Source organism: Aphanothece stagnina RSMan2012 (assembly GCF_046764815.1).
In the GTDB taxonomy this organism is placed as follows: domain Bacteria; phylum Cyanobacteriota; class Cyanobacteriia; order PCC-6307; family Cyanobiaceae; genus NIES-981.
This window is the reverse complement of the sequence record NZ_JBKOUC010000001.1, coordinates 273,205-325,202: the sequence shown is the minus strand read 5'-3', so window position 1 is coordinate 325,202 and position 51,998 is coordinate 273,205. Positions and strand designations below refer to the sequence as shown.

General features: G+C 70.3%; 52 protein-coding genes (1 of these 52 running past the window's edge). 21 read left to right on the top strand and 31 right to left on the bottom strand.

All coding sequences use genetic code 11. The features are described 5' to 3' along the window. A partial coding sequence (locus tag ACLNEE_RS01685; RefSeq protein ID WP_412006704.1) for a zinc metalloprotease occupies positions 1–337 on the top strand: 337 nt, incomplete at its 5' end. A gap of 19 nt (positions 338–356) precedes the next feature. Here ACLNEE_RS01685 and ACLNEE_RS01680 read toward each other — a convergent pair. From ACLNEE_RS01680 to ACLNEE_RS01665, 4 genes are all read right to left on the bottom strand, one after another. Beyond that, positions 357–806, bottom strand: a complete 450-nt coding sequence (locus ACLNEE_RS01680) for an OsmC family protein (RefSeq protein ID WP_411422661.1) — start codon at positions 804–806, stop codon at positions 357–359. Positions 807–898: 92 nt separating this feature from the next. Further along, the gene (locus tag ACLNEE_RS01675) at positions 899–2,491 is read right to left on the bottom strand and encodes a phytoene desaturase family protein (RefSeq protein WP_411422660.1); all 1,593 of its coding nucleotides are present in this window, start codon (positions 2,489–2,491) and stop codon (positions 899–901) included. Next, positions 2,488–2,955, bottom strand: coding sequence for a thiol-disulfide oxidoreductase DCC family protein (locus ACLNEE_RS01670; RefSeq protein ID WP_411422659.1), 468 nt, complete (start codon positions 2,953–2,955; stop codon positions 2,488–2,490). The genes ACLNEE_RS01675 and ACLNEE_RS01670 overlap by 4 nt, the downstream gene beginning before the upstream one ends. After that, positions 2,952–3,191, bottom strand: a complete 240-nt coding sequence (locus tag ACLNEE_RS01665; protein ID WP_411422658.1) for a hypothetical protein — start codon at positions 3,189–3,191, stop codon at positions 2,952–2,954. The genes ACLNEE_RS01670 and ACLNEE_RS01665 overlap by 4 nt, the downstream gene beginning before the upstream one ends. 66 nt (positions 3,192–3,257) lie before the next feature. Here ACLNEE_RS01665 and ACLNEE_RS01660 point away from each other — a divergent pair, with 66 nt between their 5' ends. The 4 genes from ACLNEE_RS01660 to ACLNEE_RS01645 all read left to right on the top strand — a co-directional run bounded on the left by ACLNEE_RS01660 (position 3,258) and on the right by ACLNEE_RS01645 (position 5,423). Then, complete coding sequence (locus ACLNEE_RS01660; protein ID WP_411422657.1) at positions 3,258–3,710, top strand: secondary thiamine-phosphate synthase enzyme YjbQ; 453 nt, start codon at positions 3,258–3,260, stop codon at positions 3,708–3,710. Positions 3,711–3,821: 111 nt separating this feature from the next. Beyond that, positions 3,822–4,187, top strand: coding sequence for a hypothetical protein (locus ACLNEE_RS01655; RefSeq protein ID WP_411422656.1), 366 nt, complete (start codon positions 3,822–3,824; stop codon positions 4,185–4,187). A 75-nt stretch (positions 4,188–4,262) separates the two neighbouring features. After that, positions 4,263–4,565, top strand: a complete 303-nt coding sequence (locus tag ACLNEE_RS01650; RefSeq protein ID WP_411422655.1) for a 4a-hydroxytetrahydrobiopterin dehydratase — start codon at positions 4,263–4,265, stop codon at positions 4,563–4,565. An 84-nt stretch (positions 4,566–4,649) separates the two neighbouring features. Next, positions 4,650–5,423, top strand: a complete 774-nt coding sequence (locus tag ACLNEE_RS01645) for a Coq4 family protein (protein WP_412006703.1) — start codon at positions 4,650–4,652, stop codon at positions 5,421–5,423. A 40-nt stretch (positions 5,424–5,463) separates the two neighbouring features. Here ACLNEE_RS01645 and clpB read toward each other — a convergent pair whose 3' ends face one another. Next, entirely contained in the window at positions 5,464–8,115 is a 2,652-nt protein-coding gene (gene clpB, locus ACLNEE_RS01640; RefSeq protein ID WP_411422653.1) for an ATP-dependent chaperone ClpB, read from the bottom strand. 208 nt (positions 8,116–8,323) lie between these two features. After that, positions 8,324–8,650 carry a hypothetical protein gene (locus ACLNEE_RS01635; protein ID WP_411422652.1) on the bottom strand — a complete coding sequence of 109 codons (327 nt, stop codon included), beginning with the start codon at positions 8,648–8,650 and terminating at the stop codon, positions 8,324–8,326. On the opposite strand from ACLNEE_RS01635, the gene ACLNEE_RS01630 reads away from it, so the two are divergent. Then, a complete protein-coding gene (locus ACLNEE_RS01630; protein WP_411422651.1) occupies positions 8,649–8,957 on the top strand; it encodes a hypothetical protein in 309 nt (102 codons plus the stop codon). The two genes, ACLNEE_RS01635 and ACLNEE_RS01630, sit on opposite strands and share 2 nt — an antisense overlap. Before the next feature lie 187 nt (positions 8,958–9,144). Here the strand turns inward: ACLNEE_RS01630 and ACLNEE_RS01625 are convergent, their stop codons facing one another. The 10 genes from ACLNEE_RS01625 to ACLNEE_RS01580 form a co-directional block, all read right to left on the bottom strand. Further along, positions 9,145–9,486 carry a c-type cytochrome gene (locus ACLNEE_RS01625; protein ID WP_411422650.1) on the bottom strand — a complete coding sequence of 114 codons (342 nt, stop codon included), beginning with the start codon at positions 9,484–9,486 and terminating at the stop codon, positions 9,145–9,147. Positions 9,487–9,666: 180 nt separating this feature from the next. Further along, positions 9,667–10,014, bottom strand: a complete 348-nt coding sequence (locus ACLNEE_RS01620; RefSeq protein ID WP_412006702.1) for a plastocyanin/azurin family copper-binding protein — start codon at positions 10,012–10,014, stop codon at positions 9,667–9,669. 20 nt (positions 10,015–10,034) lie between these two features. After that, entirely contained in the window at positions 10,035–11,102 is a 1,068-nt protein-coding gene (locus ACLNEE_RS01615) for an NAD-dependent epimerase/dehydratase family protein (RefSeq protein ID WP_411422648.1), read from the bottom strand. Beyond that, entirely contained in the window at positions 11,099–12,157 is a 1,059-nt protein-coding gene (gene hemE / locus ACLNEE_RS01610) for a uroporphyrinogen decarboxylase (protein WP_411422647.1), read from the bottom strand. The genes ACLNEE_RS01615 and hemE overlap by 4 nt, the downstream gene beginning before the upstream one ends. 142 nt (positions 12,158–12,299) lie before the next feature. Beyond that, positions 12,300–14,597 carry a 1,4-alpha-glucan branching protein GlgB gene (glgB, locus tag ACLNEE_RS01605; protein ID WP_412006701.1) on the bottom strand — a complete coding sequence of 766 codons (2,298 nt, stop codon included), beginning with the start codon at positions 14,595–14,597 and terminating at the stop codon, positions 12,300–12,302. Between the two features lie 69 nt (positions 14,598–14,666). Then, positions 14,667–15,482, bottom strand: a complete 816-nt coding sequence (locus ACLNEE_RS01600; RefSeq protein WP_411422645.1) for a hypothetical protein — start codon at positions 15,480–15,482, stop codon at positions 14,667–14,669. Further along, the gene (locus ACLNEE_RS01595) at positions 15,482–17,173 is read right to left on the bottom strand and encodes a CocE/NonD family hydrolase (RefSeq protein WP_411422644.1); all 1,692 of its coding nucleotides are present in this window, start codon (positions 17,171–17,173) and stop codon (positions 15,482–15,484) included. The genes ACLNEE_RS01600 and ACLNEE_RS01595 overlap by 1 nt, the downstream gene beginning before the upstream one ends. 6 nt (positions 17,174–17,179) lie before the next feature. Further along, entirely contained in the window at positions 17,180–17,509 is a 330-nt protein-coding gene (locus ACLNEE_RS01590) for a hypothetical protein (RefSeq protein WP_411422643.1), read from the bottom strand. A gap of 60 nt (positions 17,510–17,569) precedes the next feature. Beyond that, positions 17,570–17,971 carry a DUF4332 domain-containing protein gene (locus ACLNEE_RS01585; RefSeq protein WP_411422642.1) on the bottom strand — a complete coding sequence of 134 codons (402 nt, stop codon included), beginning with the start codon at positions 17,969–17,971 and terminating at the stop codon, positions 17,570–17,572. Between the two features lie 22 nt (positions 17,972–17,993). Next, positions 17,994–18,464: a Ycf51 family protein gene (locus tag ACLNEE_RS01580; protein ID WP_412006700.1), complete on the bottom strand. Its 471-nt coding sequence runs from the start codon at positions 18,462–18,464 to the stop codon at positions 17,994–17,996. A 250-nt stretch (positions 18,465–18,714) separates the two neighbouring features. Between ACLNEE_RS01580 and ACLNEE_RS01575 the strand changes: the two genes are divergently transcribed. The 5 genes from ACLNEE_RS01575 to ACLNEE_RS01555 are packed head-to-tail and all read left to right on the top strand — an operon-like array spanning position 18,715 to position 26,579. Further along, positions 18,715–22,899, top strand: a complete 4,185-nt coding sequence (locus ACLNEE_RS01575; RefSeq protein ID WP_412006699.1) for a translocation/assembly module TamB domain-containing protein — start codon at positions 18,715–18,717, stop codon at positions 22,897–22,899. A 57-nt stretch (positions 22,900–22,956) separates the two neighbouring features. Beyond that, complete coding sequence (locus tag ACLNEE_RS01570; protein ID WP_411422640.1) at positions 22,957–23,886, top strand: ROK family protein; 930 nt, start codon at positions 22,957–22,959, stop codon at positions 23,884–23,886. A 7-nt stretch (positions 23,887–23,893) separates the two neighbouring features. Then, positions 23,894–25,213: a glutamate-5-semialdehyde dehydrogenase gene (locus ACLNEE_RS01565; RefSeq protein ID WP_412006698.1), complete on the top strand. Its 1,320-nt coding sequence runs from the start codon at positions 23,894–23,896 to the stop codon at positions 25,211–25,213. Then, on the top strand, positions 25,210–25,602 hold the full coding sequence (locus tag ACLNEE_RS01560) for a dihydroneopterin aldolase (protein ID WP_411424127.1): 393 nt from the start codon (positions 25,210–25,212) through the stop codon (positions 25,600–25,602). The genes ACLNEE_RS01565 and ACLNEE_RS01560 overlap by 4 nt, the downstream gene beginning before the upstream one ends. Next, positions 25,599–26,579, top strand: coding sequence for a polysaccharide pyruvyl transferase family protein (locus tag ACLNEE_RS01555; RefSeq protein WP_411424126.1), 981 nt, complete (start codon positions 25,599–25,601; stop codon positions 26,577–26,579). Before ACLNEE_RS01560 ends, ACLNEE_RS01555 begins: the two co-directional genes overlap by 4 nt. Here the strand turns inward: ACLNEE_RS01555 and ACLNEE_RS01550 are convergent. The 8 genes from ACLNEE_RS01550 to thrS form a co-directional block, all read right to left on the bottom strand. Continuing rightward, positions 26,533–27,564 (bottom strand): hypothetical protein, encoded by a 1,032-nt coding sequence (locus tag ACLNEE_RS01550; protein ID WP_411424125.1) that lies wholly within the window; start codon positions 27,562–27,564, stop codon positions 26,533–26,535. The two genes, ACLNEE_RS01555 and ACLNEE_RS01550, sit on opposite strands and share 47 nt — an antisense overlap. Positions 27,565–27,585: 21 nt before the next feature. Next, a complete protein-coding gene (locus tag ACLNEE_RS01545) occupies positions 27,586–28,191 on the bottom strand; it encodes a DOMON-like domain-containing protein (protein WP_411424124.1) in 606 nt (201 codons plus the stop codon). Then, on the bottom strand, positions 28,191–29,300 hold the full coding sequence (locus tag ACLNEE_RS01540; RefSeq protein WP_411424123.1) for a phosphotransferase enzyme family protein: 1,110 nt from the start codon (positions 29,298–29,300) through the stop codon (positions 28,191–28,193). Before ACLNEE_RS01540 ends, ACLNEE_RS01545 begins: the two co-directional genes overlap by 1 nt. Positions 29,301–29,329: 29 nt before the next feature. After that, on the bottom strand, positions 29,330–31,450 hold the full coding sequence (locus tag ACLNEE_RS01535; protein WP_411424122.1) for a M3 family metallopeptidase: 2,121 nt from the start codon (positions 31,448–31,450) through the stop codon (positions 29,330–29,332). A 53-nt stretch (positions 31,451–31,503) separates the two neighbouring features. Then, positions 31,504–33,105, bottom strand: coding sequence for an NAD(P)H-quinone oxidoreductase subunit 4 (locus ACLNEE_RS01530; protein ID WP_411424121.1), 1,602 nt, complete (start codon positions 33,103–33,105; stop codon positions 31,504–31,506). 59 nt (positions 33,106–33,164) lie between these two features. Then, positions 33,165–34,124, bottom strand: a complete 960-nt coding sequence (thrB, locus tag ACLNEE_RS01525) for a homoserine kinase (RefSeq protein WP_411424120.1) — start codon at positions 34,122–34,124, stop codon at positions 33,165–33,167. A 136-nt stretch (positions 34,125–34,260) separates the two neighbouring features. Continuing rightward, positions 34,261–35,277: a glucokinase gene (gene glk, locus ACLNEE_RS01520; RefSeq protein ID WP_411424119.1), complete on the bottom strand. Its 1,017-nt coding sequence runs from the start codon at positions 35,275–35,277 to the stop codon at positions 34,261–34,263. A 1-nt stretch (position 35,278) separates the two neighbouring features. After that, positions 35,279–37,054, bottom strand: coding sequence for a threonine--tRNA ligase (gene thrS / locus ACLNEE_RS01515; RefSeq protein WP_411424128.1), 1,776 nt, complete (start codon positions 37,052–37,054; stop codon positions 35,279–35,281). A gap of 158 nt (positions 37,055–37,212) precedes the next feature. Here thrS and ACLNEE_RS01510 point away from each other — a divergent pair, with 158 nt between their 5' ends. After that, positions 37,213–37,650, top strand: coding sequence for a DUF2605 family protein (locus tag ACLNEE_RS01510; protein WP_411424118.1), 438 nt, complete (start codon positions 37,213–37,215; stop codon positions 37,648–37,650). A gap of 64 nt (positions 37,651–37,714) precedes the next feature. Continuing rightward, positions 37,715–38,158 carry a TM2 domain-containing protein gene (locus tag ACLNEE_RS01505; protein WP_411424117.1) on the top strand — a complete coding sequence of 148 codons (444 nt, stop codon included), beginning with the start codon at positions 37,715–37,717 and terminating at the stop codon, positions 38,156–38,158. Between the two features lie 35 nt (positions 38,159–38,193). Here the strand turns inward: ACLNEE_RS01505 and ACLNEE_RS01500 are convergent, their stop codons facing one another. The 5 genes from ACLNEE_RS01500 to ACLNEE_RS01480 form a co-directional block, all read right to left on the bottom strand. Further along, a complete protein-coding gene (locus ACLNEE_RS01500; protein ID WP_412006697.1) occupies positions 38,194–38,790 on the bottom strand; it encodes a glycoside hydrolase family 24 protein in 597 nt (198 codons plus the stop codon). A 295-nt stretch (positions 38,791–39,085) separates the two neighbouring features. Then, positions 39,086–40,138, bottom strand: coding sequence for a tryptophan--tRNA ligase (trpS, locus tag ACLNEE_RS01495; protein WP_411424115.1), 1,053 nt, complete (start codon positions 40,136–40,138; stop codon positions 39,086–39,088). A 5-nt stretch (positions 40,139–40,143) separates the two neighbouring features. Further along, positions 40,144–40,680, bottom strand: a complete 537-nt coding sequence (locus tag ACLNEE_RS01490) for a hypothetical protein (protein WP_411424114.1) — start codon at positions 40,678–40,680, stop codon at positions 40,144–40,146. 16 nt (positions 40,681–40,696) lie between these two features. Next, positions 40,697–41,209, bottom strand: a complete 513-nt coding sequence (locus ACLNEE_RS01485) for a hypothetical protein (protein WP_411424113.1) — start codon at positions 41,207–41,209, stop codon at positions 40,697–40,699. Continuing rightward, entirely contained in the window at positions 41,202–42,119 is a 918-nt protein-coding gene (locus tag ACLNEE_RS01480; protein ID WP_412006696.1) for a cation diffusion facilitator family transporter, read from the bottom strand. The genes ACLNEE_RS01485 and ACLNEE_RS01480 overlap by 8 nt, the downstream gene beginning before the upstream one ends. A gap of 93 nt (positions 42,120–42,212) precedes the next feature. Between ACLNEE_RS01480 and ACLNEE_RS01475 the strand changes: the two genes are divergently transcribed. From ACLNEE_RS01475 to ACLNEE_RS01450, 6 genes are all read left to right on the top strand, one after another. Continuing rightward, complete coding sequence (locus tag ACLNEE_RS01475) at positions 42,213–43,625, top strand: DUF697 domain-containing protein (RefSeq protein ID WP_411423050.1); 1,413 nt, start codon at positions 42,213–42,215, stop codon at positions 43,623–43,625. A gap of 251 nt (positions 43,626–43,876) precedes the next feature. After that, complete coding sequence (gene psbA, locus ACLNEE_RS01470; protein WP_411423051.1) at positions 43,877–44,965, top strand: photosystem II q(b) protein; 1,089 nt, start codon at positions 43,877–43,879, stop codon at positions 44,963–44,965. A 238-nt stretch (positions 44,966–45,203) separates the two neighbouring features. Further along, positions 45,204–46,124, top strand: coding sequence for a metal ABC transporter substrate-binding protein (locus tag ACLNEE_RS01465; protein ID WP_412006695.1), 921 nt, complete (start codon positions 45,204–45,206; stop codon positions 46,122–46,124). After that, complete coding sequence (locus ACLNEE_RS01460) at positions 46,121–46,894, top strand: metal ABC transporter ATP-binding protein (RefSeq protein WP_411423053.1); 774 nt, start codon at positions 46,121–46,123, stop codon at positions 46,892–46,894. The genes ACLNEE_RS01465 and ACLNEE_RS01460 overlap by 4 nt, the downstream gene beginning before the upstream one ends. Before the next feature lie 18 nt (positions 46,895–46,912). Beyond that, positions 46,913–47,734, top strand: coding sequence for a metal ABC transporter permease (locus tag ACLNEE_RS01455; protein WP_411423054.1), 822 nt, complete (start codon positions 46,913–46,915; stop codon positions 47,732–47,734). After that, entirely contained in the window at positions 47,734–48,915 is a 1,182-nt protein-coding gene (locus ACLNEE_RS01450; protein WP_411423055.1) for a DUF4336 domain-containing protein, read from the top strand. Before ACLNEE_RS01455 ends, ACLNEE_RS01450 begins: the two co-directional genes overlap by 1 nt. 22 nt (positions 48,916–48,937) lie before the next feature. Here ACLNEE_RS01450 and ACLNEE_RS01445 read toward each other — a convergent pair whose 3' ends face one another. After that, on the bottom strand, positions 48,938–49,327 hold the full coding sequence (locus ACLNEE_RS01445) for a DUF760 domain-containing protein (RefSeq protein WP_412006694.1): 390 nt from the start codon (positions 49,325–49,327) through the stop codon (positions 48,938–48,940). 6 nt (positions 49,328–49,333) lie between these two features. Next, positions 49,334–49,972 (bottom strand): signal peptidase I, encoded by a 639-nt coding sequence (gene lepB, locus ACLNEE_RS01440; protein ID WP_411423056.1) that lies wholly within the window; start codon positions 49,970–49,972, stop codon positions 49,334–49,336. Positions 49,973–50,014: 42 nt separating this feature from the next. Here lepB and menD point away from each other — a divergent pair, with 42 nt between their 5' ends. Both menD and menB read left to right on the top strand, forming a co-directional pair. Beyond that, on the top strand, positions 50,015–51,805 hold the full coding sequence (gene menD, locus ACLNEE_RS01435; protein WP_411423057.1) for a 2-succinyl-5-enolpyruvyl-6-hydroxy-3-cyclohexene-1-carboxylic-acid synthase: 1,791 nt from the start codon (positions 50,015–50,017) through the stop codon (positions 51,803–51,805). Next, a protein-coding gene (menB, locus tag ACLNEE_RS01430) for a 1,4-dihydroxy-2-naphthoyl-CoA synthase (protein ID WP_411423058.1) crosses the window boundary here: on the top strand, positions 51,802–51,998 show its beginning. 649 nt of this gene lie beyond the right edge of the window; the window shows 197 of its 846 coding nt (coding positions 1–197); the start codon lies at positions 51,802–51,804; the stop codon falls past the right edge of the window. Before menD ends, menB begins: the two co-directional genes overlap by 4 nt.

Here is a 51,998-nt window from a genome sequence, read left to right as displayed (position 1 = left end):
CTATGCACTGAAGCGTTATCTCGATCCAAATGTGATCGGATCCACCTTCTTCACGAAGGATGGTTACGATGTGACCTGGCAGAACATGAGGCGGGGCCTCGTGGGAATGGACGAAAGGGTGACGATCAAGCACGAGATTCTGCATGTGCTTGGGTTGGATCACCCTTACGGCGATGGCTTTAACTACCGCTACGACACCAGCGATACTCTGATGTCCTACTTCACCCGTCGTGGGTTTGATTCACTGACGGGTTCCGACCGCGCTGCTCTGGTGTCGCTCTGGGGTACGGAAAGCTCGGGCACCGGAAGCTGGGGGACCGAAAGCCCGGTCGCCTGATCCTGCGCTGCTTCTGGCCTCAGGTCCCGGACGTGTCGCCGGAACCTCCGCTGCTTCCCGATCCGTCCTTCTCCCAGTGCAGCGTCATCGGCACGGCCCCGTCAAGGCTGGTTTTCACCGGACAGGTCTCCGCCGCCCTGCGCAGGGTCGCCTGCTGCTGGGCGTCCAGCCCTTCCGGCAGGGTGAGCCAGACCTCCAGAGCCGCGATCCGCCGGGGCAGGCCGCTGCTCATGCGTTTCTCCACCCGGGCCGAGGCGCCCTCCAGGGGCCAGCCATGCCGCTCCGCCACGATTCCCATGATCGTCAGCAGGCAGGTGGCCAGGGACGTGGCGATCAGATCGGTGGGGGAGAAACAAGCGCCTTGCCCCTGGTTGTCCACCGGGGCATCGGTCTCCAGGGAGCTGCCCGATGGGCCGTGTTCCGCGCGGCACCGCAGCCCTCCGCTGTAGTGGCAGGTGATGGAGGTCATGGTCAGACGCTCGGCCCGGGTGCTCGCCCCACTCTGACGGCGGACCGGGGCCGGCTGGCTGCTCCCCCTGGCCGGAGACGACGATCGCGCTCTCACTGCGCCAGACGCAGTTCCTCCAGCAGCGCGCGCTGCTGCTTCGCCGTGACGAACCGATGGGCCGCCATGGCTCCGCTCACCGCGACGGGCGGAACGCCGATCCCGGGGAAGACGCCAGCGCCACAGAGCACCAGAGCCTCGATCGGCGTGCTCCCCCCTGGGAAGGGGCCCCGATCGGCGGGCCAGGCCGGCCCGTAGGTTCCCTGGTGCACCCGCAGGAAGCGCCGATGCGTCAGGGGCGTGCCCTGGAGTTCGAGCACCACGTGCTCCTGCCAATCGGGAACCAGCTGCTCCAGCACGCGATGGAACAGGCTGCAGCGTTCTGCCTTGAGCCTGGCGTAGGCGGGGCTTCCCGGTTCGAGATCGCGCCAGAGTTCCCAGGGCTCGTTGGCGGGGGTGTAGCCGTGCAGCACCTGATGGCCCGCCGGAGCCAGGGAGGGATCGAGCAGCGACGGCATGGACAGCACGGCCATGTTGCGCTCCGCGTCGATGCCCCGCTGCCAGTCACCGACCCAGACGTGGTGGATCGGCAGGTCGCCCATCGCGGGGCTGGAGCGCAGGCCCACATGCCAGTGCAGAAAGCTGCGGCAGGCGGGCGTGGCGTCCTGGCGTCCTCGCCAGCGGGCCGGGATCGCGTCGGCGGGCAGCAGCGGCAGCAGATCCCAGGGACTGGTGTTGGCGATCACTCCCCGCCGGGCGAGGATCCGCTCCCCGTCGGCCAGGCGAACTCCCCGGGCACGGCCGTCCTCCACGAGGATCTCGCCCACGGGAGCTCGGGTGCGCAGCGCACCGCCGTGGCGGCGCAGACCGCGCACCAGGGCTTCCACCACCGCCGGACTGCCGCCCAGGGGGTAGTCGAGGCTGGCCTCTGGCTCGAACCATTCCCCGAACAGGGTGGCCATGGCGGCGGCACTGGTGTGCTCCATCGGCATCCCTGAGATCAGGAAGCAGAGCAGATCCACCCAATGGAGCAGGAAGGGATCGCGCAGACGGCGCCGGGCCAGCGGGCCGAAGGCTCCGCCCAGGCTGGCCAGCCTCCCGGCCTGTCCCAGCAGGGCCAGTCCAGGCCCCCCGCTGAGGGTGGCGGCCAGCCCCAGGCCCGGCCGCAGGGCCAGCAGCGGCAGCTGGCGCGCTGCCTGGCAGAACGGGGCCAGCCAGGCCATGAAGGCGGACCACTCCTCGGCCGCCGCCGGACCGCGCAGCTGCCGGACCACCTCCAGGAATGGATCCAGGCCCACGCCGATCCGCAGCGATCCCTCCGGCAGCAGCAGACCCCAGCTGCGGTAGGTGGCCACCGGGACGGTCTCCCCCACGGCCCGCAGCACCTGGGCCAGCGGATTGGCGCTGGGCCATCGCCCGAGGCCGGACCAGAGCGAGGGGCCGGACTCGAACTGGAAGCCGCCGCGCGCAAAGCCGTGGGCGGCTCCCCCGGGCCGGTCGTGCGCTTCGAGCACCAGAACCTCCAGGCCATGACGGGCCGCCACGGCTCCGGCGCAGAGCCCCCCCAGTCCGCTGCCCACCACCACCAGATCCACGGCCGGCTGCGGGGTGGAGGGGGCGGTGCCGGGGGAAGGGACGTCGGGGCTCACGCCTCCACCGAGGGATGGACCGGCAGGCGTGGTCCGCAGCGCTCCTGGCAGAGGACCTCCAGGCTGGGGCGACCGGTGAACCGAAGCCGGGCCGCTGCCCACAGGCGGTAGGCGCCATCGATCAGGGGCTGGACCAGGGGCCAGCTGGTGGGGGCATAGAGCCAACCCAGACCGATCAGGGCGTAGGCCTGGCGGAAGACCTCCACATCGGTGAGCACGGTGCCGTCATCGGTGATGGCATGGATCCGACCCATCGCGGCGGCGTAGTCGATCCCGGCGTGGGCAGCGGGTTCATAGTCCGCGGCATCGATGTCGATGAACGCCAGCCGAGCGTCAGCACCATGGCGCTGTCGGTCCCGGCGGCGAAGGAAGGTCACCTCACGGCGGCAGAGGGGACAGGCTCCGTCAAAGAGGATGCGCAGCTTCGGAGGCCGGGCGGAGCTGGGCTGGGTCGGTTGGCTCACTTTTTACGGCAGTACTTTCCGCCCACATTCATCCAGCCTGGGGGGCAGGGTTGGCCATGGGTGGGTCTCACGGTGTAGTGCATCAACCCCAGGGTGCTGCAGCTGCCGTTGAGCATGTCGACGTAGCCCAGGGGACACATCCAATCGAGCTTCCTGACCACCCGCTGGGCTTCGGCCGGCAGGCTGAGCAGGAAAGTCGCCGGCAGGGCGAGCAGGGCCGTCGCAACGCCACGCATGGTCTGCTCGATGGGACGGATCGATCACTCGGGTGATGCTAGGCAGGACAGTCCTGCCTAGCGCCCATGCTGCGCCAGTTCCTGAGGATGCTGGCGGTGCAGACCTCCGGGGAGGGGTTCACTGATCTCACCGGGGCTCTCAACACCGAAATCCAGGCGAGCGGCCTGACGCTCGGCACCGCCACCCTGGTCTGTCTGCACACCTCCTGCTCGCTCACCATCAACGAGAACGCCGATCCACGGGTGCTGCAGGACCTCACCAGCTTTGCCAGGGCCCTGGTGCCCCAGGAGGGGATCGTGCCGGCGGGCGCTGCCGGGCCCCGGCAGCCCTACCGCCATGCGGACGAGGGCCCGGATGACATGCCCTCCCACATCCGCACCGCCCTGACCGCCACCAGCCTCAGCCTCTCCTTCCAGGAGGGGAGCCTCGTGCTCGGCACCTGGCAGGCCGTCTACCTCTGGGAGCACCGGCGGCTGGGACAGCGCCGCCGTCTGAGCCTCCACCTGATCGGCAGCTGAGCCATGGCTACCTGACGGATTGCTGCCTGCGGGGGGCAGTCCTGGGCAGGGTTTCGATTCGGCCCTAACTTGCCCTCAGCACCTCCGGGCCCACCGCCGTTCCTGCAGCCCATGTCCCGCCCCCTCCTGACCGGCTCCCTCGCCGCCCTGCTCTGCCTTGGCCTGTCAGGTCTGCCGGGCCGGGCTGAGGAAGCCTCCTCCCCCCAGGTTGAAGACGCCTCCACCCGCCAGCCGGATGATTCCTCCTCCCGCGTGAAGGTTCTCGGCGGCTCGGAGAGCTACACCTCCTACGTGTCGGAGGTGGATGCCTGCAACCGCGCCCAGATGCTGCGTCCCGCCGGCACCACCGTGACCGGCATGCGCTACTGGCGGCTGGGGCGCCGCAACGCCAGGGCGACCACCTGCTCGATCCGATGGAGCGACTCCGAGAACGCCACGCCCACCTACCGCCCCATCCTGTTCGGCCGCAGTTCCTGAGCTCCTCTCCGAACTCGGAGGCTGAAGCCATCGACCCGGCTGCGCCAGCCTGAGCGCCCCCACCGACCCTCCTCCATGGCTGCCATCCCCCTCACTCCCGAGCAGATCAACGCCCTGTCGCGTGAGCTCCCCGCCTGGAGTCTCCTCAACGGAAAGCTCCATCGTGAGCTGCGCTTCAGCGACTTCGTGGCGGCCTTCGGCTTCATGACCCAGGTGGCCCTGGTGGCTGAAGCCATGGGCCACCACCCGGAGTGGAGCAATGTGTGGAACCGGGTGGTGGTGGACCTCACCACCCACGACACCGGCGGCCTGTCCGATCTGGATCTGGAGCTGGCGCGACGGATCGATGCCCTCGCGGCCGAGGGGGCCGGCCGGTAGCGATCGCGGCACCAGGCCCCCCTGGTTGCAGGGGAGCGGCGTGGCTGCCGGGCCGTGCCAAGCTTGACGGTTTGCCCTCCTGGCATGGGGTTCCGCTACCTCGATCGGGTCGCCAGCGCCGAATCGATCCAGCAGTTTCTCGATCTGGCCGATCTGGCTCTGGGGGCCGGCCAGTCGGCCCACAACGTGTTCGCCCTGTCCCACCGGCTTCGGGAGTCGCGGCCGATGCAGCTCTGCCGCACCCGTCTGCAGCGCGACCCGGCCAGCTGGGAGTGGGTGGAGCAGCGCCGGCCCTGCGGGCCCTACGACATCGAGGCCTTGAAGGCGATGCCGAAGGGGAGCCTGGGTCACACCTACGGCACGGTGATGGCCACCCTCGGTTACGACATCAATTTCTTCCCGAAACCGGAGTTCTTCAACAACCTCGAAACCGACGCCGACTACATCAACTACCGGGTGTTCGCCACCCACGACATCCACCACATCCTCACCGGTTTCAGCCTCGATAACTTCGGCGAACTCGGGGTGATCAGCCTCAGCGTGGCCCAGTACTCCCACCCGGGGCTGGCCTTCACCGATCTGATCGGGCTGCTGATGTCCTGGTTGCGCACCGACACCCCGATCACGGATCTCGAGAGCGAGCAGGAACAGGCCCGCACCACAGCCTATGTGTTTCGCATGATCAGCCGCGGCCTGGAGATGGGGCTGGCGGCCCAGCCCCTGTTCCCGGTGCGGTGGGAGGAGCGCATGGAGCAGAACCTCGTGGAGCTGCGGGCCGAGCTGGGGATCGAGCCGGTGCTGGAGGGGATCTCCAGCTGGCACAGCGATGAGGCCCTGGCCGCTGGGCTGGCCGCCTGAGCCTCCCGGGGCCCCGGCAGCCAGCCCATCGTCCGCGGCTTCAGACCAGCACGGGAAGCTGGGCGGGGTCGCTCTGCTGGAACCGCAGCCTCCGCTGCTCGCCGGTTGGGCCGTTGACCCCGCTTTCCACATCCACCGTGATGGTGTGGCCGCCGGTGAACGTGCCAGCCAGGATGCCCTTGGCGATCGGGGTTTCCAGCTCCCGCTGGATCGCCCGCTTCAGGGGCCTGGCGCCGTACACCGGGTCGTAGCCCACCCCGGCCAGCCAGTCGAGGGCATCGGCATTGAGCTGGAGCCCCAGCTTCTTCTGCTCGAGCCGGGCCGCCAGGCGCTGCACCTGCAGTTCCACGATCTCGCGGAGTTCATCCTGCTTGAGGCTGTGGAAGATGATCGATTCATCGAGCCGGTTGAGGAACTCGGGGCGGAAGTGGGCCCGCAGGGCCTCGTTCACCCGCTTCTCCATCTCGCCATGGCGGGCGGGATCACCGGCCAGATCGAGAATCGAACTGCTGCCGATGTTGCTGGTGAGGATCAGCACGGTATTGGTGAAATCCACCGTGCGGCCCTGCCCATCGGTGACGCGACCGTCATCGAGGATCTGCAGCATCACGTTGAACACATCGGGGTGGGCCTTCTCCACCTCGTCGAAGAGGATCACGGCGTAGGGCCGGCGGCGTACCGCCTCGGTGAGCTGGCCGCCCTCCTCGTAGCCCACGTAGCCCGGAGGCGCTCCGATCAGGCGGCTGACGGCGTGCTTCTCCATGTATTCGCTCATGTCGATGCGCACCATGGCTTCCTCGGCATCGAAGAGCTGGGCGGCCAGGGCTTTGGAGAGTTCCGTCTTGCCCACGCCTGTGGGGCCCAGGAACAGGAAGCTGGCAATGGGCCGGTTGGGATCGCTGAGGCCAGCGCGGGAGCGCTGGATCGCGTCAGCGACCGCTGTGACGGCCTGCTGCTGCCCGATCACGCGGGTGTGCAGTTCATCCTCGAGGTGGAGCAGCTTCTCCATCTCGCTCTGCACCAGCTTGCTCACCGGGATGCCGGTCCACTTGGCGATCACCTCGGCGATGTCGTCCTCGGTGACCTCCTCGCGCAGCAGGGTCTTCTCGCCCTGGCTGTCCCCATCGGTGAGTTCGGCTTCCTTGGCGGCCAGCTTGCGGTGCAGATCCGCGAGGGTGCCGTATTCCAGTTCGGCGGCCTTGTTCAGGTCGTAGCTGCGCTTGGCCTGCTCCACCTGGAGTTGCACCTGTTCGATCTCCTCCTTGATCGCGCTGAGTTCATCGATCGAGCCCTTTTCCTTCTGCCATTGGGCATTCAGGTTGCTCTGCTGCTCGCGCAGCTCAGCCAGTTCCCGTTCCAGGCGCTCCAGGCGATCCTTGCTCGCGGCATCCGACTCGCGCCCCAGCGAGAGCTTCTCCATCTCCAGCTGCAGGATGCGACGGTCGAGCTCATCGATCTCCTCCGGCTTGGAGGTGATCTCCATCTTCAGGCGCGCGGCCGATTCATCCATCAGGTCGATCGCCTTGTCCGGCAGGAAGCGATCGGCGATGTAGCGGCTGGAGAGCACGGCGGCGGCCACCAGGGCGTTGTCGGCGATGCGCACGCCGTGGTGCACCTCGTAGCGCTCCTTCAGGCCCCGCAGGATCGAGATGGTGTCTTCGACGGTGGGCTGATCCACGAACACCTGCTGGAAGCGGCGCTCCAGGGCCGGATCCTTCTCGATGTGCTGACGGTGCTCATCGAGGGTGGTGGCGCCGATGCAGCGCAGTTCGCCGCGGGCCAGCATCGGCTTGAGCAGGTTGCTGGCATCCATGGCCCCGCCGGTGGCACCGGCCCCCACCACGGTGTGGATCTCGTCGATGAACAGCACGATCTGGCCCTCGGAGGCGGTCACCTCCTTGAGTACGGCCTTGAGCCGCTCCTCGAATTCACCGCGGTACTTGGCGCCGGCGATCAGGGCGCCCATGTCCAGGGCGATCAGCTGACGGTTCTGCAGGGCCTGGGGCACGTCGCCGTTGACGATCCGCTGGGCCAGACCCTCCACGATCGCCGTCTTGCCCACGCCCGGTTCGCCGATCAGCACCGGGTTGTTCTTGGTGCGGCGGCTGAGGATCTGGATGGTGCGGCGGATCTCCTCATCCCGGCCGATCACCGGATCGAGCTTGCCCTCGCGGGCGGCGGCGGTGAGGTCGCGGCCGTACTTCTCCAGGGATTCGTAGGTGCCCTCGGGATTCTGATCGGTCACGGTCTGGCTGCCGCGCACGGCCTGCACGGCGTCCTTGAGTCTGTCGGCGCTGGTGCCGGCCTGGGAGAGCAGCTGCTTGCCGCAGCGGTCATCGATGGCCAGGGCCAGCAGCAGGTGTTCGATGGCGATGTAGCTGTCGCCGTAGGTCTGCTTGAGCTGGTCGGCCTGATCGAGCACGGCATTGAGCCCCTTGCCCAGATAGACGTTCTCGGGGGGGGCATTCAGGCTGGGCTGGCCGGCGATGAAGCTCTCGACGCTCTGGCTGAGGCTGCCCACCGCCACGCCGGCCTTCTCGAGGATGCGCCCCGCGAGGCCCTGCTGGGCCAGCAGGGCGGCGAGCAGGTGCTCGCTCTCCATCTGCTGCTGACGTTTCTGCTGGGCCAGTTGCTGGGCAGCCACGACGGCGCCCCAGGCCTTCTCGGTGAACAGTTCGGCGGTGGGATGCATCGGAAAACCTCCCGGACATGCGGCGTTGGAATCAACCTATGGAGGGTCTGCGGGGGTGAAACCCGTGGGGGCCGTACCTCGGAGTACGGCGCCCCGAACTCAGGTTGGGCAGGCCGGCGTCAAAGGGACGGGAAACCGTTGCCGAGCTTCAGGATCCCCAGGCCACCAGCCCTGCGCTCGCCAGGCCACCAGCCCTGCGCTCGCCAGGTCACGGCCCGCTGGTCTCGGGCGGTGGCAGCGGCAGGACCCCCGCCTCGGGACCACACAAGCGGAGAGGACATCCATCCGGACCGTAAACGGCATCGTGGGGGGAGAGGCATCCCCGGGCGTTCTTGCCGGGCACCTCGGCAGGGTGAAGCCGTTTGGGCTGCAGTTCCCGCTGACGCACCGGCACCAACCAGGGACAGCCGCCGGTGATGAGCGTCTGGCTCTGGGCCGGGAGCTCCAGCGTCAGGCCGCTGGCCAGCAGCAGCCATCCGGCTGTCCTTCCCAGGCCCCGCCCCCATCGGGGCTTGGCCATGGAGGCTTTGGCCATGACCGCTCTCTGCAGACGCTTCTACTGTGGCCGGGTTTCGCCGGGCCAGCCGCGGCGCACCCTGTCCCTTCAGATCGACGCTATCGCCATGGAAGGACCTCCCTATCCCCAGGAGCTGATCGACCAGCTGGTCGAAGCCTCCAGGGACTTTGACGCCACGGCCCGCGACCCGGAACGCAACTGCTGGTTGGTGGTGCATCGCCATGTGCACGGGGTGCTGCCGAGTGAATACGACATCCGGGAGGTTCCGGAAGAGCTCTACCTCGCAGTCCTGGCCCAGCGCAGGCAGGAGCCGGCTGCGTCGTGAGGCGCTGGGGCTCACGAGTTGGTCATGGGGAGCTGCCGGTGAGGATCCGGCTCTGGGCTGGCGGCAGACGCGAAAAGAGCCCCGGCGGTGACCGGGGCTCCTGAAGGTGGATCAAAGCTTCGATCGCTCCTGGAGGGGAGGGACGATTCAGGTTCTGCGCAACAGCCTGGAGCGATCGGCGATGGGCTCAGGCCCAGCCTTTGGAGGCCATGTCTTCGACGTAGGCGGCCACATCGGCGATGTCACCTTCGCTGAGCTTGCCGCCGAAGGCCGGCATGGCGTTCTTGCCGTTGGTCACCTGGTAGGCGATGGCAGCTTCATGGCCGCTGCTGTAGTTGGCCAGATAGGCCTCGAGGGCGTCCTGCTTGAGGGTGCGCTCCGCATTCACCACGTTGCCGCCACCCATGTGGCAGGCGGCGCAGTTGGCGGAGAAGAGCTGGCCGCCATGGGCCACATCGGCGGCGTAGCTGGGAGCGGCACCCAGCACCAACGCCAGGCAGAGAGCGATCAGGGAGAAGAGTCGGCGCATGGAAGGGCGCTTCAAAGCACGTGCAACCCCGAAAACCTAAGGGGTGGCCGGGGGGCTGTGCCCTCCGGGGCGTCGGTTCGAAACATTTGCGACACCTGGGGGTACTCCTTAGGCGACATCCCGAGACCTCGCCTGGGGTTGCCCTGGTGCACCGCCCGTTCCCTGGGTGAAGTGTCCCGTTCAGCTCCCGGCGGCCGGGGTCACCGTGAGGCTGCCCTCCATCCCGGCAAAGCGGTGGGGTTCACACCAGAGGCGGAAGCGCCCAGGGGTGTCGAACCGCTGCTCCCAGCTTTCCCCCGGGCTGAAGGCCAGCCTGGGGTGGCTCCACTCCGGGTGGTCCTCCACGATCAGGTTGTGGGGGCCCAGGCCCGCCACCTCCACATGCACCACGTCTCCCGCCGCGATCGTGAGCTGGCTGGGTTGCAGGGCCAGCAGGCCCTCGTCGCTGCCCAGCTGCAGGCGGTGGGTGGCGGCCTGGGCAGGCGCACTGAGCCCCACCAGCCACAGCAGCAGCAGCAGCGGGCACACCAGCCTTTGCCAGCACCGCCTCATCGCTCCGGCGACCTCGGCACCGGCCCGCGATGCGGCAGGCCGGCATCGGCGAACACCGCTTCGAGGGTGGGGGCATGGCTCACCCGCCCGAAGCGCTCCGGCGGGCTGATCGGTTCATGGACGAAATGGCGCTGGCGAATCGAGAAGCGGTCCCAGGCATTCACCTCGATGCGCAGCAGGCGGATCAGTCCTTCCACCAGCCAGCCCCGCAGATCGAGGCCCCAGGGCGGCAGCCAGCAACCTCGCCACTGGCCCAGCCGCCGCACCGTCTCGTTCACCCCCACCGCCGGCTGGCCGAGCACGATCCGCCGCAGCGCCCCCTGACCGACTTCCGGATTCGCTTCGTGGGGTGCGGTGGCCAGGGCGAGGCAGACCCGGGCGATGTCGGCGGCGTGGATGAAGTGAAACGAGGCGTCTGCCCGCAGCCAGCGGGCCAGCCAGAGCCAGCGGGCCGCCTCCCCCAGCCCGGCGGTGAGGTAGCTGGTGGGGAACGGGCCGCTGCCGTCGACCCGGCCGCCGAACACCAGGGTCGGAAAGACCGCCACGATCCGTGCAGCCAGGGGATGGTCCTCGAGCTGCTGCAGGCAGAGGGCCTTGGTCTGGATGTACTCCGTGCCGTACTGGCTCGCCTCCGGCAGCAGGCGCAGCCGGCGATCGAGCACCGAGGCCGTGGAGAAGTAGATCACCTGCTCCAGCTGTTCCGGATCCGCGAGGCTCAGCAGGGTCTTCACCGCCTCCACGTTCACCTGCCGGGCGCGTTCGGGATCACCCCAGGCGGTCGCGGTGTGGATGATCCGGGTCGCCGCGGCGATCGCCCGGGCGAGGGCGGGGTCGGCGCCGGGGCTGCCGAGGTCGCGCAGATCGCCCACCAGGAGGGTGATCCGCGGGTCCGTGGCCGCCACGGCCGTGAGCTTGCTGGGTTCCCGCAGCAGCAGCAGCAGTTCGGCGTCCGTCTCGCGCAGGAGGAGCTCGGCGATGTACTGGCCGACGCAGCCACTGGCCCCGGTGATCAGGATCCGCTGGGGCCGTCGGACGCCGGCGGGACCGCTGGGGGCTGGGCTCAAACGGCGGCTCCCAGCAGCTCGTTCACCGCCTTGCCGGTCTCGAAGAACACGCGGGCGTTCTCCTCAGGGGTTCCCGGCAGGATGCCGTGGCCGAGGTTGAGGATGTGGCGCCGGCCGCGGGCCTTGCGCACCGTGTCGAGGATGCGCTCGCGGATCGCCTCCGGGGTGCCGAACAGCAGGCCGGGATCCACGTTCCCCTGCACGCCCACGTGGCCCGGCAGGCGTGCGCAGCCGTCAGCCATGTCCACGGTCCAGTCGAGGGAGATGAAGTCGACTCCGGTGGTGGCCATCCGTTCCAGCACCCCGGCGCTGCCGGAGATGTAGAGGATCAGGGGGGTGTCCGGGTGGGTGGCCTTCACCTGGTCGATCACCCGCTTCTGGTAGGGGGCGGCGAACACGTCGTAGTCGATCGGGCTGAGCTGGCCCGCCCAGGAGTCGAACAGCTGCACCACCTGGGCGCCACTGTCGATCTGGTAGCGCACGTAGGCGGCGATCGAATCGGCCAGATGGCCCAGCAGCTGGTGGAGCAGGGCGGGCTCCCGGAAGGCCATGGCCTTGATCACCGAGTAGGTCTTCGAGCTCTTGCCTTCGACGGCATAAGCGGCCAGGGTCCAGGGAGCGCCCACGAAGCCCAGCACGGCGGCCTCGTTGCCCACGTCGGCACGCAGCCGGCCGAGCACCTCGCCCACGAAGGGGAGAGCCTCGGCCGGATCCAGGGGGCGGAGGGCATCCACCTGCTCCTGGGTGCGGATGGCGGGCTCGATGATCGGCCCCCTGCTCTCGATGATGTCGAAGTCGATCCCCATGCCCGGCAGGGGCGTGAGGATGTCGGAGAACAGGATCACGCCGTCGGGCCTGAAGGCGTGGAACGGCTGCATCGAGATCTCGTAGGAGAGATCGGGGTTCTCCGAACGTTCCCGGAATCCCGGATGGCGGTCGCGCAGATCCCGGTACACCTTCATGTAGCGGCCGGCCTGGCGCATCATCCATACCGGCGGACGCTCCACCTGCTCACCTCGGGCGGCGCGCAGCAGCAGGGGGGCGGTTTCGGCCATGGAGCGGGGTGTGGGAAGCGATCCGGCAACCTAGCCGAAGGGCCCGGTCAGCCCCGGGAGCCTGGGGCCGACGGCGTGACATTTCGACAACGCCCGGCCACCTGGAGCCGAGCACCGCTGGAGCCTCGGCGCGCGCTCGGTCTCAGGCGGCGGTCAGTTCCGGCGCCGGCACCTGGCTGCGCTTTTCGTCGCGCTGCAGCACCACCACCGACAGGGGAGGCAGGCAGAGGTCGAGGGAGTTCTCGTAGCCATGCACCGCCCAGCTGTCGGTGAACTTGCCGCCCAGGTTGCCGAGGTTGCTGCCGCCGTAACGCTCGGCATCGGTGTTGAACACTTCGGCGTAGAACCCCTCCACCGGCACCCCCACCCGGTAATGGGAGTGGCTCTGGGGCGTGAAGTTCGCCACCACCACCAGCCAGCGGCCGGTGGCACTCTCGCGCCGCATGAAGCTGATCACCGAGTGGCGGTTGTCGTTGCAGTCGATCCACTGGAAGCCGTACTCGTTGAAGTCATCCCCCCAGAGGGCCCGCTCCGACTTGTAGAAGGTGTTGAGGTCGTCGATCAGGCGCTGCAGCCCCTGGTGAGGCTCGAACTGGAGGAGATCCCACTGGAGGTCCCCCCAGACGTTCCATTCGGAACGATGGCCGAATTCCATCCCCATGAAGATGGTCTTCTTACCGGGGTGGGTCCACATGTAGGCCAGCAGGGCCCGCACATTCGCGAACTTCTGCCAGTCATCCCCGGGCATCTTGTGAAGGAGGTGGCTCTTGCCATGCACCACTTCGTCGTGGCTGAGGGCCAGCATGAAGTTCTCGGTGTAGGCATACCAGATCGAGAACGTCACATTGTTCTGATGGAACTGGCGGAACCATGGATCCAGCTCGAAGTAATCGAGCATGTCGTGCATCCAGCCCATGTTCCACTTCAGGTTGAAGCCCAGGCCGCCGATGTTCGTGGGCTGGGTCACCATCGGCCAGGTGGTGGATTCCTCCGCGATCGACAGGGCCCCCGGGAAGTGCTGGAACAGCACATGGTTGGCCTGCTGAAGGAACAGCACGGCCTCGGTGTTCTCACGCCCACCGTGCTCATTCGCCAGCCACTCCCCGTCTGGCCGCAGATAGTCCCTGTAGAGCATCGAGGCCACCGCGTCCACGCGGATCCCATCGATGTGGAATTCCTCGAACCAGTACACCAGATTGGCCACGAGGAAGTTGCGGACCTCGTTGCGGCTGTAGTTGAAGATCAGCGTGCCCCATTCCTTGTGCTCGCCGATGCGGGGGTCGGCGTGCTCATAGAGATGGGCGCCGTCGAAGAAGGCCAGGCCATGGGCATCCTTGGGGAAATGGCCCGGCACCCAGTCCAGGATCACGCCGATGCCTTCGGCATGGCAGCGGTCCACGAAGGCGCGGAACTCCTCCGGTGTGCCGTAACGGCTGGTGGGGGCGTACCAGCCCGTCACCTGATACCCCCACGATCCATCGAAGGGGTGCTCGGACACCGGCATCAGCTCGATGTGGGTGAAGCCCCGTGCCTTCACGTAGGGGATTACCCGGTCCGCCAGTTCCGGGTAGGTGAGCAGCCGGGCGCCCGGCTTCATGTCCGCCGCCGGGACGGGGGGGCGGGGTGTCCCGTCCGGCTCGATGTAGGGCTGGTCGGCGCTGCCGTGCATCCAGCTCCCCAGGTGCATCTCGTACACCGCCACGGGCTGGTCGAGGGGGTTGCGGCTGTCCCGCTCCGCCATCCAGGCGCCATCCGACCAGGGGAAGCCCCCCAGGGGCTGCACGATCGAGGCGTTGGCGGGTCGCACTTCGTGGCGGAAGCCGTAGGGGTCGGCCTTGGCGTAGCAGTGGCCCGCCTGGGTGCGGATCTCGTATTTGTAGACCTCGCCGGCGCTCAGCCCGGGGATGAACAGCTCCCAGAGGCCGCCGAGGCGGGACTGCATCGGATGGTGGCGCCCATCCCAGCCGTTGAAGTTGCCGATCACCGAGACGCTGCGGGCATTCGGTGCCCACAGGCAGAACATGACCCCGGCCACACCATCGCGCTCCACGAGGTGGGCGCCCATGCGCCGCCAGATGTGGTGATGGTTCCCCTCGGCGAAGAGATGGCGATCCAGTTCGCCCATCCACTCGTCGCGGAAGGCCCAGGGATCGTGGGTGATGTGCTCGATGCCCCCGCGCAGCACCTGGATCCGGTACTGCCGCCCGGGATCGTGGTCGACCGTGGCCTCGAAGATCCAGGGGTGATGCGGCGTGCTCAGGGTGAGGGCGGTCTCCCCGAGGAGCAGATCGACCCGCTCGGCCTCCGGCATCCACACCCTGACCACCCAATGGCCGTTCTCCAGGGGCTGGGGACCGAGAACGGCCAGGGGGTGGTCATGCCGACATTCCGCCAGGCGCTGGGCGTCGTCCACCATCCAATCGAGACAGGGGACCGACATCGAGGCACTGCATGGAGTCCGCGAGCTTAGGTGCTCCGCCCGGGGGGGCCGGAGCCGGAGCCTCGACGGTCAGCTGGCCGGGGCCTCGGCCCGGGCGGGCGGCTTGGGCTCGCTCGGGAAGTCAACCCCCGTGATCTCGTTGTTGGTGTTGAGAATCACGTAGAGATTGTCGGTGACCCGGTTGAACTCGGTGTTCACCAGCACCAGCTGGGTCTCGCTGGTCCTGTCCGCCTCGATCACCCGCAGCACCCGCTGGAAGTTGCCGGTGATCCGCTGCAGCTGCTGCCACTTGGTCTGGAGGATGGCCGGCGTGAGTTCCTCCTGCAGCGGCAGGCTGAGGAAGCTGCGGGCCGTGATGAAGTGGCCGCTGCTCAGGGCCCGGACGAAGTCCGCCGCCACCAGGCTGGCCTTGGCGTCGGTGAGATCCAGGTGATAGCCGGCCAGCTGCCCCTGGCTGTTCAGCACCATGAACAGGTCGCGCGGGCCGTCACTGGTCTCGAGGGTCGCTTCCACCGTGGTGGTGCTCAGGCCACCGCGCACGCTGAGCAGGGTCCAGTTGAGCAGCCGCGGCTGGGTTCGCATTGTCTGCGCCACCATCGCCGGGCTGCTGATCGCCTGGAGCTCCGGGGAGAACTGGGCATAGCGCAGATTGGGATCCCGGGTCTGCACGGCTTTGAGGATCCGGTTGGCGGCGTCGCGGGCCTGCTCCACGCTCAGCCCTGTCGTCGCGCCGGCCGGGGCCCCCGGCTTGGCCTGGGCCGGCATCGGGCCCGCCGGGAGCACGGCCGGGCTGGCGCCGAGCATCAGCCCGAGGGCCAGGCAGGCGAGCACGGGGTGCCGCAGGGCGGCGGCGTGAGGGTGGCCCGGGCGCAGGGTGAGGCGCATCAGGGGGGCGGGACGAGGTCGCCACAGTTTGCCCCAGCTTTCTCTCCGAAGCAGGGCTCCAGTTCCAGGGTCGCCGTGGCCGTCGCCAAGGTCAGGGTGATCACCCGATGGCCTGGGCCCACCGGTCCGAGGGGGGGCTCGCCACTGCCTGGATTCACGGCGATCTGCGGCCAGGCCGCCGCCGCCACGGAGAGGCGAAGCCGTTCCCCCGCCTTCAGGGTCGCCAGGAGGGGCTGGAACCTGACCTCCCGGGCGCGCGCTTCACGGCAGCCGCTGCCCAGATGGCGGGCCACCCCTGTGCACAGCTGCCGCACGGTGCGGCCGTTCGCCTCCACCACGGCGAGGGCCGCACAGAGGTCGAACCCCGGCTGATCCGCCGCCACGGGGATCTGCAGCAGGGGCCGGCCGATCAGCCGCAACGGCGCGACGAGCGGAGCGGAGCTGAAACAGGCCACATCGCCGCGCCCATCCAGATCGTCCCGTTCGCAGGGACCGGCATCAAGGCCGAGGTGACCGCCCCGGCCGGGCACGGGCCGCCAGGGGTCGTGCACGAGCGTGACCGTCGTCGCTGCGGTCGGCTGAGCCTCCCGGCTGGGACCGCTGCCGTCCAGGGGGACAAGCTGGCTGCCCTGGCTGTCCTGGCAGGCCAGCCCATCCGTGTGCAGCCCCCAGGTGCAGCGCTGCTGAGCAACGCTGCCCCCGGCTGTGTCGTGCCCTGCGTCCGCCTGGATGGCCTGCCACGTGCCGCTGCGGCTGTCCTGGAGGGCGACGGGGATCTGCAGTTCGGGGTCGGGCGGGGCGTCCTGCAGGTGGTGGCGGAAGAAGGCCAGCTGCAGGCGGTCAAGCCCGCCACCCCACTGGAGGTGGCTCCAGGCGCCGATCCGCAGCAGTGGCCGCCCACCGCCCTGGCGGGACCGGCTCCACAGGTCCAGCACCCCCTCCAGGTGGGGGTCATGCCAGCCGCCGATCAGCAGCATCGGCCGCTGCCAGATCCCCGGCTGGGGTTCGTGGCGCGGCCACGCCTCGGGGACAGCCGGATCCAGGGCCAGCCAGCGCTGCGCCATGCCCTCCGGGTCGTGCCGCTTCAGCAGCGCAGCTCCCTCGGTGGGAAACGTGCCTGACGCCAGGCTCTGGCGAATCGCGGCCCAGCCTGCCCCGTCGCCGTCGCGGCGGCAGCGCTGGGCCGCCAGCTGCAATCCCCAGCCCAGACCGAGGCTCCACCAGTGGGCGCCACCGCTGCTGGCCCAGTGCAGCCGCTCATCGCAGCCGGCCATGGCCGGGGCCAGACAGTCGGGCATGGCCTCCGGAGCGTCGCTCAGCAGCTGGGTGACCCCCTGGTACGAGAAGCCATAGCAGCCGAGACGGCCATTGCTGCCCTCCAGCTGGCGGGCCCAGCGGAGCGTGTCCGCTCCGTCGCGGGCCTCCTGGGCGAACCCCCCGAACGCTCCCTCCGAGTCCCCCTGACCGCGCACGTCCTGCACCACCACCAGGAAGCCGTGGGCGGCGTACCAGCTGGGGTGGGCATAGGTGACCGTGGAGGCGATGGCCCGGCCGTAGGGCTGACGCATCAACAGCACCGGCCAGGGTCCGTCGCCTGGCGGCGACCAGATCCGGCTCACCAGGCGAATGCCGTCACGGCAGGTGAGCCAGGCGTCAAGGCTCCCTGGCCCTGCTGGGGCTGCCCCCTTCACCCCGCGTCAGCGCACGTCGGGGCAGTGCAGGCCCACCACATAGGTGGTGAGCACTTCAGCGTCGGCTGGGCTGAGGTTCTCCTGGCTGGCGATCTGCCGGGTGGCCTGTTGGCTCGTGTAGGAGATCCCCTGGCTGTTCAGCTGTTTCAGCTGGGCGCAGATCGCCTTCGCCTTGCCCGGGTTGCGCTTCACGGAATCCAGCAGGGCCGACTGGCTCCAGACCGGCAGTGGGGCCATCAGCAGGGAGGAGAGGACCAGGAGCCCTGCACCCCAGCGAGGCTGCCGCTGGGGGCAGGCCGGTCTTCGGCGCCCGTCGGAATTGGGATGGGAGGTCATCGCAGGCCTCGGCTTGTTCCCATTTCAGGGGGCGCTGCAGGTTCGGGTTGCTCGGCTGGGTCAGTTTGTCTCCCGGCGTCCACCGGCGCGGGCCTGGAGAATCCAGCGCCGCAGGGTTGCCAGATCGAGCAGCGGCATGGCCATGCCGGTGAGCGTTCGCTGAAGCCTGCCCATCTGGGTGAGCAGCCGCTGGGGATCCGCCTGGGCCAGGCTCCGGCGGTCGGGGACGCCGGCATGCAGCAGCAGGGCGGCCTCGGCCGGCTCCAGGCCCACGTCCACCACCAGGCGAGCCTGGCCGCGGAGTCGGATCAGGCGGCTCTCGCTGGCCCCGCCACGGCGGCCAAGGCGCCGCAGGGCCGCGTCGTCGAGGGAAGCGAGGGCTGGCCAGTCGGTGATGCCGGCCTCCGTCAGCTGGCGCTGTTCCCGGGCGAAATGGGGCGGCAGGATCCAGCGGGGGGCCATGGCGTTCAGGCGCGGCGCGGCGTCAACCGGAGGTCACCACCACCTCGCCGCTGACCAGGTTCCGGGTGGCCTGGGCCAGCACGCGGGGCTCGCTGACCCCCTGGCCGGCCGGTTCAACCCGTCGCAGCCTCACCTGCACCAATCCGTCGGCGGTGTTGCGGCCGCTGCCGCGCAGGTTGCGGGCGACCTGCTCGACGGTGGGCCGCTCAGCCTCCCGGGGAAAGTCCGGCGGCGCCGCGGCGATCACCAGGTCGCCCCCGTTGTCGAACACCACGGGCACGCTGAGGGCACCGACCACGCTCACGCGGGGCCTGTAGCTGACGGCGAACGCCAGGCAGGAAATCGCCAGCAGGGCCGTGAAACTCGTCACGCCCACCAGCCGGAAGCGGAACCCCCAGCTGAGCAGGAACGCCGTGATGGTGAGCAGGGCCAGAACCCCGCTGGCAGCGCCCAGCCACTGGCCGGCCAGGAAGAGCGTCGGGTCGGTGGGCATGGGGGTCTGGCGGCCTTGGCAACGCCGTTATATTGCGCCCGACCGATGCAATGGCAGCCCCGGGGGGATGGCGGTGTTGCCGGACGGTGGTCCTGGCGGAGAACGATCCCCGGGTTCGGATACCTCGCTGCCCAAGTCCTCCGGCGGGTCCGCTGGCACGGGCCGACGGAGCTCCCGCCGGGGAGGGCGAGGCCGCGATGACGACCCGCTCCAGCGGCAGCGGCAGCTTCGGCAGCGGCGGCAGCTCGGTGTGGCCTGCGCCATCGCGCTGGGTTCCACGGTCGCCCTGGTCGCCTCGGCCGACCAGCTGCTGGGCTACGTCTATGGCCGCTTCCGCCCCGGCCTCGAGCAGCAGATCGGCCAGGTGCTGGGCCACCCGCTTCGCCTGGGCGACTTCCGCGGCTTCGGCTGGTCTGGCCTGCGGCTCGGCCCGACCCGGGTGCTGCCCGTGCCGGGCGATGGGTCCTCCCTGAGCGCCGACGAACTGGCCGTCAGCCTCGATCCCCTGGCCAGCCTGCGCCAGCGCCTGCCCGTGCTGCATCTCAGCCTGGCTGGCCTGAAGGCCGATCTGCGCCGCAACGCCCAGGGGCGCTACTGGGTTCCCGGAACGTTGGATCCGGCGATCGAGCCGCCGCGGCTGGATCTGCGCCTGCGGCTCAGCCAGCCTGCGGTGGTGACCCTGGCCCCCGCCGGGGTCCGGCTGGCCCTGGACGCGTCGGCAGGGCTGCGGCCCCATCGCCGCGAGCTCGATCTCCTGGCCCGGATCCGCTCGCTGGACGGCGGGCGGCCCCTGCCGGGCAGCCTGCGCCTGAAGGCACGGGGCGACTGGAGCCGGCAGATCTACGAGGGCCAGCTCCTGGCCGATCGTTTTCCGCTGCAGACCCCGGCCCGGCTGGCGGGCCTGGGCGGGCGGCTCGATGGCCAGGCCAGCGGACGGCTGCAGCTGGCCTGGCGCCAGGGCACGCCGGACTGCCAGGGGGAGGTGCGCCTCCGCAACGTGCTCTGGAAAGCGCCCGGATCCGCTCCATCCCTCGGGCTCGCCGATCCTGCCCTGGGCTGCGAGGGCCAGCGGCTGCGCCTGGCGGAGACAGGCTGGCGCTGGGGCGACCTCGACGGTCGCCTCGCCTTCCAGGCGCTCTGGCGCGGTGACCGGGTGGCGTTGGAGGCGTTGGAGCTGCGCCGCAGGAACTCCTGGCTGCGGGCCCGCGGGGAGGTGGGCCGCCAGGTGGATCTGCGGGCCGACTGGCAGCTCAACCCCGCAGAGCTTCCCCTGCCGGAGAACACCCCCGTGGCCCTGCTGGGGGATCCGCTGCGGGGGCGTCTGCGGGTGCGGGGGGCCTGGCCCGCACCGCTGCTCGAGACCACCCTGGCCCAGGGCGCCAACCCCCTGGTGGGCGGCTGGGATGCCCGGCTGCGCTGGAGCGATCAGCGGCTGCGGCTGGAGCGCCTGGCCAGCCCCTACCTCACGGCCTCCGGCTCCCTGCCGCTGCGGCTGAAACCGGGAGAACCCGTCCGCCTCGGCCCCCTGGACCTGCAGGTGGCGCTGCGGGCCTATCCCCTGCCGCGGCTGGGCGCCCTGGTGGGCACCAGCCTGGAGGGGGTGCTGGAGGCGACGGGCACGATCCGCGGACCGCTCTCCGGCTTGACCCCGGACTTCGATCTGCGGGTGCAGGGACCCGGGGCGGGGCCCCTCAAGGTGGCCGAGACCTGGGAGGGGTCCTGGTCCGGCGATCCCGCCGGAGGTGGACGCCTGGCGATGGCCCTGGTGGAAGGGGCCGGCCCAGCTGATCTGCAGGCCCGGCTCGACCGGCGCTGGGTGCCGGTGTCGGTCGTGCTCCAGCGCCACGGCGGTGAACTGGGGCTGGAGGGGGCGCCCCGCGCCTACCGCTGGCGGGCCCGCAGCTTTCCCCTTGAAGGCCTCCTGCTGGCGCTGGGCCCCCGCAGCCAGTACCAACCCCTGCGGGGCCTCCTCTCCGGTCAGGGGGATCTGGAGCTCCAGCCGCTGGCCTTCAGCGGCACCGCCCGCCTGGAGCACCCCGTGCTGCTCGGGGTCTGGGCGCGGCAGGTCACCATCAGCGGCCAGTACACCGAACGGCGCTACGAAGCCCGCCTCGGGGTCGAGCCCCTCGGTTCGGGCAACCTGGCGATCGACTGGAGCGGTCGCTGGAAGGGGCCCTTCCAGGCCTCGATCACCGGCCGCGAACTGGGGGATGACCTGGTTCGCCAGATGCTGGAGGCCTGGCCCCGCTGGCAGGGCGATGTGGCGATCGCCCAGGGCACGGCGAATGACCTGGGCAGCTTTCTGATCGACACCCTCGGCGGCAGCCTGGATGGCCAGCTCACCGCCCTGGACCGCGCCCGGGCCGCGCTGCAGGGGGCCCGCCAGGACCCGTTCAGGGGGCTGACCGTGGCCGAGCGTCTCGACACGCTTTCGGCCCGTTTCGATCTGGATGCCCGGCTGGAGGGACCGCGGCTGGTGGACACCCGGGCCGATCTGACCCTGCGCGGTCACCTGTGGCTGCCTGGTCAGGACCGCGATCTGGCCCTCACCGAGGAGCCGGTGCGCCTCAGCCTTCAGGGCCCGTTCCGGATGGGCGAGGGTCAGCTCTCCTTCTCGGGCCTGCCCCTGGCCCTGATGGCGCTGCTCACCCCGGTGCCGGAGGGTCTGCGCGGCAGCCTGGGCGCCACCGGCCGCTACCGCCTCGGCGCGGCGGAGCCTGAGCTCAGCGTCGAGCTGGCGCTGGTCGACGCCGCCGTCGGCAAGACAGCCCTCCGTCTGGAGCGTGGGGCGGTGCGCGTTGCCGAGGACACGCTGACCCTCGATCTGGCGGCCCGGGCCGATGGGGCGGCCAATCCGATCGAGCTGGCGGGGAGCATCCCGCTCAACCCCGCCCAGGAAGGTGTGGAGCTCCGCCTGGCCAGCCGCGAGGACGGCCTGCGCTTCCTCACCGAACTCGCCCAGCCGGGCCTGGTCTGGAAGGCGGGCAGCGCCGACCTGCAGCTCCTGGTGCGCGGCAGCCTGGAACAGCCGATTGCCAACGGGTTCCTGCGCTTCCGCGACGCCCAGCTCGAGGTGGTCGGCCAGAGCGTGGAGAACCTCCAGGCCACGGTGCTGTTCGACTTCGAGCAGCTCTTCCTGCAGGATTTCTCGGCCCGGGTCGGCAAGGGTGGTGAGCTCGCCGGCAGCGGCAGCCTCGGTCTGCTCAGCCCGGCCACCACCGAGACCGGCGAGCCCTCCCGGCTGCAGATCAGCCTGAAGGCGGTGCCCTTCGTCCTGCCGCGCATCAAGGCGGTGGCGGATGGCTCCCTGGCCGTGGCGGGCAGCCTGGCTTCGCTCGACATCGGGGGGGAGCTGGCGGTCTCGAAGGGCTCGATCAACGTCCAACCCGGCCAGCTGGAAACCGGATCCGGCGAGGAGGCCAGCAGCGTCTCCCAGCTGGTGGTGGAGCGCTGGAACTTCAAGGAGCCGCTCGTGCTCTTCGGACCGGATGTGGAGAGCCAGGCCAGCGAGAAGCTTCGCGCCCAGATGCCCAGGTTCCGCCTGGTGGGCTTCGACGATCTGCGGCTCACCCTGGGTCCCGATCTCGCGGTGGGGGTGCCCAACCTGGCCAGCTTCAACGCGGCCGGTCTGCTGCGGATCGACGGCCGGCTCGACCCCTCGCTGCAGGCCAGGGGGGTCGTGCGGCTGGAGCGAGGTCGCCTCACCCTGTTCACCACCACCTTCAACCTCGACCCGGACGCTCCCAACGTGGCTGTGTTCACCCCCTCGTCGGGGCTGATCCCCTACCTCGACATCGCCCTGCGCACCCGCGTCTCCGACAGCCTCAGTGCCGGTGGCCTCACCTCCGGTCTCGCCAGTTCCTCCTATGCCCCCTCCCTGACGGAAATCGAATCCCAGGGTGGGACCGGCTCCCTCGACCAGCTGAACCTGGTGCGGGTGTACCTGGGTGTCAGCGGCCCGGCCGACCGCCTGGCCGACAACCTCACCCTGCGCAGTTCCCCACCCCTGCCGGAAGAACGCCTGCTGGCCCTGATCGGCGGCAACTCCCTCGCGGGGCTGGTCGGCGGCGGGGCCGGCGCGGCCCTGGCCACCGTGGTGGGACAATCGCTTCTCTCACCCGTCCTGGGGACACTCAGCGATGCCTTCGGCCAGCGCCTGAGCTTTGCGCTCTATCCCGCCTACGTGAACCAGGCCGTTGACAGCAAGTCGGAGCGCCGCTCCGAGCGCGTTCCGCCCCAGCTGGTGCTCGGCGCTGAGATCGGTCTGGACATCACCGAACGGTTCAACGCCTCGCTGCTCGCCGCCCCGAACCGCACCGATGTCCCCCCCCAGCTGAACCTCAACTTCAAGGCCTCCGAGCTGATCAACATCCAGGGCTCCGTCGACAGCCAGGGGATCTGGCAGACCCAGCTCCAGGTCTTCTTCCGGTTCTGACCCCTCCGCCGGCAGCCCCCTGGCTGCCAGCCCTCCCTGCACCCCTCCCACGCCGTCATGCCCGTCCCCGGGGCCCCACAACGGAATGCTCCCGAGGCGATCGGGGTGGATCTGGGGGGCACGGCGATCAAGCTGGGGCGCTTTGACCGCTCCGGCCGGCTGCTGGCCGAACGGGAGTGCCCCACCCCCCGGCCGGCCATGCCCGGGGCCGTGACCCTGGCCATCGCCGAGGCGGTGGCCAGCCTCGATCCCGACCGCCGCGCCGATCGGGTGGGGATCGGCCACCCCGGGCCCAGCGACCGCACCGGCCGGCTCGCCCGCATCGCCATCAACCTGCCGGGCTGGCTCGAGGTGCCGCTGGCGGACTGGCTGGAGCCGATGCTGGAGCGGCCCGTCACCCTGGCGAACGATGCCAACTGCGCGGTGATCGGCGAGCGCTGGCATGGAGCGGCCCGGGGCGCTTCGGATGTGCTGCTGCTCACCCTGGGGACGGGCGTCGGCGGAGCGGTGCTGCTGGGGGGACAGCTGTTCACGGGTCAGGGCGGCGCGGCCGCCGAGCCCGGCCTGATCGGCATCCAGCCCGATGGCCCCCCCTGCAACAGCGGCAACACGGGCTCCCTCGAGAGCTACTGCAGCATCGGCGGGCTGAGCCGCCTCAGCCCCATCGACCCCGCCAGGCTCTGCCGGCTTGCGGATCGGGGTGATCCGGAGGCCAGGGCCGTGTGGGAGGCCTATGGGCGGCTGCTCGGCATCGGGATCAGCTCCCTGCTCTACGTGCTCACGCCCGAGCTGGTGCTGCTCGGCGGCGGGCTGAGCGGGGCCAGCCACCACTTCCTGCCGGCCGTCTGGGCCGAGGTGGAGCGCCGCGTGCTCGCGGTGAGCCGGGAGGGCCTGCGCATCGAGCGCTGCGCCCTCGGCAACGGGGCCGGCCGGCTCGGAGCCGCCCGCCTGGCCTTCGAGCGGCTTGGGGGAGCCCCCTTGGGATGATGGCCCCATGAGCACCCCCGCCCCCTCCGTTCCGGAGCCCTCTCGCGAACTGCTGCAGCGGGCCGCGGCCGTGCGCCGCAGTGCCATGGCCCTCGGCCAGCTGGGCGACGGCGATCGCCAGCAGGCCCTGGGGGCCATGGCCGACGCCCTCGAGGCCGCCCGTGCGTCCATCCTCGCGGCCAACCAGGAGGATCTGGCGGCGGCGGCGGCCGATGGTCTGGCGCCGGCCCTGATCGCCCGCCTCAAGCTCGACGGTCCGAAACTGGATGGGGCCATCGCCGGGGTGCGGCAGGTGGCCGAGCTCGCCGATCCGCTCGGCCGGCGTCAGCTGCACACCGAGCTGGATCGGGGCCTGGTGCTGGAGCGGGTCACCGTTCCCCTCGGTGTCGTGGGCGTCATCTTCGAGGCCCGGCCCGATGCGGTGATGCAGATCGCCGCGCTGGCCATCCGCTCCGGAAACGGTGCCATCCTCAAGGGCGGTCGCGAGGCCGCCCGCAGCTGTGCGGCGATCCTCGAGGCCCTGCAGAGCGGGCTCGCCGCCAGCCGGGTCGAGGCCGAGGCCCTGGCCCTGCTCACCAGCCGCGAGGAGAGCCTGGCCCTGCTCAAGCTCGACGGCCTGGTGGACCTGATCATTCCGCGCGGCTCGAACGCCCTGGTGCGCTTCATCCAGGACAACACCCGGATCCCGGTGCTGGGCCACGCCGACGGCATCTGCCACCTCTACGTGGACGCGGCGGCGGATCCCAGCGAGGCGTTGCGCGTGGCCCTCGATGCCAAGACCCAGTACCCGGCGGCCTGCAACGCCATCGAGACGCTGCTCGTGCACGAGGCCATCGCCGCCACGTTCCTCCCCCCGGCGATCGAGGCCTTCACGGCGGCGTCCGTGGAGCTGCGGGGCGATCCGGCGGCCTGCGGCCATGGTGTTGCCGCTGCCGCGAGCGAGGCGGACTGGAGCACCGAGTACTCCGACCTGATCCTGGCGGTGAAGGTGGTGGCCGATCTGGAGGAGGCCATCGCCCACATCGGCCGTTACGGATCCCGCCACACCGATGCGATCTGCACCACCGATCCGGTCGCGGCCGAGCGGTTCCTGGCGGCGGTGGACAGTGCGGGGGTCTATCTCAACTGTTCCACCCGGTTCGCCGACGGCTTCCGCTACGGCTTCGGCGCCGAGGTGGGCATCAGCACCCAGACCCTCCCGCCCCGGGGGCCGGTGGGGCTCGAGGGGCTCGTGACCTACCGCTACCGCCTCCGCGGCGAGGGCCACATCGCGGCGGACTACGCCCGTGGCGAGCGGCACTTCAGCCATCGGCCCCTGCCCCTGTGAGCAGCCTGGATCGCATCACCGTGCAGGGGCTGCGGCTCTGGGCCCACGTGGGCGTGCTGGAGGAGGAGCGGGCGCTGGGGCAGTGGTTCGAGCTCGAGGCCACCCTCCTGGCCGACCTGGGCGCGGCCGCCCGGGGGGATGACCTGGGCGCCAGTCTCGATTACAGCCGCCTGATCACCGCCTTGCAGCACCTGGCCCGCACCACGGTCTGCCGGACCCTCGAGCACTACAGCGAGCGGATGCTGGATCTGGTCGAAGCCCTCTATGGGCCGGTGCCGATCCAGCTGGAACTGCGCAAGTGTGCGGCGCCGGTGGCGGGGTTCAGCGGTCGGGTCTCCGTCACCCGGCAACGGCACTGGCCGGCGGCGCTGGCCGGGGGCCGGCCGTGATCTTCCGCCTCTTTCCGCCGCCCCGCCACTTTGCACCGGTCGTGCTGGTGTGGTGGGGCACCTGGCCGCGGGGGGCGACGCTGGGGGACCGCCTGGCGGTGGACAACCTCTCCGAGGCCCTGACGGCGGCCGGCCTGGAGCACACGGTGCTGTCCCACCCGAGCCACGCCGGTCCGGGCCACTGCGCCACCCGCCATCCCTTTGGATTGGCTCCCCGGATCCGCACCCTCGTCTTCGTGTGCGGTCCCCTGGTCGGCACCAAGCGGGTGAAGCGGCTGCTGCGGCTCTGTCGCGGCAGCCGAAAGCTCGCCGCCGGGGTGAGCCTGCTGGAGAGTCAGCAGGCCGTGAACAGCCAGCTCGCCGCCGTGGTGGCCCGGGACGGCGTTCCAGGCGCCAGTTTCGATCTGGCGGTGCACAGCTGCCGGGATCCCCGCCAGCGGCCACGCCCCGCAAGCCTGGCCGACGCCCGGGTGGGCATCTGCCTCCGCGGCCCCCAGAAGGACTATGGCGCCAGCCGCGATCACTCCGGCCGCGCCGCTGAGCTGATCCATGCCGCGGTCGGGGCGACCGGTCCGCAGGTCGTCCTGATCGACACCGTGCTCACGCCTAGCAATCCGCCGGAGGCCATCCAGCAACGGATCGCCTCGGTCGATCTGCTGCTGACCACCCGGTTGCACGGCTCGCTGCTGGCGCTGGCGGAGGCGGTGCCGGTGATCGCCATCGACCAGATCGCCGCGGGCGGCAAGCTCACCGAGGTGCTGGGCCGGACCGGCTGGCCCCATCTGTTCCAGGCCGAGGCCTGCACGCCCGAGCAGCTCCGGGAGCTCATCACGGAGCTGCTCGAACACCCCCCCCTGCAGACCCTGGCCTCGACCCAGGCGCGTCTGCTGGAGCTGGCCGGGCAGGCCCTCGAGGCTTCGGTGGCGATGGTCAGGGCCGCGGTGACGGCTGACCCGCCGGGGCCGAGCGGCCCCTGAGCCGCCGGCGCAGGGCCTCGCCGTAACCCCGGGCTCCCCGGCGCAGCTTGGGCGGGTAGGCCTTCAGCTTCTCCCTGAGCAGGATCAGGCCAGCCACCAGCCCGTCGTTGCGGCCCCTGGCGTGACGCTCCATCAGGGCCTTGAAGCGGCCGTGGTAGTGCACGCAGTTCAGCGCCAGGGGCCGCCCGTCCTGCCGCCGGAAGGCCAGCGGGCGTCCCTGCCGAAAGACGATCCGTTTCCACGGCCGCACCAGCAGCGGCAGGGGGTTGCTGCGCTGGAACCCCTCCACGGTCTCGATGCAGCTGTCGTAGGCGGCACCCGCCGTCGGCAGGGGGTCGCGGATCTGCACCCGATGGGACGTGCGCTCCGCCCAGTCCTGCCAGAGCGACATGTCGGAGATCCAGTAGCGATCGAGCTTCTTCTGGTTCCTGGCCTTCAGGGCGGTCAGCCGGGATTCACTGCGGTAGGTCGCGGCAATGTGATCGCAGAATGCCTCCAGGGCGCCGCGCTGATTGATGTAGGTGCAGTGGGGCAGTGCCCGCTGGGCGTCCCAGCGGCTGAGCACCACGGCCGCGCTGCGGCTGTCGCGCGACTCGCTGGCGGCATCACAGAACAGCAGCACGTCCGAATCGAGCGCCAGGCAGTGGTCCCACCCCTCCCGGCGCATCACCGCCAGCACGACGAACCAGCGCTCGATGCAGAACCTCTCCCAGTCCTGGCTCTGCCAGGGGCTGTAGTGGCGGTAGTCGCTCAGGAAGCTGCTGTGGGCGGGGGTGCGCTCGAGGGCGTCGATGGCGATGAAGCGATCCACGGCCATGGACCGGTTGCTGGCATCCCCGGCCAGCACCACGGGGCAATGGGGATTCCAGAGTTTTGCCTGCCGCAGGCAGACGGCGAGGTAGGGGCTGGGGGAGCGGTGCACCACCACGATGCCGAAGGCCTGGTCGGTGGCGCTCCGCCCGCTCGTCGCAGGGGCCAGGGTCATCGCGGGGTCGTCACTGGGTCGTCACTGGGCCATCGCTGGGGCGTCGCCCGGGGGCGGGGTCCGCATCCAGAGGGTGCGGTCGTGGAAGTCGGGGGCAGCCGAGGCGTGGCGCGGGGCCCAGTAGCTCAGGCTGCCATCGCTGGCCTCGAGCACGGCGGTGGGATTCCAGACCAGCGCGTCGACGCCGTGGAGTGCCGCGGGCAGCGGGCAGTGCAGCGCCATCTCCAGCTCCGCCGCGCTCCTGCGGCAGGTGAAGGGCAGGGCGGGGTAATCCGCGTCGGGTTGCAGCCCCTGGCGGTAGGCCTCGAGGCGGTAGACGTTCCAGTCGCCGCCGGGGGACAGGTTGATCTCCCAGTAGGCGGGCTCGTCCGCAGCGGCCAGGAAGCACTCCAGACAGGTGTGCTCCCACAGACCATCCCGCCGCCCGGGAGGATCGGCGGGTGGCGGCAACCGCAGGGCGGTGGCGTCCGGCCAGCTCAGCCGGAACGCCAGGCGCAGCACTGGCCCTCGCCCTGCCGGACGCTCCAGGGAGATCGAGGCGGTGACCGAGGTGGCGACCGAGGCGGTGGCCGAGGTGGCTGGATCGGCCGGCGCGAAGGGGTGCAGCCGCACGGTGTGCCCCAGCATCAGCGGAGCTCCTCGATCAGGGCCCGCAGGGCGGGTTCCTGGGCCTCGATGCTCTCGGTGAGACGGAACTGCACCAGGGCGCGCGCGAGGTTGTGGCGGGGATGGCGGCAGCGGAAGTAGCGGTTCCCTGCCAGGTGGTCGCTGAAGAAGCGAAGCCCCAGCTCGAAGGCGATCAGGCGGATGGCGTCGTAGAGGTGATCGAAGTCGGCCGCCGTGAGGAAGCCGCGGGCCTCGTTCAGGTAGGCGCCGAGGATCTGCCGGCCCAGCCCGAGATCGAAGTGCACGGCGCTGAGATCGCCTGCGTCTTCGCCGGCACGGTTGCAGCCCGATCGCAGGCAGTCCCCGATGTCGTAGTGGACCAGGCCGGGCTTCACCGTGTCGAGATCGACCAGGGCGACCGCCCGGCCGCTGCTGCTGTCGACCATCACGTTGTTGACCTTCGGGTCGCCATGGATCGGCCGGGGCTGCAGCTCCCCCCGCGCCCTGGCGTCCTCCAGCACGGAGGCCAGGGACTCCCGCGCGGCCACGAACGCGATGCAGTGCTCGGCCTCGTCGCAGCGGGCCACCCGGCTGGCGGCCAGGCTGCGCCGGTAGTCCGCCAGGTACCGGGGCGTGATGTGAAAACCCTCCAGGGTGTCGGCCAGCTCAGCGGTGGGCAGGTCGTGGATCAGGCGATGGAACACCCCCAGGGCGCGGCCCACCTCGGCGGCGTGGGTCCCGTCCTGGATGGTGTCGAAACTGGTCGCTCCGCTGACGTGGGTGAGCAGGCGCCAGGCCTGACCGTTCAGCTCCAGCCAGTTGCCGGGGGCCGGGGCGGCGGCGCGGTCGGCCAGGGGGACGGCCCGGGGCAGCTGCCAGTCGGCAGGCCCGGCGGCCGCGTTGGCCCCCCCGGCTGCGATGTGGCTGGCCAGGGCAGCGATGTTCCCCATCACCAGGGCGGGCTGGTGGAACACCTCGGTGTTGATCCGCTGCAGCACGTAGCGCTCGCCCGGTTCCGTGGTGACCAGGAACGTCTCGTTCACATTGCCGTTGCCGAGCGGTGCCACCGTCGCCACGGGACCGGCGATCGCGAACCGTTCGGCCAGGCCGGCCAGGCTTGGGCTGTGCATCCCCCCATCCTGCCGGCCAGGGGAAGGGCTCAGCCGGCAGTCTCCACCAGTCCGGAATGGCGGATCAGGGCGTCCGTGCTGGGCTGCCGGCCCCGGAACGTCTCGAAGATCTCCGCCGGCGACCGGCTTCCCCCCAGGCTCAGCACGGTCTCCCGGAACCGCCGGCCGGTGGCCACGATGGCCTCACCCTGATCCAGCCCCACCTCCTCAAAGGCGCTGAAGGCGTCGGCACTGAGCACCTCGGCCCACTTGTAGGAGTAGTACCCGGCCGCGTAGCCGCCAGCGAAGATGTGGCTGAAGGCGCAGAGAAAGGCATCCTCCTCGATCGGTTCGAGCACAGTGGTGCTGCGGGCGATCTCCCGCCGCAGGGCATCCGGACTGCGGCCGTCGTCCGGGCTCCACTGGCTGTGGAGCCGCAGGTCGGTGAGGGCGAAGTGCACCTGGCGCAGGGTCGCACTGCCCCCCATGAAGGTTCGCGCCGCCAGGAGTTTGTGGTAATCGGACTCGGGCAGGGGCTCGCCGCTCTGCCAGTGGCGGGCCATGCCCATCAGGGTGGCGCGGTCGTAGCACCAGTTCTCCATGAACTGGCTGGGCAGCTCCACCGCATCCCACTCGACGTTGTTGATGCCAGCGGCCTGGGGCCGCTCCACGGTGGTGAGCATGTGCTGCAGGCCGTGGCCGAACTCGTGGAAGAGGGTCTCGACCTCCTCGAAGGTCATCAGGCTGGGGGTGCTGCCCACCGGCGGACTCTGGTTGCAGATCAGGTAGGCCACCGGGAGGACCTGGTCCCCCTCCCGCGTCCGGGAACGGCCCAGGCACTCATCCATCCAGGCGCCGCCGCGCTTGCTGCCCGGACGGCTGTAGGGATCCAGGTAGAAGCCTGCCAGGGGTTCGCCGCTGGCCCCATCGAGCACGCGGAAGTAGCGCACGTCCCCATGCCAGACGGGCGCCTCGTCCCGGGTGGCCACGATGCGGATGTCGAACAGGCGCTGGCAGAGGCCGAACAGGCCCTGCAGCACCTGTTCCAGGGGGAACCAGGGTCGCAGCGCCTCGGCGTCGAGCTCGAAGGTCTCCCGCCGCAGCACCTCGGCCCAGTGGCTGACATCCCAGGGGCGCAGCTCATCGGCCTCCGGCGCACCATGGCGGCGGGCACACTCCCGCAGCGCCTCCACCTCCTGCCGGGCGGCCGGCAGGGCCGCCGCCCGGAGTTCCTCCAGCAGCTGTTCCACCGCGTCCACCGAGTCCGCCATCTTCGAGGCGAGGCTCACCGCTGCCCAGTTGGGATAGCCCAGGCGCCGCGCCTGCTCCAGCCGCAGGGCGAGGATCCGTTCGATCAGGGGCCGGTTGTCGAGGTCACCCCGGGAGGCCCGGCTCACCTGGGCGCGGTAGACGGTCTCCCGCAGATCCCGCCGCTGGCTGTACTTGAGGAACGGCACCACCCGTGGCATGTCGAGTCCCATCCGCCACCCGGTTTCGCCGGCTTCCTCTGCGGCCTGGGCGAGCAGCTCCCGCAGGCTCTGGGGCAGGCCGGCCAGGTCCTCCTCGCTGGAGAGGGTCAGGCTCCAGCCGTTGGTGGCGTCGAGCACGTGGTTGCCGAAGTCGGTGGCGAGGCTCGCCAGCTCGGCGGTGGCCTGGTTGAAGGCCGCCTGCTCAGCCCCCTCCAGGCCGACACCCCGCAGCCGCATGTCCCGTTGTTCGGCCTCCAGGATGCGCCTCTGCACGCCATCGAGGTGGCCGGGCTGGCCCTCGGCGCTGCGGTCATGCTGGGCCTCCAGCCGCTCCAGGGCCTGGAAGATCACCCGGCTCTGGCCGGCACGGCTGCCGAAGGCCACCACGGCACCCTGCTGCTGCTGGTAGGCCTGCCGCAACTCCGGCGTGTTGCAGACCCCGTTGAGGTGGCTCACCACCCCCCAGCTCCAGCGCAGCCGTTCACCGAGGTGATGGAGGGGATCCATCACCTCATCCCAGCCCAGGTTGCGCTCCGGTCGGGCCAGCAGTTCCTGCAGGCGGGCTTCCAGGGACGAGAGCTCGGCATTCAGCTCGTCCAGCAGGGCTGGAATGGCCTCGTTGACCTGTTCGGCGGTGATCGCGTCGAAGCGGGGAAGCCCCCGGCCGGCGAGCAGGGGAAGGGTGGCGGTCGAAGGGCCCATCGGGTGGGGACGGCTGGGCCCCATTCCAGCGGATCGACGGGGGCGGTCGGGGCTCAGCCCAGGACGGAGATCCGATCCACGGCGACGGTGGTGACCGTGGCCAGCCCACCGGCGAGGGCGTTGGTGCTGGCTTCGTAGAAGTCGATCGCCACCCGCGGCCAGAAGCCGATCACCAGGGTGGGCACCAGCAGGGTGAGGCCGATCATCAGCTCCCTGGGATTCATGTCCCCCACCACCGCGAGGGCGGGGATCCTGGGCCCGAAGAAGACGCGGCGGCAGAGGCTCAGCAGGTACACCGGGGTGAGCACCAGGCCGATCGCGGCGAGCACGATCGTGATCACCCGGAAGCCGATCGTGAAGCCGTCGTTGGCGGTCACGCCCAGAAACACGGTGATCTCGCTCACGAAGCCGCTCATGCCGGGCAGGGCCAGGGAGGCCAGGGAGCTGGCCAGGAAGAAGGCGAAGGTGATCGGCAGTGCCTTGGCCAGACCACCCATGTTGGGAATCGAGAGGGTCTTGGTGCGCTCGTAGAACACGCCGGTGATGAAGAACATGGCGGCGGCGATCAGACCATGGCTGATCATCTGGAGCATGGCGCCGCTCATGCCGAGGGCGTCGATGGCACCGATGCCGAGCAGCACGAAGCCCATGTGGCTCACCGAGCTGCAGGCGATGCGCCGCTTGACGTTGTCCTGAGCGAAGGCGTTGAGCGCGCCGTAGACGATGTTGACGATCCCGAGCACGACGAGCGCCGGTGCCAGGGTGAGGTGGGCTTCCGGCAGCATCTGCACGTTGAACCGCAGCAGCGCATAGCCCCCCATCTTGAGAAGCACGCCGGCCAGCAGCATCGACACCGGCGCATTCGCCTCGCCGTGGGCATCGGGCAGCCAGGTGTGGAGCGGGAACATCGGCAGCTTCACGCCGAAGCCGATCAGGAAGCCGAGGTAGCAGAGCAGCCCGAAGGCCCCGCCGGGACTCCGGGAGGCGAGCTCGGTGAGGTTGAAGCTGAACTCACCGGAGAAGGCCAGGGCGAGTCCGCTCACCAGGATGAGCAGCGAGGCCGTGGCGGTGTAGAGGATGAACTTGGTGGCCGCGTACTGGCGCTGCTGGCCGCCCCAGATGGCGATCAGCAGATAGACGGGCACCAGCTCGAGTTCCCACGCCAGGAAGAAGAGCAGGAAATCCTGCGAGAGGAACACCAGGCCCTGCGCCGACGCCTGCACGAGCATCAGCGCGAAGTAGAGACGGGTCTTGCGGTTGATGTTCCAGCTGGCGGCGACTGACAGCAGGGTGACCAGACCGGAGAGCACCACCAGCGGTGCCGAGAGCCCGTCGGCCCCCAGGGACCATTCCAGACCCAGTGCCGGCACCCAGCGCAGCCGCTCGACCAGCTGGAGCTGGCTGAGGGAGCCATCGAAGTGCTGGCTGAAGCAGACCACCATCAGGCCCAGGTCCACCGCCAGGGCGCCGAGGGCCAGGGTGCGGGGCCAGCGGGGGTCGTTGCCATCCCCCGGCAGCAGGGGCATGAGCAGGGCCACCGCGGCCGGGAGCAGAACGATCAGGCTCAGCCAGGGAAAGGCAGCTCCTCCCGGGGAGTCGGGTACGGACGCGGCCATCAGAGCCAGGTTGGCGTCCATTCCGATCCCCTCACTCATGGCGAAGCGTTGATGGCCATGAACTTATCAGTCTCACCCTGCCAGCTGGGTAGATCTACTCATGCTGGGCGGGTCTGATCCGGCAGCGGCTCCCAGCGGCTGCCCTCGTGCTGCACGCTCAGCACCTCCGAACGGGATTCCACCCCGGCGCGGTGCCAGGCGCGCACCATCGCCTGGCTCACCGGCTGGGCCACCTCCCGGCGGCAGAGGGCGAGCAGGCTGGGGCCGGCGCCGCTGATCACGCATCCCCAGGCCCCCGCCTCGAGGGCGGCCTCCCGGACCTGCCGGCCTCCGGCGATCAGCCCCCAGCGGTAGGGCTCGTGCAGCCGGTCGTGCATCCCGTCGGTGATCAGGTCGCCGTTGCCGGTCCGCAACCCCTGCAGCAGCAGGGTCAGGGCACCCAGATTGATCACCGCGTCACCCACCGGAATGGCCTTGGGCATCGCCCGCCGCGCCTCGCTCGTCGTCAGGCGGATCGCAGGGATCGCCACCACCGCCACCACATCGGGCGACCATTCGCAGCGCACCACGCGCCAGCGATGGGAGGCGGCCTTGGCCGTCATGCAGAGGCCGCCCACCAGGGAGGGCACCACGTTGTCGGGGTGGCCCTCGATGTCGATCGCCAGCTCCAGCAGTTTTTCCTTGCTGAGCGGTTCGCCCACCAGGGCATTGGCCCCCATCAGGCCCGCCACGATCGCGGTGGCGCTGCTGCCGAGACCCCGGGCGGGGGGGACCGCCAGCCGCACGCGGGCCTCCAGGCCGACGGGCTCCTCCTGGGCCTCCTTCCAGACCCGCTGGGCGGCGCGGTAGACGAGGTTGTCGGGCCCGCCGCGCAGATGGGCCCCTTCCGGCCCCTCGATGATCAGATCGAAGCGCTGGCTGCCGCCCTCGATGCAGCGCATCTGGAAGACGTTGTCGAGCTCCAGGGCGGCGCCCAGACAGTCGAAGCCTGGTCCCACATTCGCCGTGGTGGCAGGGACGTGAACGACGACCCCTTGGCCGACCCGGGGGCGCACCATGTGTTCAACACTGCTCGGCCCAGTGTCTCAGTTCACCCGCCGGCCGACCGGGGGCATTGTCGGCACGTCCAGCCCATCAGCACCGCCAGTTGATGAGCACCGCCAGGTCATGAGCACAGCTAGGTCATGAGCACCGCTAGTTCATCAGCATCCGCGCCCGACAGGCGGCGCTGAACTGGCCGATGGCCGGATCCACCACGGCAGTGATCGGAATCGGTTCGAGCACGCGTCCAAGTCGGCCCTTGGCCAGGAACGCCTGCCGGAAGCTCGGGCCGCGCAGGGCCTCGAGGAGCTTGCCGGCGGTGCCGCCGGCCAGCCAGATCCCACCGCGGCACAGCCCCGTCAGGGCGAGGTCACCGCAGACACTCCCGTAGGCGCCCAGCCACAGCTCCAGGGCCTCCGTGGCGAGGGGATCGCCACGGCCGGCGGCAGCGGCGACCGCCGCCGGCAGGTCCTCCGCCTCGCCGGCGAGGGGATGGTCGCCGGCCGGATGGCGGCAGTGCAGCAGCCAGCGCGCCACATGCCCCAGGCCGGTGCCGCTCACCACCCGCTCGATCGAGAGCCGCTCCAGCGCCAGATCGGCCAGCAGCCACTGCTTGAGCTCCCATTCGGCTGTGCTGCGCGGGGCGAATTCGCCATGGGCCGCCTCACTGGCCAGGGCCAACAGCGCCCCCTCGGCCGGGATCCCGAAGGCCACCCCGAGGCCCGTGCCGGCGCCCAGCACCAGCAAGGGCTCGCCGGCGATGCCCTGGCCGGGCTGGATCACGGCCTGCTGGTCGGCCTGGAGATGGGGCAAGCCATACACCAGCACGGCGAAGTCGTTGACCAGTTCCAGCCGGCCGATCCCCGTCCCGGCGGCGAGCCTGCTCTCGGAGAGCTGCCAGGGCAGGTTGGTGAGCCGGGCCGAGCCGCCCTCCACGGGGCCGGCCACCGCGAAGCAGGCGGCGGCGGGCAGGGGCTTCTGCCCCTGGCCAGGATCTCCAGACCCCTCGCTTCCGGCCAGGAAGTCGGCCACCATCGGCGCCAGGTCCGGCCACTCGGCGGAGACGTAGCGCTGGCTGGCCAGCAGCCGCAGTTCGCCGTGCGGCTCGGCGCTGTACAGGGCCAGCAGGGTTTTGGTGCCGCCGATGTCGCCGGCCAGCAGGGCGGCCATCTCAGGCTGTCGCCGCGGCGGGCAATCCCAGCCCGGCGGCCCGTTCCCCATTCGCCCGTCCGGCCGCCGCCAGCAGCGTGGCGAGGGGCACCGCCCCGAGGTCCCCGTCGCGACGGCTGCGCAGGCTCACCTGGCCCGACTCGGCCTCCTTGGCGCCGATCACCCCGAGCACCGGGATCTTCATCTGCTCGCCGGTGCGGATCAGCTTGCCGAGCCGGTCCCCGGAGTGGTCGATGCTCGCCCGCACCCCGGCGGCCCTGAGCTGCTCCAGCAACCTCTCGGCGAAGGGACGCACCTCGTCGGTGACCGGCAGCAGGCGGATCTGCTCCGGGGCGAGCCAGAAGGGGAAATCGCCGGCGTAGTTCTCGGTCATGATCCCGAAGAACCGTTCCAGCGAGCCGAAAATGGCCCGGTGGATCATGATCGGCCTCTGGCGGCTGCCATCGGCCGCCACGTACTCGAGCGCGAAGCGCTCCGGCAGGTTGAAGTCCAGCTGGATGGTGGAGCACTGCCACATCCGGCCGATGGCGTCCTCGATCTTGAGGTCGATCTTGGGACCGTAGAAGGCGCCACCCCCCTCGTCGACCTTGTAGGCCCAGCCCTTGCGGTTCAGGGCCTCGATCAGCCCCTGGGTGGCCAGCTCCCAGACGGCGTCCTCGCCGATCGATTTCTCGGGGCGGGTGGAGAGGTTGATCTCGTAGCTGCGGAAGTCGAAGGCCGAGAGAATCTGCTCGGTGAGATCGAGGATCGCCAGGATTTCGTCCGTGATCTGCTCCGGCAGGCAGAACACGTGGGCGTCGTCCTGGGTGAAGCCGCGCACCCGCATCAGGCCGTGCATCACCCCCGGGCGCTCATAGCGGTACACGGTGCCCAGCTCGGCCCAGCGGATCGGCAGTTCCCGGTAGCTGCGCAGGGTGCTGGCGTAGGTCAGCACATGGAAGGGGCAGTTCATCGGCTTGAGCTGGTACTGCCGCTCATCCACCTGCATCGGGCCGAACATGCTCTCGCTGTAGAAGTCCAGGTGGCCGGAGGTCTTCCACAGGCTGATGTCGGCCACGTGGGGGGTGTAGAGCAGCTCGTAGCCGGCGGCGAAGTGCAGCTCCCGCCAGAGGTCCTCGATCAACAGGCGCATGCGGGCGCCGCGGGGATGCCAGAACACCAGACCGGCGCCCGCCTCATCCTCGATCGAGAACAACTCGAGATCGGTGCCGAGACGGCGGTGGTCACGCCGCAGGGCCTCCGCCTTGCGCCGCTGGTGCTCGGCCAGCTGCTCGGGGGTCTCCCAGGCGGTGCCGTAGATGCGCTGCAGCTGGGCGTTGTGTTCATCGCCGCGCCAGTAGGCGCCGGCCACGCTCTCCAGCTCGAAGGCCTTGGCATTCAGCTCGCCGGTGTGGGCCACGTGGGGCCCGGCGCAGAGGTCCCACCACTCCTCGCCCAGGGTGTACAGGGTGATCGGTTCGGTGATGCCCGCCAGGATCTCCAGCTTGTAGGGCTCGTTCTGGGCCCTGATCCGGCTTTCGGCCTCAGCGCGGCTCACCTCGATCCGCTCGAGCGGCAACTTCCTGTTGATGATCTTGATCATCTCCTTCTTGATGGCCTTGAGATCGGCCTCGGTGAAGGCATCGGGGCTGTCGAAGTCGTAATAGAAGCCGTTCTCGGTCCAGGGACCGATGGTCACCTGCGCCTTGGGAAACAGTTTCTGCACCGCCATGGCCATCACGTGGCTCATGGAATGGCGGATGCGCAGCAGTGGCTCGCTCTCGCTCGTCTTCGGCAGCTGAACCGCAGGGGTGGGGGAGGGTGGCCCCGCGGCGGCTCGGCTCGGCTGCACACCCGGCGCTTCCTGGGAGGGATGGGACGCGGGCGCGGAGGCGGGCACTGGCAGCGGAGGCAACGGCGAAAGCCGATCCTACGCAGCCCTTCTAGGCTGATCCGATGAGCCCTTCGCCCTCCCCCCAGGAGCCTGCGGCTGACCTGCTGGAGCACCTGCTGGGGTCGCTCCTGGCCGATTTCCGCGTCTGGTTCAGTCGGGGTGAGTTGCTGCTCGATCTCTGCCCGGACAGTGTGATGGGGGCGGAGCAGCGGCAGGCCCTGCGCGAGAGCCTGGCCGAGGCCAGCCGCCAACTGGCCGCCGCCACGAGCCTGCGCCGCGCCGTGCCGGTGCCCATGGCCCTCGGCATGGACTCCCTGGCGCCCTGGCATCAGCTGGTGATGCGGGTGTGGTCCCTCTCCGCCTGTCTGCGTCGCAGCGGCGTGGATCTGCCGCCCATGGACTGGCCCGCTCTGCCCTCCATGCCGGGGGGAATGCTGTCCCCTGATCCGCGCCTGGACCCTCCAGGCCGGGAGGATGGGCCTGGCCCCGGCCCTTCCTGAGCCGTTGTCGCCCTGGACCGCACCATGAGACCCCGGACAGCACTGTGAGACCCCGGACAGCACCGTGAGACCCCAGAGCCTGGCCCGGCTGGAACGCCGCCACCTCGGCATGGCCTACCTGCTCTGGGCCCTGGGGCTGGTGGGGGTCTGCGGCCTGCAGCGCTTCTACAACCGCAAGCCCCTGAGCGGCACCCTCTACCTGCTCACCTTCGGTCTGTGCTTCCTCGGCCAGCTGGTGGATCTGCTGCTCATGCCCGAGCTGGTGGAGCAGGCCAACGTCGTGCCGGCCCTGCGGGGCTCGGGCACCTCCGCGGAGATCCAGCTGCTCCAGCTCGCCCGCCGCAGCGGTGAGCGGGGCTTCACCCTCAATGATGCGGTCCTGGAGGTGCAACCCCAGGGGGGGCTCGAGAGCGAGCAGCTGCGTCGCGAGATCGAGAAGCTGCTCCATGCCCATCTCCTGGATGTGGGCAACGACGAGCGGGGCCGGGTGGTTTACCGGGAGCCCTGAGTTCCTAGCCAGGAGTCCCTCCCCGCAGGGGTGGCTCAGGTGGCCGCGGACTGCCGGGCGCGGACCAGGGCGATCCGGTAGAAGTTGAGCAGCTCGTAGCGGCTCTTCACCGGCTGGCCGTAATAGCTGCCGCCATGGCGGGCGGGCAGGGAGGCCCACTCCGGAGCCAGCCGTGCCATCACCTCCGTGCCCAGCCCCTGCTGATCGAACAGCTGCAGGGCGCGGCGCCGCTGGATCAGGTGGAGGGCGGCCTGGTCCTGGTTGTGGGGCTCGAAGCTCCGCAGCCTGAGCCGCCTGGAGACTTCGTGCCAGGTCCCGGGCAGGAACTGGTAGGCCCCGGCGGCCGCACTGGTGTAGCGCCGCCGCACGGTGATCTCGGGATGCCGCGCGAGGCTGGCGAACAGGCCACCCCCGTAGAGCACCCGGTAGCCCTCGGGCCTGCCGTCCTTCCAGGTGCCTTCCGCGAAGCGGATCGTCTCCAGCAGGGCCCGGCGTTCCGGGGTGATCGCGTAGGGCCCCGAGCCCTGCTGCACCGTTTGGGTGGCCGCCAGCTTCGCAGGACCGCCGGGCAGGGTGGCAGACGCGGCCAGGGGCGTGGGAAGGACTGCAGCCAGGCAGAGGGCCAGGGCCATCGGCCGGTTGCTGGTTGCGCGGCGGCTTGGCTTGGGAGCGGAAACGGTCAGACCCGGATCAGGCGAGTCGGGCCAAGCTGATGAATGGGGGGTCACGGCGGCCACCCCCATGGGGTGGGGGGTGGACAAGGCCGTCGTGTTGTGCTTGCAGAGAGGCGTTCAGGCTGAGTCTCAGGCGTCAGGCCTGAGAGTCACTGGTTTTCCGCGTCGATGGCGTCGACGCGGGCCCGTCACTGGCGAGACCAGCTCCAGCGCGGGGATGGATCAGATCGGCTGATCAATCATGAACAGACTGTTAAGCGGCTCGGGCTCGATCCCCTGGCCCCGGCGGCAGAAAGCCGAGGCTCGCGCGCACCCGCTCGAGCGTGGCCCCGGCCACCGCGGCGGCCCGTTCGCGGCCCTCGGCCAGCACGTCGTGGAGCAGGGCGGGCTCGGCCCGCAGCTCCTGGTAGCGCTGCTGCACGGGCCGGAGCGCCTCGATGGTGGCTTCCGCCAGGAGGGGCTTGAACCTCCCCCATCCCATGGCGGCGCAGTCGGTGGCGGCGCGCTCCCGTCCGAGCCCGCTGAGCGCGGCGTAGAGGCCCAGCAGATTGTCCGCCTCCGGCCGCTCCGGATTGCCGAATTCCAGCCCCATGGTGGGATCGGTCTTGGCTCGCTTGATCTTCCGCGTGATCAGCTCGGGGGGGTCCAGCAGGGTGATCCGCGATCCCTCGTTGGGATCGCTCTTGCTCATCTTGCTGCGGCCATCGGTGAGGCTCATGACCCGGGCTCCCTCGCTGAGGATCAGCGGCTCGGGCACCTTGAGGATGGAGAGGACCTCACCGGCGCCGTCCCGCTCCCCGAAGCGGGCGTTGATGCGTTGCTGGGCGATGTCGCGGGCCAGCTCCAGGTGCTGTTTCTGGTCTTCACCGACCGGAACGAGATCGGCGTCATACAGAAGGATGTCCGCCGCCATCAGCACCGGATAGTCGAGCAGGCCCGCCGAGACCTGGTCGCCCTGTTTGACGGCCTTCTCCTTGAACTGGATCATCCGCTCCAGCCAGTTGAGCGGCGTGACGCAGTTCAGCAGCCAGCAGAGTTCGCTGTGGGCCGGCACGTGGCTCTGCACGAACACGGTGGAGCGGGCCGGATCGATCCCGCAGGCCAGGTAGAGAGCCGCCGTGGTCAGCGTGTCCTCCGCCAGCTGGCCGGGCTGATGGGGCACGGTGATCGCATGGAGATCCACCACACAGAAGAAGGTGTCGTGGCTTGCCTGGAGGCCGACCCAGTTGCGGATGGCTCCGAGCCAGTTGCCCAGATGCAGGGCGCCGGTGGGCTGGACACCGGAGAGAACCCGCGGTCTGGCCATGGCGATCAGCTCTCCTTGGCGGTGTCGTCGGCAGGAGCCGCGTCTTCTGCAGGAGCGGCGTCGGCCGGGGCCTCGCCCACCGGCGCTTCCCCAGGGGCTGGGCTCTGGTCGGTGTCTCCCTGCTCGGCAGCTCCGTCCTGGGCAGCTCCGTCCTCGGCAGGGGCGACGGCGGGCCTGGGCTTGCTGGGCCGGGCGAAGGGATCCACCCTGGGGGCCCGTTCCGGACGGGGACCGCGGCCCTCCCCAGCCGCAGGCCGGCGGGTGCCGCGGGCACCCTCCCGGCCCTGGGGCTGGTTGCGGACCTCGGCCACCAGTTCGTCGAGCTTGCCCTCCTCGATCAGCTGGGCGATCGTGCGGACCGCGAAGCCGAGCACGGCCACGGTCGAGCGCAGCCGGAAGGTCTCCTGCACGGTGCGCGCAGCCCGCATCTCGTTGTCACTCAGACGGATGCGGAAGCCACCAGGCTCCCGATGGCCCCCAGGCTCGCGCTGTCCACCAGCTCTGCCGCCGTGGGGCTGGGGCGTGCTCGTTTCGTCAGCCATGGCGGCCATCTTGGAGTCAGGCGCAAGTGTGCCGCATCGACTGGCGCCGGGGCTGGAGCCAATGGATCTGATGGGCTTCGCCGCTGCCGTGGCGCGCCGTGACCAGCAGGGGCAGTGCCCGGGGGGCGGTCCGCTGCAGTTCAGCCCGGTAGCGCTCGACCAGGGCCAGATAGCGCGCCAGTGTCCAGTGGCCATTGCCGGCGTCCTGCCGCTCCCAGTAGCGGCGCAGAGCGTCCTGGCAGGAGGCCGCCCCGTACTCCTGCCAGCAGAGCAGCTGGGCCTGCCAGGGCTCGAGACCGCCGCACAGCAGGGAGCGGTAATGGACGAGTTCGGGTGCCTCGGCGCTGGCATCGGGGGGGAGTTCGCGGGCCAGGGCTTCGATCGGCACGGCGCGCAGACGCAACCAGCAGCGCTCCAGCAGCACCACCGGCAGGTCGCCCCGCCACTGCGTCGCCGCGTCGAGTTCCCGCTGCCAGCTCCGCAGCCGACGCCACTGCTGCGGCGTCAGGTCGGGCAAGGTCTCAGCCATGGGTCCCCCGGAAGGTGATCTGGCTGCTGGCGTATTCCCTGGGCTCCATGTGGATCGTGCAGCGCACCGGCCCGAAGCGGGCCTCCAGGTGCTCCTCCACGAGTTCGGTGATTCGATGGGCGGTCGGCAGGTCCTCGGCCTCCACCACCATGTGCATGTCGATGAACACCAGCTGTCCGATCACACCGCGGCTGGCGATGTCATGGCAGTTCAGCACGCCGGGGATGGCCATGGCCACGGCGTGGATGGCCTCGGGCGCGATGGCGATCTGATCGACCAGCTGGGGCAGGTTGCGGCGCAGGAGCTGCCAGCCCTGGCGCAGCAGCAGCAGGGCGATCGCCACGGCCAGGGCGGTGTCGATCCAGCCGATGCGGTTGAGGGCCGGGAGGCCGAGGCTGGCTAGCACCAGAGTGGACAGGGCGAGTGGCCCGGCCCGGCCGCTGGCCCGGCGGCCCGGTCCCCCGGCCGCGAGCACGGCCTGGAGGGCCAGGCTGACCAGCAGCAGCACGAGGCTCCCGATCCCCAGGCCCGGCGCTGCCGGACCGGCGATGAGCCGCGTCGTGGCGGCCTGCAGGATCTCGACGCCGGCGAACAGCACCAGGGCGGCGCTGGCCAGGGCCCCCACCGTGCGGAATTTCTGGTGCCCGTAGGGATGGTCCCGGTCGGGACGGGGATTGGACAGACCGCCGGCCGCCACCCCCGCCAGGGCGATCAGGGCGTCCAGGCCGCTCTGCAGGGCATCGGCCAGCAGGGCCAGCGATCCGCTCCCCAGGCCCACGGCGAACCTCACGACGCTGATGGCCAGGCTTCCCACCACGCTGGGGGTGAGCTCGCCGCTAAGGCCACCGGTCAGCCCATCGGAACGGACCCGTGACCGGGCGTCCGGCGACCCGGGGCCTGGGCTCGTCACCGCTGGAGCCTGCATCTGCCCCCACGCTATTGGCAATCCGGGTGGGCGTGCAGGGCTGGGTGAGCTAAAGATGCTCAGCGCTTTGGTGCCGCGTTGACGCCGCCGTCCGGCCAGCCCCCGTCCTCCTCTCCAGCCCTGCCGATTCCCGGACGCCTGCTCGCCGCAGGGATCTCCCGCTGGTGGCCCGCCGGCGCGGCCGTCCTGGTCGGCGGTGTGGCCCTCGACGGCCTGGGCCATCTGCTCCACCTCCCCCTGGCCTCCGCCTCCACCGGCGTGCTGGCCCTCGCCGCCGGCTGGTGGTTCCTGCGGCGCCCCCGCCCCCCGGCCGGTCCCCCCCCCACCGATGTGACCGGCTGGCTCCAGCGCCTTGAAGGTCTCCAGGAGCAGTTCCAGGACCTCGACCCCGAGGGCCACGCGGCCTCCCAGCAACGTGCCCTGACCCTGGCGGACCAGCGCCGCCTGCTGGAGCGCGCCGGACTCACCGTGGGAGTGGCGGGCACTTCGGCGATCGCCGAGCCCTGGCAGCAGCAGTTCGCTGAGGCCCTGCGCGGCGCCCAGACCCTCACCCTGCTCTGGGGCAGGCCCCTGCCGAGCTGGAGCGAGGACTGGCAATGGCCCGAACCCTTCGCGGCCTGCGACTTTCTCGTCTATGCCCTGAGCACGCCGCTCTCGGCGGCTGACCTGCGCTGGCTCGAGGCCCTGCCCGCCGCCCTGCCGGTCTGCCTGCTGGTCGATGGCGGCGCCGGCGCCGATCCCACCGGCCTGCGGGCCGAACTGGAAGCCCAACTGGCACGCCGGCCGGACCGGGAGGTGCTGTTCTGGCACCCCGGGCCCGGCAGTCTCGAGCCCCGGCGCACCCTGGAACCCCTGCTCATGCCCCTGGCCGAGCGGCTGAGCCGCGAGGCCGCCCAGCTGCGCCGGCAACGCCAGCTGCGCTGTCTCCAGGGCCTGCACAGCCACTGGCAGGCCGAGCTCGAGGCCATGCGCCGCCGTCGTTTCCAGGGACTGCAGCAACGCACCCAGTGGGTGGTGGCCGCCGCCGTGGTGGCCGCCCCCCTGCCGAGCCTGGATCTGCTCGTGCTCGCGGTGGCCAACGGCCTGATGGTGCAGGAGATGGCCCGCCTCTGGCACTGCTCCTGGACACCCGAGCAGCTGCGGGCGACGGCCACCGAGCTGGCCAAGGCCTCCCTGGCCCTCGGGGTGGTGGAGTGGAGCACCCAGGCCCTGGCCTCCCTGATTCGCTGGCATGGGGCCACCTGGCTGGTCGGCAGTGCCATCCAGGCCCTCAGCGCGGCCTACCTCACCCGCGTGGTCGGCCGTGCCATGGCCGATACCCTGGCCCGTTCCGCCGGCGTCAGTGAGCCGGACCTCGAACGTCTCCGTCGGGAGGCCCCGTTGCTGGTGGCCCAGGCCGCCGATGCCGAGAAGCTGGACTGGGGGGCCTTCCTGCAGCAGGGGCGGCAGTGGCTGGCGACCCAGGCGGCGGTCTCGCCGGCCCGGACCTGAAGGCGTTAGGCCCCCTACCTGGGTTCCAGGTCGTGCTCAAGGGTCGTCTGAATGGACGGCTGAAGGGACGGTGGGCGGCCGCAGTGGCATGTAAAGGAACCTGAAGCTGCTCGACGATTGATGTCCAGACCGTGCCTTCCGGCGCTTTTTACGTAGCGTTTTGTTGGTTCAGCTCAGGCAAGCGGCCTCCCCCGGGAAGCGTCTTTCCTGAATGGGCTCCTGTTCTCATCCTCCTTTCAAGGGCTTCTTCCATGACCACTGCTGCGCGCAGCAGCCGTGCAGAAAGCTGGGAAAGCTTCTGCCAGTGGATCACCTCCACCAACAACCGCATCTATGTCGGTTGGTTCGGTGTGCTGATGATTCCCTGCCTTCTGGCTGCGACCATCTGCTTCATCGTGGCGTTCATCGCCGCTCCCCCTGTCGACATCGACGGCATCCGCGAGCCCGTGGCCGGCTCGTTCCTCTACGGCAACAACATCATCTCCGGTGCTGTGGTGCCCTCCAGCAACGCCATCGGCCTGCACTTCTACCCCATCTGGGAAGCTGCCTCCCTCGATGAGTGGCTGTACAACGGCGGCCCCTACCAGCTGGTGGTCTTCCACTTCCTGATCGGCATTTCCTGTTACCTGGGCCGTCAGTGGGAACTGAGCTACCGCCTCGGCATGCGTCCCTGGATCTGCATCGCCTACAGCGCTCCGCTCTCAGCCGCGTTCGCTGTGTTCCTGGTCTACCCCTTCGGTCAGGGCTCCTTCTCCGACGGCATGCCCCTCGGCATCAGCGGCACCTTCAACTTCATGCTGGTGTTCCAGGCCGAGCACAACATCCTGATGCACCCCTTCCACATGCTGGGCGTGGCCGGTGTGTTCGGAGGCAGCCTCTTCTCGGCCATGCATGGCTCGCTGGTGACCTCCTCGCTGCTGCGGGAGACCACCGAGAGCGAGAGCCAGAACTACGGCTACAAGTTCGGCCAGGAGGAGGAGACCTACAACATCGTGGCTGCCCACGGTTACTTCGGTCGCCTGATCTTCCAATACGCCAGCTTCAACAACAGCCGCAGCCTGCACTTCTTCCTGGCTGCCTGGCCGGTGGTGGGCATCTGGTTCACCGCCCTGGGCGTGAGCACGATGGCGTTCAACCTGAACGGCTTCAACTTCAACCAGTCGATCCTGGATGCCCAGGGCAAGGTGCTGCCCACCTGGGCTGACGTGATCAACCGTGCCAACCTCGGCATGGAAGTGATGCACGAGCGCAACGCCCACAACTTCCCGCTCGACCTGGCGGCCGTGCAGACCACCCCGGTGGCCATGACGGCCCCCATCACCGCCCCGGTGATCGGCTGATCCTCAGCTCCGCTGAAGCTTCGCTGATCAGCACCCCCGTCGACCGCTTCGCCCCCGAATGTCGACGGGTTTCGCAGACCTTCCAGCCCCCGCTTCGGCGGGGGCTTTCGTTTAGCTTTTCGGGATGACCTCGGATCAGGGCCAGCCAGGGCAAACTCTCCGATTCCCTGCCGGTGCCACCCGGTCCCAGTCAGCAGCCGTCCGCAGGCACGCCTCCTCCGGCTCCTCCACGGCGCCCGTGCCTCTGAAGTCCAGGGCGGCCGCCGGGCTTCTGGTGCTCGCCATGGCCCTGGCGGGCTGCCAGCCGCCCCAGTCCAGCCAGCCAGCGGATGGCAGGCCGCTGGTGCTCACCACCTTCACCGTGCTGGCCGACATGGCCCGCCATGTGGCCGGCGACCGCCTCCGGGTGGAATCGATCACCAAGCTGGGGGCCGAGATCCATGGCTATGAGCCCACCCCCAGTGATCTCCAGCGGGTCGCGGATGCCCAGCTGGTGCTCGAGAACGGTTTCGGGGTGGATCAGTGGGCCCGCCGCTTCTATGCCGGCCAGCGGCAGCTCCAGACCGCCACCCTCACCGAGGGCATCACGCCCCTGCCGATCGCGGAGGACGCCTACGCCGGCAGGTCGAACCCCCACGCCTGGATGTCGCCCCGGCTCGCCGAGGTCTACATCGAGAACATCCGCCAGGCCTTCACCCGCCTGGACCCGGCCAGCGCCGACACCTACCGCCGCAACGCCGACGCCTACCGCGCCCAGCTCCGGGAGCTGGACCGGCAGCTGCGCACGGCGCTGGATGCCCTGCCCCCCGGCCAGCGGGTGCTCGCGACCTGCGAGGGGGCGTTCAGTTACCTGGCCCGCGACTACGGACTCACCGAGGCCTACCTCTGGCCGGTGAACGCGGAATCCCAGGTCACACCCCAGCGCATGGCCCGACTGATCGCGCTGGTGCGGGAGCGCCGGGTGCCGGCCGTGTTTTGCGAGAGCACGGTCAGTGCCGAGCCGCAGCAGCAGGTCGCCCGGGAGACCGGCGCCCGCTTCGGGGGGGTGTTCTACGTTGATTCCCTCTCCGGTCCCGGCGGTCCGGCGCCAACCCTGATCGACCTGCAACGCCACAACGTCAGCACCCTCGTGGCTGGACTTCAGGGGTCGGGCTCGTGAGCGTGCTGCCCCCAGCGGCTCCCTCGGACGCGCTCCTGAGCGCCGCCGACCGCATCGTGGTGGAGCACCTCTGCGTCGACTACCACGGCACCGTGGCGCTTCACGATGCCTCCCTGCGGGTGCGCGCCGGCAGCATCTGCGGGCTGGTCGGCATGAACGGGGCCGGCAAGTCGACCCTCTTCAAAGCCCTGATGGGTTTCGTGCGGCCCTCCCGCGGCAGCATCACGATCAATGGGGCGTCCCTGAACCAGGCCCGCCGGGACCAGTCGGTGGCCTATGTGCCCCAGATGGAGAGCGTGGACTGGAACTTCCCGGTCGATGTGGCCAATGTGGTGATGATGGGCCGCTACGGCCGGATGAATCCCCTGCGGATCCCCCGCCCCAGCGACCACCGGGCTGTGCAGGACAGCCTCGAGCGGGTGGATCTCTGGCCCCTGCGGCACCGGCAGATCGGCCAGCTCTCCGGCGGCCAGCGCAAGCGGGCCTTCGTGGCCCGTGCCCTGGCCCAGGGGGCTTCGGTGCTGCTGCTGGATGAACCGTTCAACGGCGTCGACATCCGCACCGAGTGCCTGCTGGTGGATCTGTTCGAGGCGTTCCGCAACGACGGGCGCACCCTGCTGATCTCCACCCATGACATGGCCCATGTGCGGGGCTTCTGTGACCAGGTGGTGCTGATCAACAAGACCGTGCTGGCCTACGGCGAGACCAGTGAGGTCTTCACCGAGGAGAACCTGGCCCGGACCTTCGGCGGTCTCACGGTGGAGGGCTGAATGGAGCCCCTCCTCTGGATGACCGAGCCCCTCCGCCATGAGTTCATGGTGCGGGCCCTGCTGATCAGCATGGTGGTGGGCGTGGTGTGCGGCCTGCTGTCCTGCTTCATGACCCTCAAGGGCTGGGCCCTGATGGGGGATGCGGTCTCCCATGCGGTGATGCCCGGCGTGGTGATCGCCTACGCGCTCGGCCTGCCCTTCGCCCTCGGGGCATTCGTGTTCGGCGTCGGGTCCGTGACCCTGATCGGGGTCATCAAACAGATGACCCGGATCAAGGAGGACACGGTGATCGGCCTGGTGTTCACAGGCTTCTTCGCCCTGGGGCTGACCCTGATCTCCAAGGTGCGCAGCAACCTCGATCTCACCCATATCCTCTTCGGCAACGTGCTGGGAATCAGCGACGCGGACGTGGTGCAGACGCTGCTGATCAGCGCGCTGGTGCTCGTGGTGCTGCTGGTGTTCCGGCGCGACCTGATCCTGTTCTGCTTCGATCCCACCCATGCCCGTTCGATCGGTCTGCGCACGGGCGTGCTGCACTACCTCCTGCTCACGGCGCTCTCCCTGGCCGCGGTCGCCGGACTGCAGACGGTGGGCATCATCCTGGTAGTGGCGATGCTGGTGACACCTGGCGCCACCGCCTATCTGCTCACCGACCGGTTTGACCGCATGAGCTGGATCGCCGTGGCCTCCGCGGTGATCTCCAGCGTGCTGGGCATCTACTGGAGCTACTGGATGGATGCCTCCACCGCCGGCTGCATCGTGCTGGTGCAGACCGGCCTGTTCATGCTCAGCTTCGTGCTGGCCCCCCGCCATGGGCTGCTGGCCCAGGTGCGCCGGTGATGGCCGAGGCGACCGGCCGGAGCCAGTCGTGGCCCTGGTGGCCACTGCTGCCGCTCTACCCCTATGGCCGCCGCCAGACCCTGATCCGGGAACTGATCCCCGCGCAGGTGTGGAGCTTCGAGCAGCTCCAGGGGGTGCTCTATGTGGCCGTGCCGATCCGCATGACGGTGCTGCGGCTCCGCCGGGGCCTGCTGCTCTACGCCCCGGTGGCCCCCACCGTCGAGGTGCGCCGCGCCCTCGCCGATCTCGAGCAGCGCTTCGGCCCGGTGCAGACGATCGTGCTGCCCACCGCCTCGGGCCTGGAGCACAAGGTGGCGGTGCCGGCGATGGCCCGGGCCTTCCCCATGGCCACCGTGTGGGTCACGCCCCGCCAGTGGAGCTTTCCGATGGCGTTGCCGCTGAGCTGGCTCGGCTTCCCGGCCAGGCGCACCCGCGTGCTGTTCGAGCAGGGCGTGCCCCATGCCGAGGAGCTGGACTGGAAAGCCCTCGGCCCGCTGGATCTCGGCCTGGGAACGTTCCTGGAGGTGGCCTGCCTGCATCGCGCCAGCGCCAGTGTGCTGATCACCGATGCCCTGGTGGCCATCGGCAGAGAGCCTCCCGAGCTGTTCGGCGCCGATCCCACCCCCCTGCTGTTCCACGCTCGGGATCGGGGCGATGAGCCCCTGCAGGATGGCCCGGAGAACCGCCGCCGGGGGTGGCAGCGGCTCGTGCTGTTCGCCAGCTACCTGCGCCCCGACCGGCTGGCGGTGCCCCCCTGGGGGGAGGTGCTCAGCCAGGCCCTGGCCCCCGGGCTCCGCTCACTGCGCTGCTATTTCGGCCTCTATCCGTTCCGCTGGCTGCCCGGCTGGCAGGAGGAATTCCAGGCGCTGCTCCCGACACCGTCCGCCCCTCTCCGGGTTGCGCCGGTGCTCGAGCGGCTGGTCTTCCCCCGCTGCCGCTCGGCGCTGCTGGACTGGTTGCGGGCCATGGCCCGCGACTGGGAGATCGGCTGGGTGATCCCGGCCCATTACGAGGCCCCGGTGGCGGTGAGGGCCTCCCAGCTGGCGGACCTGGCCGACAGCCTCGAGGTCGGCACCTGGGCGCCGGACGGGGGCAGCTGGGCCTATCTGGCCGGGATCGATCGGAACCTGCTCAGGCTCGGGGTGGTTCCCCGCTCGCCGGGGGTGCCGCCTCAGTGCTGAGCGACCAGCCGCGTCGGGCGGCTCAGAGCCGCAGTTCGCCCGGATCGGCATCGCGGCAGGGGTCGTCCCCGGCGTCGTCGGTACCGAGCAGGCTGGTTTCCAGCTCCATCCTCTGCTCCATCTGGCGGAGGAAGTACCCCGTCATCATGGCCGAGGCCAGCAGGCCGGCCAGGTTGTCGCGGTTGGTCTGAATCTTGACTTCGAAATGCTCGCCGGGGAGCATGCCCAGCAGGCCCTGGACGTTGTGACGAATGATGTCCTGGATGTCGCCGCTGGCCGAGCGAGCCACCCGCTGCAGCACATCCGGAGACTGCTCCTGAAGGTATTGGATCAGGGAATTGCCGCTGATCGCTTCAGTGTCCGTCGTCAGGAACTCCGGGTTGAACATTTCCGGTGTGCTCCGCGTCACCATCGAACCTTAACCCAGCTGCCGGGAGGCACCAGGGGCGCCCTCGGGGGGGGAGAACCGAATCGCTCCGAACCTGCCCAGGGGCCAGTAGCGCCAGACGGCCGCGCCGATCAGATGCTCCTCCGGCAGGGGACCCCAGAGATGGGAGTCCAGGCTGGCGTTGCGGTTGTCTCCCAGCACCAGCACATGCCCGGTCGGCACCTCGAGCGGTGGCAGGGCATAGTCCATCGGTTCGGCCGCCCAGTCCGCGGCCACGGGCGTGCCGTTGCGCCACAGCCGGCCCTGGCGCACCTCCACCCGGTCACCGGGGCGGGCCACGATCCGCTTGATCAGGGCCGCACGGGGGGAGTAGCCCGCCTCCTGCAGCAGCTGCGGCGGGTGGAACACCACCACGGTGCCCACCGGCAGGGGCCGGTGCAGACGGGTCCGCACCTTCTCCACCAGCACCCGGTCCTGCAGCTGCAGCGTGGGCAGCATCGAGCCCGAGGGGATCCAGCGGGGTTCGACCAGGGCCCAGCGCAGCAGCAGGGCCACGGCCACCCAGGCCAGCAGGGGCAGCAGCTGCCGCCGCAGGTCGGCCAGGCGGGAGGGTGTGCCGGGGGCCGCTGTCCCGGACCCCGGGGCGGCATCGGGCAGGACGTCGGGCAAGGCGGACGGGGAAGATGGTCGCCCCATCCTGCAGGTCCTCGCGTGGATCTGGCCCGCCGCAATCTCGAGGCAGCCCTGCGGCTGCTGCAGGCCCTGATTCGCCAGGGGGCCGGACCGGTGGTGCTCTGCCCCGGCAGCCGTTCCGGCCCCCTGGCCACCGCCGCCGGGATGCTCGAGCGTCGGGGGCTGCGCCTGCTCACGGCCGTGGATGAGCGTTCGGCGGCCTTCCTGGCCCTGGGCTGTTCCCGCGCCGGCGATGGCTGCGCCGCGGTGATCACCACCTCGGGCACCGCCGTGGCGAATCTGCTGCCGGCGGCGGTGGAGGCTGACCTCGGCGGCATCCCCCTGCTGCTGATCAGCGCCGATCGGCCGCAGCGCCTCAAGGGGTGCGGTGCCAACCAGACCGTGAACCAGGAGGCTTTCCTCGCCTGCAGCGTGCGGGCCGTCCTGCAGGGGGATGGACGGGGCCTGGCGGTGATGGCTCCCGAAGCCCTGGATCAGCTCGGGCTGCGGGCCATGGCGGCCACAGCCGCCGGGCCCGCGGCCCCCGCCGGTCCGGTGCACCTCAACCTGCCGCTCGAGGAACCCCTGCATCTCGATGGTCCGGGGCTGCAGGCGGTCGCATCCGGGCTGGCGATGGCCTCCTCCTCCCCCGCCTCAGCTTCGGTCCCAGCTGCCGCATCCGTGCCCATGGCCCGGCCGCCCTGGCCCCGCATCGGGGCCGCCGGGCTGGACCCCGATCAGTCCGGTGTGGTGGTGGCCGGACCCTGGCGGGGGCGCCCCCAGCACTGGCCAGCCTTTCTGGAGGCCCTGCGCCGCTGGCAGGTCCGCAGCGGCTGGCCGGTGCTGGCTGACGGTCTCAGCGGCCTCCGGGGCGCCGCCGGCCTCGCGCTCGTCGGCGGGGCCGATCTCGCCCTCGATCCCGTGCCTGCCGACCTGCTGGTGGGCCAGGTGCTCCGCCTCGGGCCGATGCCCGCCAGCCGCCGCATTCAGCAGTTCCTGCAGGCCTGCGGCGGACACCAGGTGCTGATCAGCGAGCAGGAGCCCCGCCGGCTCGACCCCCTCGGCACCGCAGCGCTGCAGTGGGCCGGGGGGCTGGCCGGCTGGCTCGATCAGCTGCCGCCGGGCTGCCTGGCAGGCCATCCCGGCGCCGGGAGCATGGCCCTGGCCCGCCGCTGGCGGCGGCTGGACCAGGCCGTGCAGCAGTTGCTGGACCGGGAACTGGTGGGGGAGGACTGGGGGGAGCCGGCCCTGGCCCGCCAGCTCAGCCGCCTGCTGCCGGAGGGGGTGCCGCTGGTGATCGCCAACAGCTCCCCGGTGCGGGACTGGGACAGCTTCGCCGTCCCGGGCGGCACGGCGCGCGCCGTGCACGCCTTCCGGGGGGCTTCCGGCATCGACGGCACCCTCTCGCTGGCCTGCGGCGTCGCCGAGGTCCAGGGCCGCGCGGTGCTGCTCACCGGTGACCTGGCCCTGCTGCACGACAGCAATGGCTGGCTCTGGCACGGCCAGCTCGCCGGCCGGCTGGTGGTGGTGCTGATCGACAACGGCGGTGGGGGGATCTTCGAGCAGCTGCCGATCCGGCCCGAGGGCGATGGGCCCCTGGATTTCGAGCGGCTGTTCGCCATGCCCCAGGCCGTCAATCCCGTGGCCCTGGCGGCGGCCCATGGGGTGCCCGCCCGCTCCGTCAGCGGCCCCGCGAGCCTGGCCGCTGACCTGGCCTGGGCCCTGGCGCAGCCGATGGCCCTGCTGCACGTGCCCACCGACCGGCGCCGCGATGCCGCCCGTCGCCAGGCCCTGCGCAGAATGGCCAGCGCCCTGGCCGCTTGCCCATGACCGCTGCCTCCGTGAGCTGGCGCAGCGCCGGCAGCTACGAGGACATCCGCTTCGATCTGTGCGATGAGGGAATCGCCCGGATCACGATCGACCGGCCCCACAAGCGCAACGCCTTCCGGCCGCTGACCGTGCAGGAGCTCTGCGATGCCTTCGCCCGGGTGCGCGACAACCCCCGGATCGGCGTGGTGCTGTT

Coding starts and splice junctions, on each gene's coding strand:
- ACLNEE_RS01625 (WP_411422650.1), bottom strand. CDS start 9,486: ATGCGCCGACTCTTCTCCCTGATCGCTCTCTGCCTGGCGTTGGTGCTG.
- ACLNEE_RS01585 (WP_411422642.1), bottom strand. CDS start 17,971: ATGGCCCCCCGCTGGATCCTGCCGCCCCATTTCGCCCGGGAACAGCGC.
- ACLNEE_RS01660 (WP_411422657.1), top strand. CDS start 3,258: ATGCTGCGCCAGTTCCTGAGGATGCTGGCGGTGCAGACCTCCGGGGAG.
- hemE (WP_411422647.1), bottom strand. CDS start 12,157: ATGGCCGAAACCGCCCCCCTGCTGCTGCGCGCCGCCCGAGGTGAGCAG.
- ACLNEE_RS01535 (WP_411424122.1), bottom strand. CDS start 31,450: ATGGGCCCTTCGACCGCCACCCTTCCCCTGCTCGCCGGCCGGGGGCTT.
- psbA (WP_411423051.1), top strand. CDS start 43,877: ATGACCACTGCTGCGCGCAGCAGCCGTGCAGAAAGCTGGGAAAGCTTC.
- ACLNEE_RS01490 (WP_411424114.1), bottom strand. CDS start 40,680: ATGGCTGACGAAACGAGCACGCCCCAGCCCCACGGCGGCAGAGCTGGT.
- ACLNEE_RS01545 (WP_411424124.1), bottom strand. CDS start 28,191: ATGCTGGGGCACACCGTGCGGCTGCACCCCTTCGCGCCGGCCGATCCA.
- clpB (WP_411422653.1), bottom strand. CDS start 8,115: ATGCATCCCACCGCCGAACTGTTCACCGAGAAGGCCTGGGGCGCCGTC.
- ACLNEE_RS01570 (WP_411422640.1), top strand. CDS start 22,957: ATGCCCGTCCCCGGGGCCCCACAACGGAATGCTCCCGAGGCGATCGGG.
- ACLNEE_RS01655 (WP_411422656.1), top strand. CDS start 3,822: ATGTCCCGCCCCCTCCTGACCGGCTCCCTCGCCGCCCTGCTCTGCCTT.
- ACLNEE_RS01450 (WP_411423055.1), top strand. CDS start 47,734: ATGGCCGAGGCGACCGGCCGGAGCCAGTCGTGGCCCTGGTGGCCACTG.
- ACLNEE_RS01635 (WP_411422652.1), bottom strand. CDS start 8,650: ATGGCCAAAGCCTCCATGGCCAAGCCCCGATGGGGGCGGGGCCTGGGA.
- ACLNEE_RS01590 (WP_411422643.1), bottom strand. CDS start 17,509: ATGACCTCCCATCCCAATTCCGACGGGCGCCGAAGACCGGCCTGCCCC.
- ACLNEE_RS01510 (WP_411424118.1), top strand. CDS start 37,213: ATGAGCCCTTCGCCCTCCCCCCAGGAGCCTGCGGCTGACCTGCTGGAG.
- ACLNEE_RS01680 (WP_411422661.1), bottom strand. CDS start 806: ATGACCTCCATCACCTGCCACTACAGCGGAGGGCTGCGGTGCCGCGCG.
- ACLNEE_RS01600 (WP_411422645.1), bottom strand. CDS start 15,482: ATGCGCCTCACCCTGCGCCCGGGCCACCCTCACGCCGCCGCCCTGCGG.
- ACLNEE_RS01485 (WP_411424113.1), bottom strand. CDS start 41,209: ATGGCTGAGACCTTGCCCGACCTGACGCCGCAGCAGTGGCGTCGGCTG.
- ACLNEE_RS01500 (WP_412006697.1), bottom strand. CDS start 38,790: ATGGCCCTGGCCCTCTGCCTGGCTGCAGTCCTTCCCACGCCCCTGGCC.
- ACLNEE_RS01540 (WP_411424123.1), bottom strand. CDS start 29,300: ATGCACAGCCCAAGCCTGGCCGGCCTGGCCGAACGGTTCGCGATCGCC.
- glk (WP_411424119.1), bottom strand. CDS start 35,277: ATGGCCGCCCTGCTGGCCGGCGACATCGGCGGCACCAAAACCCTGCTG.
- thrB (WP_411424120.1), bottom strand. CDS start 34,124: ATGGTGCGCCCCCGGGTCGGCCAAGGGGTCGTCGTTCACGTCCCTGCC.
- trpS (WP_411424115.1), bottom strand. CDS start 40,138: ATGGCCAGACCGCGGGTTCTCTCCGGTGTCCAGCCCACCGGCGCCCTG.
- ACLNEE_RS01665 (WP_411422658.1), bottom strand. CDS start 3,191: ATGCGTGGCGTTGCGACGGCCCTGCTCGCCCTGCCGGCGACTTTCCTG.
- ACLNEE_RS01580 (WP_412006700.1), bottom strand. CDS start 18,464: ATGCCCACCGACCCGACGCTCTTCCTGGCCGGCCAGTGGCTGGGCGCT.
- ACLNEE_RS01530 (WP_411424121.1), bottom strand. CDS start 33,105: ATGAGTGAGGGGATCGGAATGGACGCCAACCTGGCTCTGATGGCCGCG.
- ACLNEE_RS01455 (WP_411423054.1), top strand. CDS start 46,913: ATGACCGAGCCCCTCCGCCATGAGTTCATGGTGCGGGCCCTGCTGATC.
- ACLNEE_RS01550 (WP_411424125.1), bottom strand. CDS start 27,564: ATGACCCTGGCCCCTGCGACGAGCGGGCGGAGCGCCACCGACCAGGCC.
- ACLNEE_RS01645 (WP_412006703.1), top strand. CDS start 4,650: ATGGGGTTCCGCTACCTCGATCGGGTCGCCAGCGCCGAATCGATCCAG.
- ACLNEE_RS01630 (WP_411422651.1), top strand. CDS start 8,649: ATGACCGCTCTCTGCAGACGCTTCTACTGTGGCCGGGTTTCGCCGGGC.
- ACLNEE_RS01445 (WP_412006694.1), bottom strand. CDS start 49,327: ATGGTGACGCGGAGCACACCGGAAATGTTCAACCCGGAGTTCCTGACG.
- glgB (WP_412006701.1), bottom strand. CDS start 14,597: ATGTCGGTCCCCTGTCTCGATTGGATGGTGGACGACGCCCAGCGCCTG.
- ACLNEE_RS01650 (WP_411422655.1), top strand. CDS start 4,263: ATGGCTGCCATCCCCCTCACTCCCGAGCAGATCAACGCCCTGTCGCGT.
- ACLNEE_RS01565 (WP_412006698.1), top strand. CDS start 23,894: ATGAGCACCCCCGCCCCCTCCGTTCCGGAGCCCTCTCGCGAACTGCTG.